Raw genomic sequence first — 57,671 nt, 5'->3', positions numbered from 1 at the left:
TATATCAATCTATTATAGATGTGATAAGTATGTTTGTAGCATTAAATATATTTTCAGTAGTTTTAATACTAGGTATGTATTTAGTGATAAGAGAAAAAATAGCTATTGGGACAATGCTTGCATGCGTTCAACTATGCAATAATGTAGCTAATCCTATTGCTGAGAGCGTTAGTATTATAAACAATATAAAATCATTAAAAAGTATATCTTGTAAAGTAACAGATATTATAAAAATTGAAAAAGATGAAAAAGTATATACTAAAAAGGAGTCGTTTGATAGTAATATTATAATAGATAAATTAACATTTCAATATTATAAAAATAAAAAAGTTCTTAATGATGTTAATTTAAAATTTGAAAAAGGTAAAAAATATGCAATTGTTGGAGCAAGTGGTTGTGGGAAAAGTACATTATTAAAAATAATATTAAAGTATTATGAAGATTATGAAGGGAATATAAATATTGACGGAAAAAATTTAAAAAATATATCTACTGATAATGTATATAAAATAGCTACCATGATACATCAGAATGTATTTATATTTGATGCAACACTAAGAGAGAATATTACTCTTTTTGGTGAATATAGTGAAAAAGAAATAGAAGATGCTATTAACATTTCGGGTCTAAAAGAAGTGATAGAGAAATTAGAATGTAAATTAGAAAGTAGATTAGGCGAAAATGGAAAAGTACTATCAGGTGGAGAGAAACAAAGATTAGCTATAGCAAGAGCTATTATAAAGAAAACTCCCATATTATTTTTGGATGAAGCTACAGCATCATTGGATAATAGAACTTCTTATAAAATAGAAAAAACAATATTAAATATGAAAGATATAACAGGAGTGGTAATAACACATAGGCTTTATGAAGATATATTAAAAGAGTATGATGAAATAATAGTAATTAAAGACGGTAATATAATAGAAAAAGGAAATTTCTATAACCTTATAAATGTAAAAGGATATTTTTACAATCTTTACAGGATAGCATAATTATAAGATTAGTTAAGGAAACTATATTTTGATAGAATATAATTAAAGAATATATTATGTTTTGGAGGTTTTTTTATGAATTTAACATGGTTAGGGCATGCGTGTTTTTTAATTGAAACAAATAATGGAATTAAAATTATTACAGATCCCTTTGATGAAACTGTAGGGTATCCTATTTATAAAGGAAAGGTTGATATTGTAACTGTAAGTCATGAGCATTTTGATCATAACTATACTAAGTTTTTTAGTGATTACTCAGAAATAGTGCGCACACCAAAGTCCTTTGATTTTAAAGGTGTATCAATACAAGGTTTTCCATCATTTCATGATGAAGTTAAAGGTGCAAAACGTGGAGAAAATACTATTTTTAAAATAGAGTGCGATGGAATAAAAATTTGTCATCTAGGTGATTTAGGACATTTATTAACAGCGGAAGATATAGATCTTATAGGAGATGTAGATGTGCTTTTAATTCCAGTTGGTGATAACTATACATTAGGTGGAAAAGAAGGTGCTAAATTATCAAAAATGATAAATAGTAAAATAACTATACCTATGCATTACAAAACTCCACAATTAACTTTTGAATTAGATGGAGTAGAAAATTTTTTAACACATATGAAAATTGGAGAAAAGGTTAATGATTGTTCAATAAATGTTGAGGAATATATAGAAGAAAATAAAAAGAAAGTGCTAGTGTTAACACTCTCCTAGATAGTAATTTAAGAGAAAAAATAGATTACTAGTCAAAAAAACCTGTAGTAGAGGCTTATATTAATCTAATTTAAGCTCTACTACTTTATTTTTATTTAAACTTTCTTTTACATTTATTATTCTTTGATTGCTTGAACCTCTATATTTTAAATCGTCATCTTTCTTTGACTGATCAAATTTTCCATCAACTAAAACATCAATATTATTAAGTAGTTCATTCCAATCAGGATTTTTTTCGAAATTTTTCACAATATACTCAAATGTATACCCTGTATAACACCAAACATTTTTATTAGTTTTTTTTATTTCCTTAGCAATCTTAGCAAAAGCATTTGCTTGTTCTAAGGGGTCACCGCCACTAAATGTTACACCACTTATAAGTGGGTTTCTATTTATGTCTTCAACTATAGTATCTAGCTTATAGTCTGTTCCACAACCAAAACCATGAGTATGTGGGTTGAAGCATTCCTTACAGTTATGTTTACAACCTTGAGCAAATAGAACACGTCTAATACCAGGACCATTGTTTAAACTTTCATGTATGATACCAGCTAAATTAACTTTTTCTCCCATGATAAACGACTCCTAACTTATGTAATATTTAGTATAATACTAAGTATACTATAATATTAATGATATAAAAATACCCTTATTTTATGTATAAAATTGTATAATTAGCTACATAATATTAGGTATAGTTTAAATTAACATTAAGTTTTTGATTAATATGAGTTTTATGTAATTGACAATAAAAAAGTACTGTACTATAATTTATTTAAAATTGAAAAATTTTTTTAAAAAGCTACGAATAGGAAAAGTATTTTATCATGTAACTTAAAGAGAGTGAGGGATGGTGTGAACCTTGCAGTGATGGGTAAATGAAAATCACCTAGGAGCTGAAAACTGAATTTTAGTAAGTTTATCCGTATTTCTGCGTTAAAGAATAGAGTATTAAATTGTACTTGAATTGTTTTACCATAGGTGGTATACCGAAGTTATCTTCGTCCTATTTAGGGCGGAGTTTTTTTATTTTTACATTTAATATAAATTAGTATGTAAGTATAACTTCTATGTTTTACTATATAAAATTAGGTATAGGAAAGGAGCTAACACTATGTATAAGAAAATCGATGCTTCTAAAAGTTTTATGGATTTAGAAAAAGATGTATTAAAACTTTGGGAAGAAAAAAATGTAATTCAAAAGAACTTTGATTCAAATGAAGATGGAGAGTATTTTACTTTTTATGATGGACCTCCAACAGCAAACGGGAAACCACATGTAGGTCACGTTTTAACAAGAGTTATGAAAGATATAATTCCAAGATATAAAGTTATGAAGGGATATAAAGTTTTAAGAAAAGCTGGATGGGATACTCATGGACTTCCAGTTGAACTTGAAATAGAGAAAAAACTTGGGATATCAGGAAAACCACAAATAGAAAAATACGGGGTAGAAGACTTCGTTAAACAGTGTAAGGAAAGTGTTTTTACATATGTTGAAATGTGGAGACAAATGTCTGAAAGATTAGCTTATTGGGTAGACATGGATACTCCTTATGTAACTTTCCATAACAATTATATAGAGTCTGTTTGGTGGGCATTAAAACAAATGTGGGATAAAGAGTTAATATACAAAGGTTTTAAAATAATGCCATATTGTCCTAGATGTGGAACTACACTATCTTCACATGAAGTTGCACAAGGATATAAAGATGTAAAAGACAGTTCTGTATATGTTAAATTTAAACTTAAAAATGAAGATAAGTATGTTTTAGTTTGGACAACAACACCTTGGACATTACCAAGTAACGTTGCTTTAGCTGTTAATAAAAAATACGATTATGTAGAAGTTGTTCAAGAAGAAGAACACATAATATTATCTAAATCATTATTAGGAAAATTACAAGGTGAATATGAAATAGTTAGAGAATTTAAAGGTGAAGAGCTTTTAGGTAAAGAATATGAGCAAATGTTCACATTTGAAACTCCAAATGAAAAAGCATTTTATATTGTTCATGGAGATTATGTAACATTAACAGATGGTACTGGTATAGTTCATATAGCACCTGCATATGGTGATGACGATAGTAAAATAGGTCAGTTATATGGATTACCTATGATTAATTTAGTTGATGCAGAAGGTAAATTTGTAGATAAAGTAACTCCTTGGGCTGGAATATTTGTAAAAAAAGCAGATGAGAAAATAATTAATGCATTAAAAGAAGAGGGAAAACTTTATAAGAGTGAAAAATTCTTACACTCATATCCACATTGTTGGAGATGCGATACTCCACTTCTTTATTATCCAAGAGATAGCTGGTTTGTAAAAATGACAGCTGTTAGAGATAAATTGGTAGAAAACAACAATAAAATAAACTGGATGCCAGACAATATTAGAACAGGAAGAATGGGAAATTTCTTAGAAGGTGTTATTGACTGGGGAATTTCAAGAAATAGATATTGGGGAACTCCACTTCCAATATGGGAATGTGAATGTGGACATAGAGAAATGATAGGAAGCATTGCAGAACTTAAGGAAAAGGGAATAAATGTTCCAGAGGATATAGAACTTCATAAGCCATATATAGATAATGTGCATTTAAATTGCCCTCATTGTTCTAAAGAAATGACAAGAGTAGAGGAAGTTATAGATTGTTGGTTTGACTCTGGTTCAATGCCATTTGCTCAACACCATTATCCGTTTGAAAATAAGGAATTATTTGAAGAGAATTTCCCAGCACAATTTATTTCAGAAGCTGTTGACCAAACAAGGGGATGGTTCTATACATTACTTGCAATATCAACAGTAGTATTTGAAAAGAATCCATTTGAAAACTGTATAGTACTTGGACACGTTTTAGATAGAGACGGATTAAAAATGTCTAAACATAAAGGAAATGTATTAAGTCCATTTACTGTATTAGAAAATCAAGGAGCAGATGCTTTAAGATGGTATTTCTACACTGCTAGTGCACCATGGTTACCATCAAGATTCTATGAAGAGGCAGTTATAGAAGCTCAAAGAAAATTCATAGGCACATTATGGAATGTATACTCTTTCTATATTCTATATGCTGAGTTAGATAAATTTGATCCAACTAAATACGAAGATTTTGTATCTGAAAATGTAATGGACAAATGGATGATGTCTAAGCTAAATTCACTAATTAAATCTACTGATGAACATTTAGAAAATTATAGAATAACACAAGGTGCTAAAGAGCTTGAAGAATTTGTTGATGAACTTTCAAATTGGTATGTAAGAAGAAATAGATCTAGATACTGGGTTGAAGAGTTAACAGAAGATAAAATAGGAGCATATATGACACTTTATAGAGTGTTAACTACTTTAGCTAAGATTGCTTCTCCATTTATACCATTTGTAACTGAGGAAATCTATCAAAACTTAGTAGTTGCATTTGATAAAAATGCACCAGAAAGTGTTCACTTATGTAAATGGCCAGAATACAAAGCTGAATTAGTAGATGCTAATTTAGAAGAAGATATGGATAGAGCATATACAATAGTTAAGCTTGGAAGAAGTGCAAGAAATGGAGCTAACATAAAGAATAGACAGCCACTTGGTAAAATGTTAGTTTCTGCAAAGTCTCTTCCAGAGTATTATGGAGATATAGTTAAAGATGAGCTTAATATAAAAGAAGTAGAGCTAGGTGCAGACCTTTCTAAATATGTTAACTTTGAAATAAAACCAAATCTTCCTGTACTAGGAAAGGCTTATGGTAAATTAATACCAGGAATAAGAAAAGCTATTGGCGAAATGAACCAAATGGAACTTGCACAAACTATAAATAATGGAAACACTGTAAATATAGAAGTTAATGGAACAGATATAGAATTAAATAGTGAAAAATTATTAATAACAATGCAAGGTCTTGAGGGATATGCATTTGCTGGTGAAGGTGAAATGGGAGTAGTTTTAGATACTACAATTACTCAAGAACTTAGAGAAGAAGGTCATGTAAGAGAGATATTAAGTAAAATTCAAAACATGAGAAAAGAAAATGGTTTTGAAGTTGCAGATAAAATTAATATCTATGTTACAGGAAATGAAATGTTAGAGAATATAATTAAGAAGTTTGAAGAACAAATAGCAAAAGATACTCTTGCAGTAGAGATTGTTTATGGTGGAAATGCAAACTATCAAGAAGTTAAAGTTAATGGAGAAAATTTAAAACTTACAGTTGAAAAACTATAGTATATTTTAGGAGAGTATTTAAAATAATATTTATTATTTTAGGAGATACTCTCCTTTAAATTTTAAGTTAGTATAAAATATATAGAATATAGGAGTTAAAAATAAAATATATTAATATTAAATTTATTCTATTTAGGAGGATTTTATGGTTTGGGATAAAAATATATTTTATATAATAGTTTTATTTAACTTACCTATAATAATTATGTTTTTTGTATTTTGGAGAAATAATATTAATAGTAAAATTATTAAAATAAACTTAGAGGAAAATGAAAATTTAGATGAAGGAAAAATTATTAAATTGAATAATAAAAAGGTTATAGCGAAAGAATCTTTAAAGTTGATATTGATACCATTATTATTAATATTTTTTGATTATTACATTTGTATAAAAATGTTGGAAATTCTGTGAATGTTCCAACAAAAACAAGGTTAATTGTTAGAAAATTTAATTTATATTTAAAAGAATACAAACATATTGTTGATTTATAACATATATTTTAATTTATAGGGAAAAACTATTGTAAATTGCACAAGTATAACTTACTATAGATAGTAAGTTTAATTTATAATAGGAGTGATTAATGTGGCGGCTTCAATAAAAGATGTAGCTAAAGAAGCGGGAGTATCAATAGCAACTGTTTCTAGAGTATTAAATGGTATAAATGTGGTTAATGAGGATACTAAGAAAAAAGTGCTAGATGCTATAGATAAATTAGGCTATAGACCTAACATCTTAGCTAGGAGCTTAAAGACTCATAAATCCAGTACTATAGGGATCATAATTCCAGATATAGCAAGTGATATTTTCCCAGAGGTTGTTAGGGGAGCAGAAGATGTTGCTAATATATATAACTACAATATAATGTTATGTAATACAGATTTGGATATAGAAAAAGAAAAAGACAGTTTTAGAATGTTAAAAGAGAAGATGGTGGACGGTATATTATATATGGGAAATGCTCTTGTGAAAGAAGTAGAAGACTTTATAAATGAACTAGAAATACCTGTAGTAACTGTCGGAACAGAGGATTCTCAAAAAAAATATCCAAGTGTAACTATAGATATATTTCAAGCTGCATATGATGCAACAAAATATCTTATAGAAAAAGGTAATAAAAAAATAGCTTATATTGGATTTTTCCCTGAAATGTATGGAGGAAATTACAAACAATTTTTTGAAGGATACAAAAAAGCTGTTGAAGAAAATCTAGAGTATGATGATAATTTAGTATATTTTTCATCCTTGAATGCGCAAGAAGGATTTAAAGGTACAAATGAAATATTAAGTAAACATTCTTTTGATGCTATTTTTTGTAGCAGTGATGAAGTTGCAGTCGGTGCTATAAATGCGCTAAGGGAAAAAAATATAAAGGTGCCAGATGAAGTAAGTGTTATGGGATTTAATGATACAGATTTAGCAGCTATGTATTATCCAACTTTAACAACAGTATCTCAACCACTATATGATATGGGTTCTTTAAGTATGAGAGCTTTAATTAAAATTTTAAATAAAGATGAAATTGATACTAAAGAATTTGTTTTACCATATGAAATAGTTGAAAGAAACTCATGTAAATAAAAAAAGAGGCAAAGCCTCTTTTTTTTTATTCAGATAAATCTCTTTCTAAATCTAAATCTTTATAATCATCAATTTTAGGATTATCAATTACTGCTTTATGTGTAGATTTTGCATTTTCTTTAGCAAAAGTTGCTCTAGTAGAAAGTGGAGGTAATACAGTAGCAGCACCACCAACGCAACCACCTTCGCACATCATGCCTTCTATGAAATTGCCTTGAAGTCTACCTATACTAGCCATAGTCATAGTTTTCTTTATATCAAAAGGTCCACTTACTTTTATTGGCTTAAATTGAACATCAATACTTTCAGTTTTTATATAATTTTCAATAGCAGAAGTTAATCCACCACCAGCTGCAAAGCCACGGCCGTAAATTGAAGCATCATCAGCTGGTAGAGTTTCACAGTTCTCAGGATCCATATTAAAAGCATCTAAGAGAGCAGAAATTTCTTCAAAAGTTAAAACATAATCTATTATGTCTTTAACATCATCTCTACGCATTTCTGCTTTTTTTGCTGTACAAGGTCCAATAAAAACTATTTTAGCTTCAGGGTCTATAGATTTTATATACTTTCCTGTAGCTATCATAGGTGAAACTGTTGATGATATATTTATAGATTCTTTAGGAAATTTTTTATTTATATACGTTAAGAAAGCTGGACAACAAGAATTAGTCATATACTTGCTACCATTGTTCATTCTATGAACAAATTCATTACTTTCGTTTATTGTTACGATATCTGCACCACAAGCAGCTTCATACATATCTTTAAACCCTACATTAATAAGTGCAGCTTTAATTTGTCCTAAAGTTACATTAGGTCCGAATTGACCAGCAATTGCAGGTGCGACTACAGCATAAAGATTTTCTTTGTTTGCAAGTCTTCTTGCTACAGGTTCAATCAAGCTTTTATCAGAGATTGCACCAAAAGGGCAAGCTTTCATACATGCACCACATTCAATACAAAGTTCTTCCTTAATTAAAGCTCGTCTATCCTCCGCTACTGAAAGAGCACCAGTAGGACATACAACTTTACAAGGTCTTAGAACTTCAGAAATAGCATGGTATGGACATTGTTTTTTGCATAATCCACATTCTTTACAAAGTTCTTGGTTTATAAAAGCTTTTCCATTAACTCGTACCATTGCTTTAGTTGGACAAACTTCCATGCATTTATGTGCAACGCAGCCTCTACAGGCTTCAGTAACTGTATATTTATTTATTGGACATTTATCACAAGCGGCTTCAACAACATATATAACTTGATCTCTGTTTTTTATATCTTCAAGATGATTCATATCATCTCCTTTAGGTAAGTAACCAGCTGCTAGTTTAGCACGTTGACCAACAATTACTCTTTCTTTATAAACACAACATCTATATTGTGGTTTATCTTCATCCACTATAGTTTCATGAATTTTACTTAATTCTTCTGTCGTTAGTCTATCTTCTTTAGCTAAAATTGCAACACTCTTTAAAACATTGTGTTTAACTTTTTTTAACTGTGTTTCAAATATAAACATATGAGCATCCCCTTTAATTCATATAATTTTAAGTTGTAAAGTGAGGTAAATAAAATACCTTTCAGTAAAAAAATAGTTATGTCAATTAAATTATGTAATAAATAATAAAATTTAATTGTTAAAATATCATTTAAAAATTAATAACGTTTTAAGTAATATATGTACTGTCCAATGGTTGTTTATAGAAAAAATTTAATATATATAGTAAATGTTTACGTTGCAATATTATTATACTACAAAATGTTAAAAAAATATCCAACTTAACTTGCAAAAATTAAAAAAATATGAATTATTTAGAACATTTTTCAGAAAGGTTTAGTATAAACTAAGTAATTGTAAAAAAAATACATAATGTAAAATATATTTATATTAAAAACAAACAATTTCCTAAAAAGAACTAAAAAATAACAAAATAAGATAAAAAATTAGTGTTTATAAAGTACTCTTAAGAAGTCTAGCCATATTTATATATGGAAAAAGTAATTTATTGTGTAAAATACTAGTATAAACTATAATAAGGGATAAGAGTTAAACAATAATAAGATATCTAAAAGCAATTTTCAAAATAAAAAGTTAGGCTTCAAAATTAAGTTTTTTGATAAAAAATAATTAATCACCATAAAAAACAATCACTATATATTTTCATTTAACCTGAAAAATATTACTTAATAAAAAAATAAAACTCTAAGTTAAATTTTGTAATGTAACTGAAAATATAAATAATAGGAAAATTTATGATAAGTTAATATAAAAATATGGAGGGGTAAAATTTGGATATAAATAAAAAAGTAGAGCAAATATTTACATATCTTCTTAGTGTGAAAAATATTAATGATAAAAAATAAGAAATGTAAATGAATATGAAGAAATATTTTTTGAGTCTAGTTTATCAGATTTATTAGGAGTTAAGTTAAATAGTGAAGTTGATGAAAATTGGGTTGAAATAGAAAAAATTAACAAAGAATTATATGATAAATTTTCTAAAATATATTTAAAATTACAGAAAAATGGTGAGAATTTAGAAATAGTTTATGGTCACGGATTACTTGTAGGAAATATTGATGATGTTAATGTGAATCACCCTATACTAACTACAAAAATGACATTAAATTTTGATGAAAAAAATAGTAAATTCACTTTAAAGCCATATAATAATATTGCTAATGCTGAACTTGATTTTTTAACTGACATAAATAATATATCACTTGAAAATGTAATTAAGAATTCAGTAGAATTAAAAAACTTAGGAATTGACGTAAAAAGTGATGACGATGTTATAAAGGGTATAAAGTATATATCAGATTCTCTTAAAATAGATTTTGATGGCAATTATGGTAAGTTTACTTCTCTTTTAGATATAAATTATAAAGAAGGATTATTCTTTTACAATGAACCAATCATTATTTTTAGAAAAGTTGATACAAGACTTTGGAATGTAGAATTAAATTCTATGATTCAACATATAAAAAATGGTGGTGTAATACCTAAGACTATAGAGGCTTTGGTAAAAAATGAAGAATTAAAGGAAGATGATTTAGCTGTTGAAAAATGGAGTGAATTAGGAGAAGATTTGCTATTCCCACTACCGTATAATGAGGAACAAAAAGATATTGTAAAAAGGATTTCAGAGAACTTTGGGGTTGTGGTTCAAGGTCCTCCGGGAACAGGAAAAAGTCATACTATAGTAAATTTAATTTGTCATTTATTAGCTCATGGAAAAAGGGTATTAGTAACAAGTCAAACGGATAGAGCTCTTAGGGTTTTAAACAATAAAATTCCTAATGAAATAAGGTCATTATGTATGAGTATTTTAGGTGATGATGCTAAAGCTATGGATGAACTTGATAATTCTGTAAGGAAAATAACAGAAAATTTATCTTTAGATACATTGGAATTAAAAAAACAATTTAAGTTTTTAAGATATAAATTGAAAGAGTGCAGGGCTAATCAAGAGGCAATATATGAAGAGCTAAAGAAAATAGAAGAAAATGAAAACTTAACCATTGAATATAATGGGGATAAATATACTTTAATGGATATGGCTCAGTATATTAGAGAACATGAGGATTTAAATTATATTGATGATAATCTTTGTATAAAAGATCATCCTCCAATAAATGAGGATGAGTTAAATAACGTTATACAGCTTTTGGAAACTTTTGATAATAATGATTTAGAGTTTTACGAAGGTATAAAAGGGAATATTTCAAAACTTCCTAACTTAGAAATTGTAATAAAACTTATGACTCAGTATATAAAAGAAGTAGTTAATATAGAACATCATAATAAAGTTTTAGCTAATTGGAGTGATAAAGATATAACTAGCTATAATAATAGTCATTTAATTAATTTATTAGATGAGGGTTATAAAACTTTATGTGAAATAGAAGACACTTATATTGCAAAACTTATGAAAGTTTATCATGGCAGTGATACTTCTAAAGAGTTTTGGGATAGTTTTTTAAAGCATTGCAAAGAACAAATTAGCGAAATATCAAATTTAAAAGTTGAATTAAACAAGAGTAGTATAGAATTACCATCAGACTTAGATTTTGATAAGTTCAAAAAAGATTTTAAATATGTAGATAAAGTTATCAATGAAAAGGGAAAAGTAACAACTTTTTTTAAGATGTTACATGGAAATGTTAAGTATATATTGGAAGATATAAAAGTAAATTACAATAATATAACATCAAAAGAACAAGTAGAAATAATAAATATGTATATAAAGCTTAATGAATTAGAACGTGACTTTAAAAATTATTTTAACAATGGTATTACAGAATTAGATGGAGAAACTTTGGATATCAATGAAAAAAATTATATAGTTAAAGTAGAAGATGTAATACAGAATATAGAAATAGTTACAAATTGGGATTCTAACTATAAAGATAAAATATTAAATTTATTAAAAGCAAAACATTTTAGTAAAGAAATAGATTTATATAATAAAGATACTTTTAGTTATATAAAAGAATCACTAATAAGTTTACGTTCAGTAAAAAATATAAACTCTATAAAAAATGAAATAAATAATATATTAAAAGAACTAAGAAAGTATAGTGTTTTTGAGGAACTATCAAATAATATAGAAAAAGGTAATGTAAGATTTATAAAGACATATAATGAAAGAGTTTCTTATTTAAGAACTAATGCATATAGATTGGACAAACTTATATTGCTTAGAGATAAAATGTTAAAGGTATGTCCTAAAGTTACTAAATATATGTTTGCGTTAAGAGGGGATACTTTAAAGAATGAGTTTGTGAAGTTTCATGATGCATTTAAGTACAAGGTTTTCTATGATTATGTAATCATGATGCATGTTAATGATATTATGAAGTTAGAAAAAAATCTGCACCAAGAAAAAATAATAGAAAATAACCTGGTAAAAGAAATTGTTAGTAAGCAAAGCTGGTATAATCAAATACAAAGAACTACTGAATCTCAAAAAAGAAGTCTTTTCGCATGGATGGAATCTATAAAAAGAATTGGTAAAGGAACTGGAGCGCAAGCTATAAAATATAGAAAAATGGCTCAAAAAGAAATGGAAAAGTGTAAAGATGTTATTCCAGTATGGATAATGCCAATTAATAGAGTTATAGAAAATTTACAGGTAAATGAAAATTTATTTGATGTAATAATTGTTGATGAAAGCAGTCAAAGTGATATAACAGCATTAACAACACTTATGAGGGCAGAAAGAGCGGTCATTGTTGGAGATGAAAAACAGATAAGTCCAGAGGCTATAGGAAAAGATGCAGAAACCGTAGAAAAACTTATAGAAACATATTTAAAAGGCATACCAGATTCACAGTGGTTTGATTTAAAAACAAGTTTGTATACAACTGCATTAAGAGTATTTCCAAACAGATTAGTTTTAAAAGAGCATTTTAGAAGTGTTGAGGATATAATAGGATTTAGTAATGGAATTTCATACTCTAATGAAATAATTCCATTAAGATGTAGTAAAAATGATAACCCATTAAAAGAACCATTAAAAACTACTAAGGTAGATGAAGCATTTAGGGATGATAAAAAGTCTATAAATTTAAAAGAGGCATATGCTATAGTTGATAAAATAGAAGAATGTATAAATGATAAGAATTATGAAAATATGACCATAGGGGTCATATCTTTATTAGGAGATACTCAAGCTGAGGTTATTGAAAATTTACTAGTTGAACGAATTGGAATGGAAGAAATGGTAAAAAGAAATATTGTTTGTGGAGATGCTTATTCATTCCAGGGTGATGAAAGAGATGTTATATTTTTATCATTAGTTATTGCAAACAATGTTAAATATAATACACTTGCAAAAGAATCTGATATTAGAAGATTTAATGTAGCTGCAAGTAGAGCTAGAAATCAAATGTGGCTATTCCATTCTGTAGATTTAGAAGATTTAAATTCGAAGTGTATAAGATATAAGCTTTTAGATTATTGTATGAATTATAAAAAGCATAATAATGCTAATTATAGCAATAATATAATATTGAGTGACTTTGAAGAAGATGTATTAAAAAAATTAGAAAAAAATAGTTTTAAGGTGATGCCAAAAGTTAAAGTTGGAAAATATAATATAGATTTTATGGTAGATGCAGAAAAACGCATAGCAGTAGAGTGTGTAGGTGGAAAAAGAAGTGATAAATATTCTTGGAAAGAAACTTTGCAAAGACAACATACATTAGAGCGTGTTGGATGGAGATTTTATAAATTAAGAAGTAGTGAGTTTTACTTAAATCCAGAAGTTGCACTTGATAAGCTAGAAGAGTTTGTGAAATAGGAAAAGTGGAGAATTAGTCTCCATTTTTCTTATACATAGCTTAAAAGGGATTTTTATATAAGGTAAATGTAAAAGTTATAGAAAGTTTGTATTGCATTAATTGTGCAATAGATATTAGAATAATATATAATATATAAATGTTAGATATTGTGGTTTAAGTATATTATCTTATATATAATAAATATAAAAGTCATATATAAAGGAGTTAGTTATATGAAAAATACATATGAAAAGTTAATTTTAATGTTTAATAATAGTGGTGAAAAAATAAAAGTTGGAGAAATGTTAAAAAAAGAAACTAAATATTATTTTAAGTATAATATTGAAGGCGTTAATAAAGCTAAAGAATTTGGATTTGAAGCATTATCTAATTTCCCAAGAATAAATGCTGAGTATTTTAAAGAAGAACTTTTTACAGAGTTTAAAGAAAGATTAGCTTCTGAACATCTTAATGATGAAGAAATATTCGCTTTACTTAAAAAAACTGGTGGGAAATTAGCAGAAGATAACTTAGAATTTGTATCTGAAGATAAGAATGAAGAAGAGGAAATAGAAGAGAAAATAGAAGAGTAAAATTAAACGAAATTTTCTAATATAATTACATATATTAATATTATGACATGTGCTATTTAAAAGTTTGCATTCTATACATTTGCATAACTTATATTAAGTGTAAAAAACTTGATTCAAATTAGCACATGTTTTTTAAGTCATATAAAAAGAAATAAGAGAATAAAAATTTATGATAATACTGAGTTTATTATTTATTTGATTATGTATAAGGTAAGAAAGGAGAAAATGAATGAAAAATGATTATAAAACAAGATATGATTCATGGATGAGTTGTGAAATTATAGACGAATTAAGCAAAAAAGAGCTTATAAATATAGATGAAGATGAAATAGAAGATAGATTTCATAAAGAATTGGAATTTGGAACTGGTGGACTTAGAGGTATAATGGGAAGCGGAACTAATAGATTAAATAAATATACTGTAGGTAAAGCAACAGAAGGTTTTTCTAATTACCTAATAAAAAAGTATAAAAGTAATATTTCTGTGGCTATTGCATATGACTCTAGAAACAACTCCAAAGAATTTGCTATATGTGCAGCTAATATATTGGCAAGCAATGGTATAAAAGCATATATATTTAAAGAGTTAACACCTACACCTATATTATCTTTTGCAGTAAGAGAATTAAAGTGTAATGGTGGAATAGTAATAACAGCATCTCATAATCCTAAAGAATATAATGGATATAAGGTATATGATGACAAAGGGGTTCAAGTTACAGATAATATTGCTAAGAACATACTTGAAGAAATTAGTGTTATTGAAGAATTTAAAAGTATAAAAGGATTATATAAAACTCAGTCAGAAAAAGAATGTCTTGTAGAAGAAATAGGTGAGGAATTTATATTAAATTACCTAAATAAGGTTAAAGGTATATTAATTAGAAAAGATATAATAAAGAAATATGGAACAAATTTAAACATCGTATATACTCCACTTCATGGCACAGGAAGAAAACCTATAATTTCAATTATGAAGGATTTAAATTATACATTTCAGGTGGTAAAAAAGCAGGAAAAACCAGATGGAAATTTTCCTACTGTACCTTATCCTAATCCAGAACAGCCTGAAGTATTTAAATTAGGAATTGAAATTGCAAAAGAAAGGAATGCAGATATAATATTAGCTACTGATCCTGATTGTGATAGAATTGGTGTTATGGCAAAAGACTTCACAGGTGACTATAAAATTTTAACAGGAAATGAAGTTGGAGTACTTTTAAGTTATTATATATTAAGCAGTCTAAAGGAAAAGGATAAGCTTTTAAAAAATTCTATTATAGTAAAAACTATAGTAAGTACGGATATGGTGAAAAAGTTTAAAAACGATTTTCAATTTGATGTTTTAGAAGTGCTTACAGGTTTTAAATATATTGGGGAGTTAATAGAGAAAAATAAAGATAAAAATTTTCTACTAGGATTTGAGGAAAGTTATGGATACTTAATGGGTGATTTTGTTAGAGATAAAGATGCAGTTATTGCTTTATCAATTATTTGCGAAATGACATTGTATTATAAACTTAAAGGATTAACATTACATCAGAAACTAAAAAACATATATGAAAAATATGGGTATAATAAAGAAAAGCTATTATCCTTTGAATTTAAAGGTATAAAAGGAAAAGAAAAAATAGAGTCTATAATAAGGGAATTTAAAGATAAGTTTTATTATATAGTTAAAGAAAATAATATGGAAGTTGAAATATTAGAAAATTACGAAAATGGCGAAAGGGAAATTATAAAATATAAAAAATGTGAAAAATTATTTTTACCTAAAGCTAAAGTACTAAAATTTATATTAAAGGATGGTTCTTGGATTGTAGTTAGGCCTTCCGGTACTGAGCCTAAAATTAAATTTTATTTATCTGCAACGGGAGCATCAGAAAAAGAATGTATAGATAAAATTAATAAGTTTGAGAAAATAATTAAAAAAATAATTAATTAAAAATTATAGCCCTCATTATAAATAATGAGGGCTAGAGGTATTTTATAAGATAAATTGCTCAATTACAGAGTAAAGAGCATAAACACTGGCAATTGTAAAAAAGTTATTGAGAGTCATAAGAACCTGTTTTTACTACATTGTGTTTAAAATGTGTAATATCTTCACCATTTGCATTAGTAAAGTCTACAGTTCTTTTATAATCTAAATCAAATTTTGGATTAAGTGCAGATTTAGAAGTACTATTAGGGTCATTTTCTACTAAATTAGATGGATGTTTTAAATCATTACTATTTAAAGGACTATCAATTTCATACATATACAAAATTAACACCTCCATATTTTAAATTAAAATCTTTCACAAATATAGAATTAGTAATTTCAATAGAAAATATTCATTAAAAAATATATTTTTTATTAATATTAAATTAAATAAAAAAATGATAAAAAATATAAAAACAAATTAATTAAATGTTTAAAGAAAATTAATAAAAGATTAATAAAATTAATTAAATTAAAAAACAGATAAAAGAATAAAGGCAACAAAAAAATTGCAATATATAAAATTTGACAATATAAATAAATATAGAATTAGAGAATTGATGAAATATAATAAATATAGTAAAATAGCGATAAGTATATAAAATTTAATAAATAATGAACGAGATGTGTATATTCAGAAAATTTTATAGTATAAATTTAATTGACTGAAACAAATTCATATGCTAACATTCAAATTGTCCGAAATTTTTTCCAAATAATTAATTTAAGGACAAAATTTTCAAAAACAGAATAAATTTAGGGGGAGAACTTATGGAGGCTAAAGTCGAGAAAAGAAAAAGTTTGTTTCAAAGGTTCTTGGATGGAGTAGAAAGAGTTGGAAATGCTCTGCCACATCCAGTGACAATATTTTTTATCCTATGTCTTATCGTTATGGTTGTATCACATATATGCTATAAGATGGGTGTTTCTGTTAACTTCACAAAAATTGATAAAGAAACTAAAGAAGTTACAGATTCAGTAGTTGCAGTTGTAAGCTTATTAACACCAGATGGTATAAGGTATATATTTGAAAATGCGGTAAAGAATTTTACAAGTTTTGCGCCACTAGGAACAGTTTTAGTTGCTATGTTAGGTGTTGGAGTTGCAGAGGGGACAGGACTTATATCAACATTAATAAGAAAATTAGTTTTATCAACTCCAAAGAGCTTAATAACAGCAGTAGTTGTTTTTGCTGGTATAATGTCAAACATTGCATCAGATGCAGGGTATATAGTGTTAATACCACTAGGAGCATTAATATTTGCTAGTTTTAAAAGACATCCAATGGCAGGTATTGCAGCTGCTTTTGCAGGGGTATCTGGAGGGTTTAGTGCAAACTTGGTTATTGGAACTATAGATCCATTACTAGCAGGATTAAGTACAGAAGCTGCTAGAATGGCTGATCCAGCTTATTATGTTAACCCAATGTCAAATGTTTATTTTATGTTTGTATCTACATTTTTAATAACTATTTTAGGTACACTGATAACTGAAAAATTAATAGAACCAAGACTTGGTGAATACAAAGGTTCTACAGAAGAATTAAAATTGGATAAAATAAGTAAAGAAGAAAAAAGAGGAATGAAATTTGCTGGATTATCATTACTAGTATTAGTAATAGGAACTATAATATTAGTAGCACCAAAAGGAGCTATTTTAAGGCATCCTGAAACAAATTCAGTTATTGAACATTCTCCATTTATGAATGGAATAGTTTTTGTAATAATGATGTATTTCTTAATTCCAGCAGTAGCTTATGGAATAGGAGCAGGAACAATAAAAGATGATAAGCAAGTAGTTTCAGCTATGAGTAAAGCAATGGCAGGCATGGGTGGATATTTAGTGTTAGCCTTTGTTGCATCACAATTTATAGCATACTTTAATTATACTCAACTAGGAACAATAATTGCAGTAAAAGGAGCAGCTGGATTAAAAGCTATGAAATTTACTGGAATACCATTAATAGTGGCATTTATAATAGTTACAGGATTTATAAACTTATTTATGGGTTCTGCATCAGCTAAATGGGCTATTATGGCACCGATATTTGTACCATTATTCATGCAAGTAGGATTATCACCAGAATTAACACAGGTTGCATATAGAATAGGAGATTCAACAACAAACATTATATCTCCACTTATGAGTTACTTTGCACTTATAGTAACAGTAGCACAAACTTATGATGAGGATTCAGGAATTGGTACTATAATATCAACAATGTTACCATATTCAATGATTTTCTTAATTGGATGGACTATGTTACTTATGGTGTGGTTTGCTTTAGGATTACCATTAGGACCAGGAGCACCATTACATTTTCCAATATAGAATTAATTAAGTTTTTATATAGTGAAAATAGGTGCTAAAGTGTTAAAAATTTTGGCACCTATTTTTTCTTTTAATAAATCAATTATTAAAAAGTGAAAAAATTTTAATAATTTATACAAAATACGTTTACTTTGTTGGCAATATAATTTAAAATAATAATAAATATTATTACTATAATAATTGTAATAAAAGTAATTAAATTACATAAAATAGGAGGGTGACATGGTAAATAAAGAAAGAATATTAAATGAGTTTTTAAAGTATGTTCAAATCGATAGTGAAACTAAAAATGAAAAAGAGTTTGCAAACTTCATATTAAATGAATTAAAGGATTTAGGCTTAGAAGTTGAAATGGATGATGCAGGATCTAAAGTTGGATCTAATGCAGGAAATGTTATAGCTAAATTAAGTGGAACAAAAAAGGTACAACCTATATTATTTAGTTGTCATATGGATACAGTGTCTCCTGGTAATGGAATTAAACCAATAATAAAGGATGATGTTATATACAGTGATGGAACAACAATATTAGGTGGAGACAATAAAGCTGGTATAGCTGCAATAGTCGAAGCTTTAAGAGTTATAAAAGAAAATAATATAGAACATGGACCATTAGAGATAGTATTTTCTATATTTGAAGAAGGTGGATTATTTGGTTCTAAGAATTTAGATTATTCTAAGTTAGATTCAAAAATTGCATTTGTACTTGATAGTGGTGGAGAGCCAGGACAAATAATAGTTAAAGGACCAGCACAAGATGCAATTACAGTAACTGTAAAAGGAATTCCAGCTCACGCAGGAGTATGTCCAGAAGAGGGTGTAAGTGCAATACAAGTTGCAGCACATGCTATAAGTAATATGAAGCTTTTAAGAATAGACGAAGAAACAACTGCTAACATAGGAAAAATAGTAGCCGATGGACCAAATAACATAGTATCTCCAATAGTTGAAATAAAGGCAGAAGCTAGAAGTTTAAATAAAGAAAAATTAGATGCTCAAACAAATCATATGCGTAAATGTTTTGAAGATGCAGGTAAAAAGTTTGGAGCTGAAATTGAATTTGAAGCTACTAGAATGTATCAACCATTTAATGTTTCAGAAAGTGAAAATGTAGTTGAAATAGCTAAAACTGCATGTAAAAATCTTAACTTACCAATGGTATTACAAGGAACAGGTGGTGGAAGTGATACTAATGTTCTAAATGCCAATGGTTTAAAAGCAGTTAATTTAGGAATTGGTGAGAGAAAAGCACATACTTTAGAAGAACATCTTCATATTAAAGATTTAGTTAGTGCATCTAAGTTAGTTCTTGAAATAATTAAAACTGTATAATTGAAAATTAAGCATGGCTAAATATATTTTAAAGTATGTTTAGTGCATGCTTTTTTATATATTAACAAAAAAATAAATTAATTAACAAAAATTATGCAGAAGACTATCACAAAAAAAATAAGATTTACATAAAATAGAATTAAGCAATAAATAAAGGTGATATTTTGTTATATGCATTAATCTTAGCAGGTGGAAAAGGAACAAGATTATATCCCTTATCAAGATCAGATAATCCAAAACAGTTTTTAAAAACTGTAAACAATAAAAGTTTTCTTAGAAATACTGTTGATAGGATTAAGCCAATAATCGATAGAGAAAATATCTTTGTTGTTACTAATAAAGAATATATAGATAAAATATATGAGGAGTTGCCTGAAATAAATAAGGAAAATATATTTATGGAGCCTGAGAATAAAGAGACTGCTACTTGTATAGGTTTGTCTGCTGCAAAGCTTCTAAAAAAAGATAAAGAAGCTGTTATGGTAGTGTTACCATCTGATCACTATATTGAAGGTGAAAAGCAGTTTGCAGAAACTATAAATCAAGCAATAGAAATAGCAGATAAAAAAAGAGGGCTTGTAACAATAGGGGTAAATCCTACTAGACCAGAAACTGGATATGGGTATATAGAAATGGGAAGACCAGTTGTAGCTGCGATACCAACGTTTAGAGTGGAACGATTTACAGAAAAACCAAATTCAGAAGTGGCTAAAGACTTTCTATTGAAAGGGACTTATTTATGGAACAGTGGAATGTTTGTATGGAGGGCTGATATATATTTAAGAGAGATGCAAAGATATCTCCCTAAAATGTATGAATGTATAAATAAAATATATCAAAGTATTGGAGAAGATGATGAAGAAAAGATTATAAGCGAACAGTATCAAAAGATTGATGGTATATCTGTAGATTTTGGAATTATGCAAAAAACTAGAAAGGCATATGTTATAAAATGTGGTTTTGTTTGGGATGATATAGGAAGTTTCAATGCATTAACTAGATTTTTAAAACAAAAAAAAGGTAACAATATATCAGGGCCATCATTTTTAGATGAAAGTGAAAACTGTTCAATATTTGGTAAAGATAAACTAATTATTGGCTTTGGACTAAAAGATTTGGTTATTGTAGATGCGGGGGATGTTATACTTGTGATGGATAAGTCGAAGGATCAAGAAATGAAATATTTATTAAATTCTATTAAGGAGCAGGAAGGGTTAAAAGAATTTTTATAATATAGTTTTGATATCTATAAAAAACACTATCAATTATTTAATTGTTAGTGTTTTTTATTATAAAAATTTAAAGTAAGAATTGAGAATAAAAAATAAAAATTTATAAAGTGTAAGTTAGTATAAAGCAAGTATGTTATTATGTTATGTATAGAATTAATTATGTTGATTAGGAGCGGAGATGAAAAGATTATTTTTTATTTTAGGTATTTTATGTATAGGATATTTTTTATGTATAAATATGATTTTGGGTTACATTACTTTTAGTAGTTTTTATTTAATTATAGGTATTGCTCTTATATTATATGGAAAATTTAGAGAAAAAATATTTTCCTATAATGCAAAAAATAAAATACAAAAGGTTATAAAAACTGTTGTAATTGTTTGCATTTTGATATTTATCGTAACAGAGTCGTATATAATTTTATATCCCAAAAAAAGCATAGAACATTGTGATTATATAATTGTATTAGGAGCAGGTATTAAAGGAGAAACATTAAGCACTACACTAAAGGATAGATTAAATTCTACACTTGATTATATAAATAAAACTAATTTTGAAGGTGTAATAGTAGTATCTGGTGGAAAAGGTCCTAATGAAAATATTAGTGAAGCAGAAGGTATGAAAAGGTATTTAGTAACTAAGGGAATGGATGACAATAGGATTATTATGGAGAATAAGTCTACAAATACTTATGAAAATTTTAAGTATTCTAAGGTTATAATAGAGAATATAACTGGTACAGAAATAGGAGAAAAGGATATTACAATTGTAACAACAGATTTTCATGGCGCAAGAAGCAAAATGCTAGCGAGTCGAAATGAATATAAAAATGTTAGATTATATACTAGTAGTACTAGATGGTATTTGGTTCCAGTAATGTATGCAAGAGAATTTTTTGCTTTTGGAAAATCTATAGTTTTTGACAAATAGAAATTAAAAAATATTTTACTTTTTTATGGTAAATTTCATGTTATAATGTAAATATATAATATTATAAAAATATTTAAATAAAAGGAGTATTGATGACTGCTAAGATAAAAAGTTTTAATGAATTATCAAAAGATTTGAAAGAAAATTTATATAATTTAATTCTTCAATGTGATAAGAGTTATACTAAAACTTTTGATGAAATGACAGATTTTTTGAAAGTGATGTATTTAAATTTGGTAATCAAATTTTAACTATAGTAGATGATAGGAATATAGTAGCAGTTATTGGTGTAATAACAAAGGAAATTAGAAATTGTGGGGTTGGATATATAACTGAAACTTATTTTAATTTTGGAATTATAGAAAACTGTGAGAAACAATTTGAAGTTTTGTTAAAGAAAGCAATTGATATTTGTAGAAAAGAAATGGCAATAGAAATTTCATTAGGTATTAAATCTGACATATTTGAAATAGAAAAATTTTTTGTTAGATATGGATTTATAAAGAAATATGATGCTATTGTTATGAAATATAATGTTATAAAAAAACTTAAATATATTAAAAATAGTAATATAATTTTAAAAAAGCTAGAACTAAAAAATTTAGATACTTTTGTTGAACTGTATAATAAATCATTTAAGGGAAGTATTAATGCAGGTACTATAACTAAAGATAATGCTATAGAGTTTTTGGAAATTTATAAAGAAAACGAAAAACTTTTAGGTATAATATATGAAAAAAATATTCCAATAGGAATATATATGTTAGCAGAAGTTGATAATGTTGGTTGGATAGATAACATAGGCATTTTAGAAGAATATAGAGGCCGCGGCATTGGAAGACAAGTATTATATAAATTTATAGATGATTTTATAGCTAAAGACATATTAACAATGAGGTTGCTAGTTATGAGTTCAAATAATGGTGCATGTGAGCTTTATAAAGATATAGGTTTTAAAGAAGATTATATTTTTTCCAAATGGTATGTAAAAAATATGAAGTTATAAGTTATAGAGTATTATAGGGAAAGAAACTTCAATTTAAATTTATTTAATAACCTTAAAATATTCTTATACAAGATATAGTGTTAAATTTCAGATGGGTTGGACCATGTCTCATTATCTGTATATTAAAATTTTGGGGTAAATAATTTAAAAAGTAAATTTGAAACCTTATAAGTAATAATATATTACTTTAAAAGTTTTAAATATTTAAAATTTGTATAGGCATAAAAACTTGGAATATATTTTGAATACTAATTCGTCAAGGCATATGAAAAATATAATAGATAATTTAATCTATTAATTTATTAATTATGCTTAAATTAAAAGTGTATGAACCTTTGTTCATACACTTTTAGTTTTTTAATTTAAACAATTGTTTCATAAACAGTTTTATAAATATTTAATGTGTTTTTAGCTGTATTTTCCCATGAAAAATTTTGAGCCCTTTCAAATCCTTTTTCAGCATAATAATTTTTTAAAGTTTCATTGCTAAGTAAATTGCCTATAGCATCGCCAAGTTTATCAGAATTATAAGGATCAATCAAAATTCCTCCATCACCAACTACTTCCGGAATTGAAGTTAAATTAGATGTAATAACAGGTGTTTTACAATTCATAGCTTCAAGTGGTGGAAGTCCAAACCCTTCATATAATGAAGGATAAACAAATATTTCGCAACCATTATAAAAAATAGGTAAATCTTCATCTGGTACAAAACCAGTAAATATTATTTTGTCATTCATATCTAAACTATCTCTTAGTTTTACTAAGTATTGAGATTCATCTTTATATGAACCTACAATAACTAAATTATAATCATCATCTAAATTATTGTATATCTTACTAAAGGAAGTTATCAATGATTTAACATTTTTTCGTTCACTGAAACCACCTAAATATAATAAGAATTTTTTAGAAATATTATATTTCTCCTTTAATATATTTTTGCAAATTATTTTATCTAGGGGCTTATATTTAGCATCAGCAGCTAGAGGTGTTACAAATATCTTATTTTCATCTATAGGAAAAAATTTCAATATATCTCTTTTGCTAAATTCTGATACTGTGATTATTCCTTGAGAAGTATCTATTATATTAGGCATTTCTTTTAAAAACTTTAAAAGGTAGCCTCTGCCTACAGTTTCAGGCATTATATATGGAATTAAATCATGTATAGTAACGATTTTTTTGCAATTGATGGAACTGCTAAGACCTATACCGTTTTGGGGAACATGGTATAGATCTATATTTTGATTTTTTAAATCATAAGGAAAAAAATAATCTTGAAAAAATCTATGGTGTTTTCGAGATGTTGATATGATTTTGGTATTAGGTTTTTGATAGCATTCATAATTATCCATTGACCAATAAATGTGATAATAATTATCATTATCTATATTGATTAAATTTTTTAAAACATTTTCAGTATAAGTACCTATACCAGTACCGTTATACCAATTGATACCACGTGCATCAATCCCAATTTTCATAAAAATATCCCCCTTAAAATAGTTCTTGTGAAATTAAAAGTAAACTAAAATAGAGTGCAAATATGTTAAAAGTTAATATAAGACTAAAAAATCAATAGAATTTAGGTTATATAAGTTAATTAATTTAAATATCATTAAAATATATAAACTAATAGCAAGCACATAAATCCTATTATATTTATGATTTTTAATTATGTTTAAAAAATTTAAAAGTATATATTACTATATTAGAATAATGGAAAATATATGTTACAAATTAAAAAAATAAAACACATATTAACATAAAAATTCATATATTACATATATAAGGAATTTAGGGAGGGATACTTTTGAATAACCCCAATATAGAAGAATTTATAAAATCACAATATAATCTTAATGTACTAAATGTAGAAAAAAATAAAAATGTTTACAGAATAGAGACGGATGAAGATATATATTGTCTAAAAATTATAAAATACGATTTTGAGCATTTTATGTTTATATTAGGTGCTATAAAGCATCTTCAGAATAATAAGTTTGAACATATACCGGAGATTATAAAAACTACTGAAGGTAGTGATTATATAAAGTTTGATAATAATTATGGATATTTAACTAAATGGATAAATGTAAGAGAGTGTAATTACAATAATGTTATTGATGTAAAAAATGCTGCTAGAAAGTTAGGGGAACTTCATAATAAAAGTGAAGGTTTTGTAATTAAGCCTAATATGAATCCTAGAGTAGGTTGGTTTAGGTGGATAGAAACATATAAGATACGAAGAAATGAGATATTAGATTTTAAAAGAAGAATAGATAGTAAAGTTGAAAAGAGCGAATTTGATAGACTTTATTTATCTATAATGGATGAAGAATTAAATCGATGTGAAAAAAGTATAAATGATTTATTTAATTCTAAATATATGGAGACTATGCAAAGTCATGTGAAATCACAGGGGTTTTGTCATCATGACTATGCCCATCATAATGTATTAGTTAACCAAAATGGAATAAACATTATAGATTTTGATTATTGCATTTTAGATTCATATCTTCATGATTTGAGCAGTTTGCTTATAAGAAGAATGAAATATAGTAGATGGGATATATCCAATGCACAGGAAGTGCTCTATGCTTATATGGAAACTCATAAGTTAAATCAAGATGATATTTTTATAATGGCATCTTTTATGGAATTTCCTCAAGATTATTGGCAACGGGGAATTCAATATTATTGGGAAAACCAATCATGGGGTGAAGAATTTTTTTTGAAAAAATTAAAACTTTATATAAATGATAGAAATGAGAAACAAGAATTTATAGATATTTTTAAAGGATATAAGTTATAAAAAGATAACTGGGATGGGAGGTATTTTAAGTAATGAGAAGATTTTTTTATGACAATTTTCAAGAATATTTAAAAGAAAAAGGTGTAAAGAAAATAGATTTTATTTTAAAAGATAATGAATCTTTAAGTAAAAGAGGATTAGATGAAAGGGTATTTAATCAAATTGAAACCATAAATCAATTTCATAAAAAAGCTTGTGGTTTTAATGGTTATTTAAAATATAGAATAAACAATGATACCTGTAAAGCTGTTGAAGAATATAAGGTTCAAATAAAAAGACTAAATAAACATATGGATAAAATAAAGAGAGACGGACCGGATGGAGCATTTGAAGAGTTTTTACAGAAAAATGGAGATGAAAACTTACAAAGAGCTCAAAAATGTATTGAACACATATATAATAACAATTATCTAGAGCTAATAGCTCGAAGTATGGAAAATGTAGAAATATGTTTGACTGATGTTGGCTTTGATAATTTACAACAAAATAAGAGTATTGAAATAGTTAACTTTTATGATATATCTTATAATATGGTAGAAATGGATGGATATTTTCTTTTAAGTAAATTAAAAAGAAAAGGTGCAAATTTGAAATGGCAAGAGCATATAAAACATTTTTGTAGGATAGAAGGGTTAGGAGAAGATAGTGAAAATTTTATATTGGCGATGATGTCTTATCCTCATGAGTTTATGAAAATTTATGACAAGTATAGAAAAAATAAAAGAAATTGGAATGATGAAGATTATATAAGAAAAATGAATAAATCTATAGATGAAGATGGAGAAACTCTGATACAAATTTAAAATTCAATTAAAGCTATACTTGAAAAATATAAAATCTAAATTACAGCTTTAAAAGTGGGGTGAGTTGTCTTATGATTAGGGCTGACAGCGAAGAATGCACTTTATATGATGAGGTGATTAAAAAATATAATTATAAAGTATATGATGTTATACCAATAAGAAAAGTGTTTATTTTATTTACTGATAAAGGAAATAAGGTTTTAAAACAAATAAATTATGATATAAAGCACTTAGATTTTATAAGTAAAGCTATGGAATATTTAAAGAAAAATAAGTTTTCAAATGTTATAGAATATGAGAAAAATATTTATGGTAATTATTACACAAAACATAATAATAAATATTATATTGTTATGAATTTAATTGAAGGAAGAGAATGCGAATTTAACAATCCAATAGAGTTAAAAATGGTAGCTGCGAGCTTAGCTAAAATGCATAATGCTTCAGAAGGATTTAGATATGATAATAATGGATATAGATATAATCCTGGAACTTTGATTGGAAATCTTACAATAAAAAAAGAAGAAATAAAGATATTCAAATCCTTGGTAAGTAAATATGAGAAAAAAAGTGAATTTGATAAAATATTTTTAGAAAATGTAGATTATAATTTGAAACGTATGGATGAGAGTATTAAACTTTTAAATGAATATCAATATTTAAAAGCATGTAGTTGGGAAGATAAAATTGTGTTATGCCATAATGATTTGGTCTATCATAATATGATAATAAAAGATAATGAAATCCATTTTATTGATTTCGATTATGCAGTAATAGATTTAAGAGTGCATGATTTATGTAATTTAATAAATAAAGTTTTAAAAAATTTCGCTTTTAACTTTAAAAAAGCAAAGTATTTAATAACGGAATATAATAAATTCTATAATCTAGAAGAAATAGACTTTCAAATGTTATATGGAATGTTAGTATTTCCACAAGATTTTTATAGTATAGTGAAAGATTATTATAAAAGAAAAAAAATGTGGGAGGAAGAAACTTTTACTTTAAGACTAAAAAGAAAAGTTAGCTACAAAGAAGAACGTGAAGAGTTTTTGAAAGATTTTAAAATACATTATAATTTATAATAAAAAAGGTATCTCATGAAATGATAAATATCAAACTGAGATACCTTTTTATTATAAAAATTTTTAACCATAAATTATTTTGTTATAAGCATATAAAGTGTTTTTACCCGCATTATTCCAGGAAAGAGAATTAGATTTTTTAAAACCTTTTAAAATTAAAGAATTTCTTATGGTTTCATCACAAAGCGCTTCTTCAATTTTACCAGATAATTCGTCAATGTCTTCAGGAGTAAAAAATAGGGCAGCATCTTCTATAATTTCAGGCATAGATGTTACATTAGAAGAAATTACTGGTATGCCACAAGCCATAGCTTCGATTGGAGGCAATCCAAAACCTTCATAGAAGGATGGATATACGAATAAACTAGAACAATTATAAAGATGAGGCATATGATTCATAGATATAAAACCTGGAAATATAACATCATTTTCAACGTTGTAATCACAAGCACATTTTTTATAGATAGAATAAGATTTACCTTTGTTACCTGCAATGACTAACTTATGTTTTTCTTTTATATTATTTGATAGTTTGCTGTATGCCTTTATAAGGCCAACTATATTTTTTCTGGGGCTAAATCCGCCAACATATAGTATATAGTTGGAAGGTAAATTGTAATATTTACTAATAATGCTTTTACAAATAGTTTTATTAAGTGGTTTGTAAATACTTTCGCTAGCAAGATGTGTAACAAAAATTTTATCTTTAGGATAATTAAAATCTCTAGCTATATCTTCTTTTGAAAAATTTGATACGGTTATTATTCCATCACTGTTATCTACTATCCATTTCATTTTGCTATTAAATATAGATAAATATCTATCACCTACAGTTTCAGGCATATGAAGAGGAATTGTATCATGTAATGTTATAACAAAAGGACAATTTTTTTGAATAGGTAATCCTATACCATTTTGAGGAACGTGATATATATCAAGGTTCGTATTTGAAATGGTATTAGGAATATTTACTTGATCCCAAAATTGAGAATCTTCTTTATCGGCTACAGTTTTTAAAATAAAGTTATCTTTAAATTTTATATCATTATTATAATTGCAGTTAATAAAAAGTAAGTACTTATTTAAATCATCTATGTTATTGAGTGAATTTATTAACTGATAGGTATAGGTGCCAATTCCTGTACCTCTATACCATTTTGCAGCTCTTGCATCTATTCCAATTTTCATAATAAAACTCCTTAATAAATCAGTATGTGAATTCTTCTAATTAAAGTATATTAACTATTTATATTAAAATATGTTAATAAATAGTATTATAATCATTAAATTTTATTTTAAATTTTAAAAAAGCTTAGTTGCTAATAAAAATTTAATATATAATGGTTAGCTAAAATTAAGCAATTCTATTTATCCGTTATTAAACATATAAATTATATGGGAGGTGTTAAAAATGATGAGAGAATTTGAAATAGAGCGCCAATTTGACTTGAAAATTGAAAGCATAAAACCAAGTAAAGGCGTATACTGCTTGAAAACAGATAGTGGAACCAGATGCTTGAAAAAAATAAATTATGGCACTCAAAAGCTTTTATTTGTATATGGTGCTAAAGAGCACTTATATAAAAATGGATTTCATAACATAGATAGGTATTATTTAAACAAAGATGAAAACCCCTATGCATTAGTAAATGAAGATATTTATACCTTATCCCAATGGATAGATGGAAGAGAGTGCGATTTTAAGAATGATGAAGATTTAATTATAGCTAGTAAAAGTTTAGCAAGGCTTCATAGTGCATCAAAGGGATATGAACCACCAGAAAACAGTAAATTAAAAACAGATTTAGGAAGATGGCCACATCTTATGGAAAAAAGAATAAAATCTTTTGATAGGATGAGGGAAATGGTAAGAAGAAAAAAGACTCATAAACGTGATTTTGACATGAATTATATAAAAAATGTGGATTATTATAAACAACTAGGAAAAGAAGCATTAGCAGTCCTTAACAGCTCTAATTATTTTGAAATATGTAAAAAGGCAGAAGAAGAAAAGAGTTTTTGCCATCATGATTATACTTATCATAACATTATTATAGATGATAAAAATAATGTTAATGTTATTGACTTTGACTATTGCAAGAGAGAAGTTAGAGCCTATGATATAGCGAATTTTTTAATGAAAGTATTAAAAAGAAGAGAGTGGGATTTAAACATTGCCAAGCTTATAATAGATTCATATAATTCTGAGAGTAAAATAAAAGAGGAAGAATATAAGGTTATATATGCTTTTTTATTGTTTCCTCAACGTTTTTGGCGTCTATCCAATAGATATTATTATAATGAGGTTAATTGGATTCAAAGCACTTTTAATAAGAAGATTGAAGAGCTTATAGAAGAACAAGACAAATTTAAAAAATTTATTGAGGAATTCAAAGAACTTTATAATTTATAGCTATTATTAACTTTATATTTTAAATAATAAAGAGTTGAAAAATTTAATTTTTCGACTCTTTATTTGTTTTAAATACTAAAATATATAAATGAAAAAGTAAATATTAGTTCAAATAATAATAAAAATATTAAATTTCCATAAAGGCTAAAATTAGTAACAATAATAACATATTGTAATAAAATGGTATTAAAGCTTGAAATATGGAGATGATATATTTGAAAATAGGAGATGTTGTTGTGAGAAAATCCTATGAAGGTGATGTAGCTTTTAAAATAATTGACATAAAAAATGAAAATGGAAAAAATGTTTATGTTCTTAAAGGACTAAATATAAGAATAGAAGCGGATGCTGCAGAAGAAGATTTAGAAGTGTTAAGTGGAAGCAGATTAGGAGAGATGGATAAAGTTTTTAATAAAAAGGTCAACAATTCTCTAAAAAGAATCATAAATAAAAGAAAAGGTAATTATAGAGGTGAAGCTGCACATATATTAGACAAATCTTATTATGATTATATGAAAAGGCATAACAGTGTTATAGATAAAAAAGAATTGTTTTTTGGGAGACCAGGAAAAATACTTCATATAGATGGAGATTTAAATTATTTAGATATATGTTTAAAAACTTATAAGGAACTATCTATTGATGCAGAAGGGAGAATTGTAAAAGAGTGTGAGCAGCCTAAAGTAATATTAGATTTAGTAAAAGAAGTTAACCCAGATATAGTTATAATAACAGGTCATGATGGAATGAATAAGGGGATAAATGATTATATGGACTTAAGTCAATATAGAAATTCTAAATATTTTGTAGAAGCAGTTTCTATACTAAGGTCATATAAATCAAATTATGATGATTTAGTTATATTTGCAGGAGCATGTCAATCATGCTATGAAGCTCTTTTAGATGCAGGAGCTAATTTTGCTAGCTCTCCTAATAGGGTACTTATTCATTGCTTAGATCCAGTTTTGATTTGTGAGAAAATAGCATATACAAGTATAGATTCTATAGTAAATATACAGGATGCATTAGAGAATAGCATAACTGGGATAAGAGGGGTAGGTGGATTACAAACTAGAGGGAAATATAGAGAAGGATATCCAAAATCTCAATATATAAGGTAGAAAATAATAGGAAGTAAAATTTTTATAATAGGCGTGTATAAAGGGAGTATATAACTTATATTTAAATATAAATTATATACTCCCTTTATACATTTTAATTTAGTTAAATCATTAGAATTTAATATTATAGGCTTTTTTATGTTAACAATTTGAAAACAAAAGTAGTTAATAAGTATATAAAACTAGAAGATTACACATACTAAACTCGTTATTGTTTAATTCATAAGTTGAAAAACAAAGGAATATGGATTTATAATGAGAAAAAACTATAAAATTCAATAAAAACTCAAATATTATAGCAGCTATAAAGCATTGACAATATGGCTTGAAAATAATAGAATTAAAATTTTGCATTGAATTTTAATAGGTTTTGCGATATAATGATAATGAAAGAAGGTGTTTCCCATGCATACCAAGAATGTTCTACTTTCAATAAAACAAGACATTGAAAGTCATGTAGGTGAAAAAGTTACATTAAAAGCTAACGGAGGCAGAAGAAAAATCCTAATTAATGACGGAGTATTAGAAAAGGCATATGAGAGCATCTTTACAGTTAGGTTAGAAGATTGTGCACAAAGAACTGTTTCATATAGTTATTCAGATGTATTAACTAAAACAGTCCAGTTAGTATTTGCTAGTTAGACATTGACATAAATAGAAAAGGATACATGAAAATGTATCCTTTTTTTTATATAAAAATATTTTTATAATGTTCTATTAAATAGTTTTTCTCAATAATATTATATTATAAGAGTTATTTTATAAAAAAAATGAAAGATGGGGGATCCATCTTTCAGCTATGGTATAAAAGGGTATTGAGAATTTATGAGAGGTTATATGGTCAATAACCAATTTTATAATATAACAAATATCGACAAATGTCAACAATAAATTTAAAAAAGATAACAAGAAAAATTTTGTAATTTAGTTGTTTAATTTGAAGATAAATGTAATTTATTTTTATTAAAAAATATAAGGATTTAGGAATAAATAATATAAATTATATATATAAATTACTAGTAGGTATTTAATAGATAGGAGGGATTCTTTTATGGATTTAAATCTAGTTAAAGATAATATAGACTACGAGCAATCAATTGGAGAAAATTCTCAAGACATTGTAATAAAAGAAGAATATGTTATACCAGATACACTTCCAGATGTTTCGGACATATTGATGTTAAATGCAAAGCCTTTAGTTGTAAATAAGGAAGTTATGAATGGTAAAGTGTTAGTAGAATTTGAGGTTGATTTTAACGTTCTTTATATGAATAAAGAGGAAGATAATACAGAGGCTCATGCTGTAAACTACACAACAAAAATAAGTGCAAATGTAGATGCAGATGGAGCAACTGCTGATATGAATTGTGACTCAAATGTAGATATTGAACATATTCAATGCATGATTGTAAACGAAAGAAAAATATGCATTCAAGGAGTAGCTAATATTGCTTGTAATGTGATAAAGAAAAATACTTTTGAGATTGTTAAGGATGTTGAAAGTGATGGAGATTTACAATTTTTAAAACAACCTATGATTCTTGATAAAGTTATTGGTAGTTTTGAAGGAGAAATGATAGGTAAAACAGAACTTAAAATTGATATGGATAGACCAGAAATAGGGAAAATAGTAAAGTACTTTATTACACTAGGAAAAAAAGAAGTAAGATTATATGATGGTGGTATACATTTAGAATGTGTAGCGAACCTTCAAGTATTGTATAAAGGGAAAAACAGCAAAGAGGTCATATGTATAAGTGAAAATATACCTATAACTAAAGAATTAGAAAGTGATAAGATAAAAAATGGTATGGAACATAATACAGATTTTACAGTACATTCTTTTGAATATGATATAAAAGAAGATGATATGGGAGAAAATAGAATTTTAGATATAGAATTCTTAGTTAAAACAATAACTCATGTTATGGCTAAAGAAGAAATAGAAATGATAGAAGATGCATATTGTCCAACAAAAATGGTTAAAATGGACAAAGAAGAATTTAATATTAATGTCATCCAAGGACAAAATCAAACAGAAACATTAGCAAAAGGTGATATAGAAATTGCAAATGATATGCCTAAACCTAGTAAAGTTATAATGACAACTGCAGATGTAAATATAACAGATAAAAAGTTAATGGATGATAAAATTTTAGTAGAGGGAGTATTAAAGGCAGATGTACTTTATTCTACTGGTGATGATAAAGAATATTTAGCTTGTGCAAGTGATGAAATACCATTTTCAACAACTATAGATATAGATGGTGCTAAAATAGATATGGATTGTATTTGCAAATTAAATTTAGAGATGCTAGAGTCATCTATTGAAGCCGGAAATGTATGTGTCAGAGCTATCATAAAAGGATATGGCATAGTATCTTATCCTGTTAAGCAAAAGTTTTTAGTAGAAATGGATATAATCGAAGGAGAAATCCCTCAGAAGAAAGCAAGTGTAACTATATATGTAGTTCAAAAGGATGATAACCTATGGAAAATATGCAAGAGATACTATACTACAAAGGAGAAAATATTAAATATAAATGGTATTGAAAATGAAAAGGATATAAAACCTATGGATAAATTAATAATACCAGGCAGAGCAGTTATTTAGATTAAAATAATTAGATTATGATAATAGGCTATCTTAAAAGATGGTCTATTTTTTAGATTAAATGGAAAGTGTATATAGTATCTAAATTAAGAATTAATCTTTAAACTTTTCAATAGCTTTGGTATACTAAATTATAAAATAATTTAATTTGGTGGTGAATAACTTTATGAAAGTTAAAGCTTACGGTAAAATAAACATAGCATTAGATGTAGTTGGAAAAAGAGAAGATGGTTATCATTTATTAAAAATGATAATGCAAACAGTTGATATATATGATGAATTAGAGTTTGAAAAATGTGATAAAAATATAACTATAAATTGTAATAAGAAATATTTGCCTGTTGATGAAAATAATTTAGTGTATAAGGCTATAAAACTATTTATGGAAAAGTATAACATTTCATCTGGAGTAAAAGTTAATATAGTAAAAAACATACCGGTTGCCGCTGGTATGGCAGGTGGTAGTGCAGATGCAGCTGCTACACTTAAAGCTATGAGAAATATGTTTAAAAAAGACGTTACTGATGGTGAATTAATGGAGTTAGGACTTAAAATAGGTGCCGATGTTCCTTATTGTATAGTAGGGGGAACTGCTTTATGTGAAGGTGTTGGTGAGGTTGTAACAAAATTGAAACCATTTAAAAATAAAATACTAGTTGTAGTAAAACCTAATTTTGGAGTATCTACAAAAGATGTATATAAAGCTTTAGAGATAAATAAAATACATAAACATCCAGAGACGGAAAAATTAATAACTGCAATGAAGCAAGAAAATATAAAATATGTATCTAAAAATATGAGAAATGTGCTTGAAAATGTAACTATAAAAAAACACTTACTTATAAAACAACTAAAAGAAGAAATGATGAGAAATGGGGCTTTAGGTTCTATGATGAGCGGTAGTGGACCTACAGTTTTTGGATTCTTTGAGGATATGTTAAAAGCTCAAGATTGTTATGATAAATTAAAAGAAAAATATAGAGATTGTTATATAACTAGGACAATATAATTAATAAGAATTTAATTGAATTAAAACTTAATATTGTAATCTTATAATGTTAAGAGAAATTTATTATAAGATATAAAAAATATTAGAAATTAAAAATGCTAATTTTAAAGGGAACTTTAAAATTAGCATTTTTTTTGAATATAGAAACAAAATATTGCAAACAATAAACTGACTCGAAAAATGAGAGGTGATAATTTTGCAGCTTATTGAAAAATTTGATTTATATTTATTGATTTTAGTGATGATTTCAGGAAGTATGGTGTTTTTTGCTGATGCTAAATATTTTAAGCTTAAAGGAAATTATAAAGCGTATAAACAAGCAAGATATATTAGTGGCGGGGTCATGTTGTTAACAATAACATTATTTTTTATAAGATTAATATACGTAATCTAATAATAAGATTAATATACTATTATGTTTTCAAGATTGGGAGTGATAGCTTGGAATATAAATTAGAAAATATGGAAGAAAAAATTCATTTATCTACTAAAGAAAATATGGATTTTGTTAAAGCTGTATTTAAAAATGCTACTGATGTAGTTTTTAGAGATTTTTATGCTGGGAATAAAAAAATGGGATTAGTTTATATTGATGGGATGGCAGATAAAGATTTACTAAATGATTTCTTATTAAAACCAGCTATGTCAAATAAAGATAAAATAGATGGATTTGAAACTATGAAAAATAGTATAATATCTGTTTCTGATATTAAAGATGTCACTAAAATGAGTGATGGAATATTGTCTGTTCTTTCAGGTGAAACATTAGTATTTGTTGAAGGGCTTTCTTGTGCTCATGTAATAGCTAATAGAGCGTGGCCTAATAGAGGTATTGGAGAACCTGCAGGTGAAACGGTTATTAGAGGATCTAGAGAAGGATTTACTGAAACTATAAGATTTAATACAGCTCTAGTTAGAAGGAGAATAAGAGATACTAGATTAAAAGTAGAGTCTAAACAAATTGGAGTAAGGTCTAAAACTGATATTGCAATAATGTATATTGAAGATATTGTTAATCCGGAAATATTAGAAGAATTAAAGAAAAGATTAGAAAATATAAATTTAGATGCTATTTTAGATAGTGGATATATAGAGCAGTACATAGAAGAAAATCCTTTTAGCCCATTTCCGCAAATTCAAAGTACGGAAAGACCAGATGTAGTAGCAGCTGGTTTATATGATGGAAGGATTAGCATATTAGTTGATAATTCACCTTTTGCATTAATTGTTCCAGCAGTAATGGCTACTTTTCTTCAGTCTCCAGATGATTACTATAATAGATGGTTAAATGGATCAATTGTTAGAATAATAAGATTTTTAGCTATAATGTTAGCAATAGTGTTACCAGCATTATATGTTGCTATAACTTCATTTCATACATCATTAATACCATCAAAGCTTGCCTATGCAATGGCTAGATCTAGAGAGGGCGTTCCATTTCCGGCATATATGGAAGCTTTATTTATGGAGTTTAGTTTAGCGCTTCTTATAGAAGCTATAACAAAGCTTCCTAAACCAGTTGGTTCTACAATAGGTATTGTTGGAGGTTTAATTTTAGGGCAATCAGCAGTAACAGCAGGACTTGCAAGTCCTATAATGGTAATAGTTTTAGGAATTACAGCAATAGCTACGTTTTTAATTCCAAACTATGTTATTACCTATGCTTTTTCTTATTTTAGGGTAATAATTATAATATTGGCAGCTTTTTTAGGTTTATATGGAGTAGTTATAGGAGTCATATTTTTACTTATTCACTTAATAAGGTTAAAGAGTTTTGGAATACCTTATCTATCTCCAGGAGTAAATCTTTCAGAGAAAGATATGAAAGATATGTACGTAAGACTGCCATTTAGCATTTTTAAATATAGACCTAGATTTATGCATACTCAAGATAAGATTAGACAAAAAGAGTAATTTAAAGTTATATTGCATAAATCTTAATGGAGGTTTTAAAAATGAAAGATAAATTTATGATAAAAGACTATGGATTATTTACCACTTTGGTAGCTTCTATGGTTGGTATAGGTCTATTCTATGGTCCATCTTTTGTAGCCAGAATAGTGGAACAAGATAGTTGGATTTCAAGTGTACTTATGACAATATTTCTTTTGATAGTTTTTTATATGATACATAGTTTAATTAAAATGAATGATTATCAAGGAATAGTAGTAATATTAAGAAATACATATGGACATTTTTGGGGTAACTTAATAGCACTAGCATATTCAATAGCTATGATAATTGTTTTATCCGTATCATTAAGGTCATTTGCTGATGTTGTTAAAATATTTTTACTGCCAAAAACAGAACTAGAAGTGGTAATAGTGTTAATAATATTTGTTGGAATATATTTAGTTAGAGGCGGTTTAGCTAATTTAGTATATTTTAATGAAATAATATTCTTTTTATTATTTATACCAGTAACAATAATATTATTACTTGCCATACCAACTGCAGATTTTCAAAGGATACTACCAGTATTTACTCATACAGCAACAGAGTATATGAAAGGTGTTTTTGAGTTATTCTTTTTAGTAAATGGATTTTGTATAGCTTTTGTGCTATTGCCACTTGTAGAAAATAAAAAAAATATAAATAAAATACTAAGAAGGAGTACTATATTTATAGGTGTTTTCTATACAATTACTATAATTTTAGTAACTGCTAATTTATCTGTTGCTCAAACAGCAGAAAGAATATTTCCTACCATAACTATGCTAAGATCGATTAATGTAAGAAGTGGTGTGTTAGAAAGATGGGATGGATTGGTTATGGCTTTATGGGTTTTATTTTATTATGCAACATTTGTTAGTACATATTATTTTTCCACACATATGGTTAAAGATATATTTAATATAGAAGACGTAAAGATTGCTGCTATAATATATATACCTTTAGTTTATGCTATGGCCTTATATCCAGAGAATATGGCTCAAATATATACTGCTGGGCTTGGAATGTTCAAAATCATATTTGGAGTAGCTTTAATAATAGTTATATTCCTATCTTACTTTATAAATCTGATAAAGAAGAAAAGGAGTGCATAAGTTATGAAGATGAAAAAAATTATATTAATAATGATTATGAGTTTAATGCTAGTTGGGTGCTCAGACAGTGTAGAAATTGATAATAAAGCATTTGTATCGACTATAGCTATAGATGTAGGGCAGGATATAGAAAATAGAAATAATATAAAAGAAATTAAAACTAAGGATCCATTTACTGAAGAAGGCTTAGCATTAATAGAAGTTACGTATGGTATGCCAGATATAAGAAATATGGAACCGGAAAAAGGTTCTGCTGAAGAAATATCTATAACATCTACAGGGTATTCTATGACAGATGCGTATTTTAATGCATTATCTAAAACTAGTAGGGAATTGCATTTTGGACATAGTAAATTATTATTATTAAGTGAAAGAATTTTTGACTATCCAGATGTACTAAGTGGAGTTTTAGATTATATAAGTAGAGATTCTATTTTAAATAGGTCTATGCTTATGGTTATAACAAAAGGTGATGCTAAAGACTATGTAGGATATAAGCCTGTAACAGAAGATAATATAGAAAATTATATATCAGGACTTATGCTTAATAGCAGTAAGAAAAGTATAATAGTTCCAGTTACTCTTCATAATTACTTTTCGACTATTGGAAGAGATGAAGTATTAATACCTTATATAGGAATAGAAGGGGAAGATTTAAAGATTTATGGTATGAAGGTAATAGAAAAATTAACACCAAAGGGGCTCTTAAATAACTCTCAAGTATCTAATATTCAACTTATAAAGGGTGATATAGGAGCTACTGAAAAAATAGCATTTATAGAAGATAAAATAGTTGATTATCAAATTGATGATACTGATTCAAAACTTAGAGTTTCTTATGATAAAGAAAAAAATAAGTTGCATTTAAATTATCATGTGATTACCGAAGGTGAAATAACAGGGGCTTATATGGGTGCTAGAATGCTTGACAGTGATAAAATAAATAATATACAGAATCAGCTAAGTGATTCTATGGAAAGAGAATTTTTGGAAACTTTTAAAGTATTGCAAAAAGACTACAATATAGACCCACTAGAAATACGAGATCATATAATAAAATTTAAGCCAACGCTTTGGCGTGAGATAAAAGACAATTGGATTCAATTATATAAAGATGCAGATATAACTTTTGATGTAGAAAGTAAAATAAGAAATGTAGGGGTTTCTAATTAAATTTAATAAAAGAGATTGCTGAAAGTCAGCAGTCTTTTTTATTTTGAAGAATTATAAATATAAATTTCAATCTTATATGTATAAAATTTGAAATCGTGTAAATAATTAAAATATAAGTTGAAAGTTATAGGGGGAGTTAAAATGAAAAGTGTACAAGTTAATATAAAAAAAATAATAGCATCAGCAATGGTAGCAACTATAACCTTAGGAAGTATATTAGGTTTTTCAATATATAAAAAAATTCAAATCCATCTATAGAGGAAGTATCTAAAAAGATTATAAGATTTCATGTTATTGCAAATAGTGATGATGAAAATGACCAAGTTGTAAAATTAAAAGTTAGAGATAATGTTTTAAAATATATATCTCCAAAGTTAAAGGATTCAAAATCTATAGGTGAATCTAGAGAAATACTAAAAAAAGAAGATAAAGAAATATTAAACATTGCCCAAAACACTTTAAAAGAAAATGGATATAATTATAAACTACAAAGTACATTGTCTAATGAGTATTTTCCTGTTAAAACATATGGAAACATTACATTGCCACAAGGAAAATATGAAGCTTATAGAATAATAATAGGAGACGGAGAAGGCCAAAATTGGTGGTGTGTCATGTTTCCACCGCTTTGTTTTGTAGATGTAGAACAGGGGAAGGTAGCATATCAAGAAACAGAGAAAGAAATGAAAGAAGTTTTAGATGATAAAGAGTATGATATGGTTAATAACTTAAAAAATAATCCTACTACAAGTGATAAAATAATAGATAATACACAACAAAATGATATAGTTATAAAATCAAAAGCAGTAGAAACAATAAAAGAGATAATAAAAAAATAAATTATATAATAAAGTAGTAATAAAATTATTTGGATATTAATATAATTACTACTTTATTTTTTTATTTTAAACATTAAATGTAATAATAAAATCGATTTCATTTTTAATTACCTATATAAATCGTAAAAATAAGTATCTACATTTCGGTAGTGGGAGAAAAAACGATTTAAAACCTATATTTATCAAAAAGTAAAAAGTTTTAAAGGTTAAATTGAGGTTGAAACTATTAGGTGAGTTCATTTAAAATAAGATTACATTTATGAATATCATATTAAAAATGTAGCAATTGATAAAACTATAAACATATAAAATGGCATTTGAAAAATTCTTATCTAAATAAATAGGATAAAAATTCATATTGCAATTCTATATACATACGAACAGATTTAAAGTAAAATTTTATTATGATAGTATAAAATAGTGATTGACTTTTTAAATGAAATCTAAGGAGAGATGAATAATGAAGAAAAAAGTAGCAGTTTTATTTGGTGGACAATCAACAGAGCATGAAGTTTCTAGAGTATCTGCAACTTCTGTATTAAAAAATATAGATCAAAATAAATATGATATATATCCTATTGGTATTAACAAAGATGGAAAGTGGTTTGAATACACTGGAAATGTAGATAATATAGAAAGTGGAAACTGGGAAAATGATGAATTTTATAAGATTCCATCAGGAGAGAAAATAATATTTAATAAAGAAGTTGATGTAGTATTCCCTGTTTTACATGGTCAATTTGGAGAAGATGGTACAATACAAGGTTTATGTAAGTTAATGAATGTTCCTTGTGTTGGTCCTGGAGTTATGAGTTCAGCTGTTTGTATGGATAAAATATATACAAAATATATTTTAGAACATGCAGGTATAAAACAAGCACCATATGTTGTTGTTGTAAATAGTGAATATAATAAAAATAAATTAGAATTAATAAATAAAATAGAAAATCATTTAACTTACCCTGTGTTTGTTAAACCAGCTAATAGTGGATCATCAGTTGGAATAACTAAAGCTCACAATAACGAAGAATTAGAAAAAGGAATAGAAGAAGCATTAAAACATGATAGAAAGGTTTTAGTTGAAAAAGGTATAAATGCAAGAGAAGTTGAAGTTGCTGTACTTGGAAATGATAATCCATCAGCATCTATACCAGGAGAAATAATACCTGCAAAGGAATTCTACGATTATGAAGCTAAATATCATAATGCAGCTTCAAAATTATTAATTCCAGCAGCATTTAATGATAAAGATATAGAATTAATAAGAGATTTAGCTGTAAAAATATTTAAAGCATTAGACTGTGCTGGTATGGCGAGAGTAGATTTCTTAGTAGATAAAGATACAAATGAAATTTATTTAAATGAAGTAAATACGATTCCAGGATTTACAAGCATAAGTATGTATCCAAAAATGTGGGATGCAACAGGAAAACCTTATAAAGAATTAATAAGCGATTTAATAGAATTAGCTGTAGAAAGAAATAATAGATAATTAAACTATAAGGCACTGTTAGAGGAATCTAGCAGTGTTATCGCTTTATATAGGAAAAAACTTTTTAAAAGTATAAGTATAAGCTGAAATGATTTTGTATTGCTATATTGAAAAAAGGATAAAATAAAATTAAGGTTAGAGGTATGAAAAATAAATAGTAGAAACTGTATTTGCATAAATAAGTTTTGTATTATAATATAAAATGTAATAATTATTTAAATTTAAATGCTGTTATTATTATGTTTATAAAAAAATACATATTGAACAAAATAATAGGGACATAAACTATAGAAAATTATTATACATAATATTTAACGTATAAATAAAAAAATAAGGAGAGTATACTATATATGACAAGAGCATTAGCAATGATTTCAGGTGGGCTTGATAGCATATTAGCCGCTAAATTAATGAAAGATCAAGGTATAGAAGTTATAGGGATATGTTTTAAATCATATTTTTTTAATGAAGACAGTGCAAGAAGAATGGTTGACCAAATTGGTGTTAGACTTGAAGTTGTAGATTTTAGCAAAGAACATTTTGAAATGGTTAAAAACCCTAAAAATGGTTACGGTAAAAATATGAATCCATGTATAGATTGTCATGCTATGATGATGAGATACTCTGGAGAACTTCTGGAAAAATTCCAGGCTGATTTCATAATAACTGGTGAAGTTTTAAATCAAAGGCCTATGTCTCAAAATAGAACAGCTTTAGATAAAGTTAAAAAGGAAAGTGGAATAGGCAATAAGATATTAAGACCATTATGTGCTAAAAATCTTCAACCAACTGAGATGGAACAACAAGGTTTAGTTGATAGAGAAAAACTTCTAGATATAAGTGGAAGAAGTAGAAAAGTTCAGATGGAACTTGCGGAAAAATGGGGTATTAAAGAATATCCATCTCCTGCAGGTGGATGTAAGTTAACAGAACCAAATTATTCAAAGAGATTAAAAGATGTATTACAAAATAAAAAAGATGTGGAAGAAAGAGAAATACAACTTTTAAGATTTGGTAGACACTTTAGAGTAAGCGAAAATGCAAAAATAATATCAACAAGAACAGCTGACGAAGCTGAGCACATTAAAAAATTATTAGGTAAAGATGACACTATATTCCTAGCCAGAGATTTTAAAGGTTCTATGGTTATTGGTGTAGGAGAATTATCACAAGAAGATATCGAGTTTGCAGCAAAAGTAACAGCTAGATACTCAAAAGGAAAAGATGAAAAAAAAGTTGTTGTTAAGTATGGTAAGTATGGTAGACCATCAAATAACATAATAGAAATAGAAACAATAACAGATAAAGAATTAGACAAATATATTATAAACTAGTGGAGGGCATATGGAGAAAGAATCTATAAGAAAAGAAGCTATAATAAGTATTATAAGTACACAAGGGGATGATGGTGCAGTAGAAGTTGTTACAGCTGGGTCTTTTTATAAAGAGGATGGCTATTATTATGCTACTTATGAAGAAACAGAAGCATCTGGTATGGAAGATACTAATACTACTTTGAAGATAAATGAAACAGGATTTTCTTTAATAAGAGAAGGTTCTATAAGTACAAAGATGAACTTTGAAAGAAATAAAGAAGATGATATACTATATAGTACACCACATGGTGGATTATCTTTAAAGATACGAACAAAATCTATTAAAATTGATATAGGTGATTTTGGGGGAGAAATAAAAGTAGAATATGATATGTCTGCTATGGGTCAACCACCATTAGAAACAAAATTAACTGCAAAAATAACTATAAAAGAGTAACATGAGATAAAAAGGTGACATGGAAAATGTCACCTTTTAAAATTATAAAATGTTAATAAAAATAAAATTTTTGCAATTAGGTATGAATGGTTAGGATTTATTGAATTTTATAGTGTCAGTATGTATAATGGACTATTAGAGTTTGAAAAAATATAAAAATACAATTAAGATGCTAAAAAGAGTAATGATTTTTTCCTTTTTAACACATATTAATATTAAATTATTGTAAAAATTTATTAATAATATAAAAAAACATGTTAATTATTTGAATAATATGGATAAAATAAACTATATACGTTATAATTTATTTCAATGACGTATATTTAAATAATTTAAAAAATGTTAACATATTGTTTAAGATATAAATTTTATTATAAAAATAGTTATAATAAATTTAAAAAATAACTAGGAAGAGAGGATTGTGTAGGTGGAAAAATTAATGGAAAAGAACTTAGAAGATATGAATTTATCAGAGCTTAAAGAAGTTGCAAAAGAACTTTCTATAAAAGGAATTTCTAAGTTTAAAAAGTTAGAGTTAATAGAAGCAATAAAAAAAGTTTCACCTGTTTCAATAGAAAAATCAGGAGTAGTATTGAGAGAAAAGATTGCTCCTAAAGACAATAGGAATGATGATACTAAAACTATTGAAAGTGATGACATAGATAATAGACAAAGTCAAAATAATGGGGTAACAGAACGAGAATCTTTTGAAGAAAAGAAAGAAAGATTAAAAGAGCTTATAAGTGAATCTGGATCTTCAAAAGGTGTCTTAGAGATTAGTGACAATGGAAATTTTGGTCTTTTAAGGTCAAATAACTATTTAAGTGGTCCAGATGATATTTATGTTTCTTTATCTCAGATAAGAAGATTTAATTTAAAAACTGGAGATGAAGTATCCGGAAAGGTAAGAATACCTAAAGAAGGAGAAAAATATAAGGCTTTATTATTTGTTGAAAGTATAAATGGAGAAAATCCAGAGATAGCCGCAAGAAGAACGTCTTTTGAAAAGCTTATTCCAATATACCCAAAGGAAAGAATACAATTAGAAACTGATTCAAGTGATTTATCTTCTAGATTAATGGATATAATATCCCCAATCGGAAAAGGCCAAAGAGGCGTTATAGTAGCACCTCCTAAAGCAGGAAAAACAACACTTTTAAAGAAAATAGCTCAAAGCATATCAAAAAATCACCCTGAAATTAATTTAATTGTTTTATTAATAGATGAAAGACCAGAAGAAGTAACAGATATGCAACGTTCTATTCAAGGAGATGTAATTTATTCTACTTTTGATGAAGAACCGGAACATCATGCAAAAGTTGCTTATATGGTTCTTGAAAGAGCTAAAAGAATGGTAGAACAAGGTCAAGATGTTGTAATTCTTTTAGATAGTTTAACAAGACTTGCAAGAGCATATAATTTAACAATAACAAGAACAGGAAGAACTTTATCTGGTGGATTAGATACTGGTGCACTTTTAATGCCTAAAAAGTTTTTTGGTGCAGCCAGAAATGTTGAACAAGGGGGAAGTTTAACTGTACTTGCAACAGCGTTAGTTGAAACTGGTAGTAGAATGGATGATATGATTTTTGAAGAATTTAAGGGTACAGGAAATATGGAAGTTCATTTAGATAGAAAACTTCAAGAAAGAAGAATATTCCCAGCTATAGATATATATAAATCAGGAACTAGAAGAGAAGATTTATTATTAAGTAAAAATGAGTTAGAAATTACATATAACATTAGACAAACAATGTATAGTGATGGAAATTCACAAGGTGTTACTGAGAAATTAATAAATCTTTTATCAAAAACAAAAAATAATAAAGAATTTTTTGACATAATTGGAAAAAGTTCTGATCTATTAAAATAAATAATCAAAAAAATAGAAGCTATGAATTAAGTTTTTAATTCATAGCTTCTATTTTTATAATTTATAAAAAAATAAAAGCAAGAGAATATCTTGCTTTTTATAACCTTACTACTTAAGGTTGAATTTTTTCATGAACTTGTCAACTCTTCCGCCAGCATCAACAATTTTTTGTTTTCCAGTGAAGAATGGGTGACATTTAGAGCAAAGCTCTACTTTTAATTCATCCTTAACAGATCCAGTTGTGAAAGTTTCACCGCAAGCACATTTAACTACTGCTTCGTGATTATATTTTGGATGTATTCCGTTTTTCATGTATTTCACCTCTTTCGAATTACATATCCGTATTGTCAACTACTAAATTATATCACGGCATAAAATATAAAGTCAACAACATTAACAGTATATCCAATATTTGATAACTATAGTCTTTAAAAATGTTGAAATTAAGGGTGTTAAAAATTTTTCTTTGTTTGATTTAAAAATAATAATGGATTAAAATAAAATATACGATTTAAAATGAAGTGAAAAAATATATCTTGGAGGTGTTTTATGAGTAAATTGTATTTTAGATACGGTGCAATGAACTGTGGAAAATCTACAAATTTATTGCAAGTAGCACATAATTATGAGGAAAGAGGAATGAAAGTTCTTATAATAAAGCCAAAAACAGATACTAAAGGAGCAGATAAGGTGGTATCTAGGTTAGGTGTTACAAGAAACGTTGATTTTTGGATAGACAAAAATATAAATATATATAATTTGATAGATGATTATATGAAAAATAATGGGGATGTGAATTGTGTATTGGCAGACGAAGTTCAATTTTTCACATCAAAACAAATAGATGAGCTTTTTGAAGTAGCTGTGAAATTAAATATTCCTACAATATGTTATGGTTTAAGAACAGATTTTCAAATGAAAGGATTTGAAGGAAGTGCAAGATTACTTATGTTGGCACATAGCTTAGAGGAACTTAAAACTATATGTAATTGTGGAAAGAAAGCTCTTTTAAATGGTAGAAAAATAAATGGAAAATTTGTATTTGAAGGAGAACAAATTGCTATAGATAAAGAGGACAATATAGAGTATGAAGCATTATGTCCAAAATGTTACTTTGATTATAAAGAAATATATGAGAGTGATAAAATTTAAATTTATATTTAAGTAGGTGTTTATTATGGAAGAGGGTTTAAAGATTAAAAAAAGAAAGACTTCTGTTGGAGGGCAAGCTGTAATAGAAGGTGTAATGATGAGAGGGAAAAAGCAAATAGCTACTGCAGTTAGAGTTGATGATAATACCATAAAGGTTGATGAAAAAGAATGTAATATAGCCAGCAAGAGATTTAAAATATTATCGCTACCTATAATAAGAGGTTTTATTGCACTTATAGAGTCACTTATTATAGGTATAAATAGTTTAAATTATTCAGCATCACTATTTGAAGAGTATGAAGAAGAATCTAAATTTGATAAATGGTTTGAAAGTATTTTTAAAGATAAGAGTAATGATGTACTAGTAGGGATATCATTGGTTTTAGGAGTAGTTTTTGCATCGGTATTGTTTTTTATAATACCAACGGTACTAGCGAGTTTTATAAAAAAGTATTTAACTGCTAATACTATAATTTTAAATATAGCTGAAGGGGTCATAAGAGTTCTAATATTTTTCTTATATGTAGTGTTAATAGGAAAGCTTGATGATATAGAAAGAACATATATGTATCATGGCGCGGAACATAAGACTATAGCATGTTATGAGGCAGGAGAAGAGTTGACGCCTGAAAACGCACAAAAATACACAAGATTTCATCCTAGATGCGGAACAAACTTTTTATTTTTAGTTATGATTATAAGTATAATGATATTTTCATTAACTGGTTGGGAATCAGTATGGCAAAGAATAATATCACGATTATTATTATTGCCAGTAGTTACAGGGGTTACTTATGAAGTAATAAGATTTTTAGGAAAAAGTGAAAGTAAATTAGCAAAAATGATAGCAAAACCAGGTTTAATGTTACAAAAACTAACAACAAAAGAACCGGACTTAAAAATGTTAGAGGTTGCTATTATTGCATTAAAATCTGCTGAAGGAATAGAAGTTTCTAAAGAAGAGGTAAAAGATGAAAATAGCACAGTTATTAACTAAAGGATATGATATATTAAAAAACAATAGCATAGAAAGTTATATGATAGATACTCAATTATTACTTTGTAATGTTTTAAAGGTTGATAAATTGTATATAATGCTTAATAGAGATAAAGACGTTGAAAACGAAAAAGTAGAAAAGTTTCTAGAATTTATAGACTTAAGAAGTGAAAAAATGCCTATAAAATATATTTTAGGTGAGACTGAGTTTATGGGTATTAATTTAAATGTAAAAAAAGGAGTATTAATACCAAGACCAGATACAGAAATTTTAGTTGAGGAATGTATAAAAATTATAGAAAATAACAATCTTAAGGATATATGTGATTTATGTTGTGGAAGTGGTGCTATAGGGTTATCCATAGCTTACCATACTAAAGATACTAGTATAAATTTATATGATATTAGTGATGATGCACTGGAAGTTACTAGTGATAACATAAAAAAACTTAACATGAATAAAAGATGCCATTTAGAATTCAGCAATTTACTAGAAAAGAGTATTTTAAATAAAATAGAGTTTGATATGATAGTATCTAATCCACCTTATATAAGAAGAGATGTAATTCCTAACCTTATGGATGATGTTAAAAACTATGAGCCACACTTAGCTTTAGATGGTGGGGAAGATGGTTTGATTTTCTATAGAGAAATAGCTAAACAAAGCAAAAATGTATTGAGAAATAATGGATATATTGCTTTGGAAATTGGTCACGATCAAAAGGAAGCTGTTATTGAAATACTAGAAATAGAAGGCTTTTCAAAGATTTATAGTTTAAAAGATTTATATGAAAATGATAGAGTTGTTATAGGTCAAAAATAGTTAAATAAATCTGATTAAATTGCAAAGAAAAAAAAATATTGGTATAATGAAATGATGAAATTTATTACTTAAATATGACATTAAAAAGAGTGATTCATAACAATGGTAATAAATCTAAAAGACTGAAATATAATGAAAATTTCCTTAAGAGTTAATAAGGTTTAAAAATAAAATTTATAATGTACGGAGTGATAAAGTTATGTTAGAGAGATTGGAATTCATAGAAAATAAATATGACGAACTTTCAAATAAAATAAGCGATCCTTCTGTTATGGCAAATCAGAAAGAATGGCAAAAACTATGCAAAGAGCATTCAGATATGGAAATTATGGTTACTAAATATAGAGAGTATAAAAATGCTTTATCTAGTTTAGAAGAAAACAAAGCAATGTTAATTGAAGAAAGTGATAAGGAAATGAAAGAGATGATTCAAGAAGATATTAAAAGTCTTAATGAAATAATTGAATCATCACAAGAAGAATTGAGAATACTACTATTACCTAAAGATCCAAATGACGATAAAAACGTATTTATCGAAATAAGAGGTGGAGCAGGTGGAGATGAAGCTGCACTATTTGCTGCAAACTTATTCAGAATGTACACAAGATATGCTGAAAGAAATAGATGGAAAGTAGAAGTTATGAGTGCAAATGAAACTGATATTGGGGGTTTCAAAGAAGTTGTATTCATGGTAAAAGGTGATAAGGCTTATAGTAAATTAAAATATGAAATAGGAGTTCATAGGGTACAAAGAGTTCCAGATACAGAATCAAGTGGTAGAATTCATACTTCAACAGCTACAATTGCAGTTTTACCAGAGGTTGATGATGTAGATATAGAAATAAATGCAAATGACTTAAAAATAGATGTGTTTAGAGCTTCAGGAAATGGTGGACAATGCGTTAATACCACAGATTCAGCAGTTAGAATGACACACTTACCAACAGGACTTGTAGTATCTTGTCAGGATGAAAAATCACAGCTTAAAAATAAAGAAAAAGCATTAAAAATATTAAGAGCTAGATTATACGAACAAGCGGAAGCAGAAAGATCAGCAGGAATAGCAGAAGATAGAAGAAATCAAGTAGGAACAGGGGATAGAAGTGAGAGAATAAGAACTTATAACTATCCACAAGGAAGAGTTACTGACCATAGAATAGGTTTAACATTATATAAATTAGAAAGTTTTCTTGATGGAGATATAGATGAAATGTTAAATGCTTTAATAACAGCAGATCAAGCTGAAAAAATGAAATCAATGGGAAATAATATTGGTTAATAATTAGATAAATCTATGCTCAAAAAGTATGTTATACCTAATAATATTTAGGATTTACTTAGTATAAAAATCATACAGGATTCTAATTATGCTAAAGTTACAATTGATTTAAATTAGAATTATTATAATGGGTTTAATCAGTTTTAAAATGTATTTCAATTTAAATATTGTGAATTTTAGACATTTATAACAGTGGAATACATGCTCGTAAGCATTTTAAATTTAGATTCGAGCTTGTATCCATGTATTATACAAAAGTGAAAATGCGTTAAAATTTGAATAATGAATAAAAGTTTTTATATTTAAATTTTTTATTGGAGCGTGAGAGTATGGATATATATAAAGTCCTAAAGAAGCAAAAAAAATCTTATAAGAGATTTGTGCTGTTTATGGGCTTTATTTTTATATTATTGCCAGCAGTACTTATCTATTCAAAAATGCTTAGTGTCTTTTTTATAGCATATTTGATAATACTTGAAATATTAATATTTCAACTAATACTTATAAGATATAATGAAGAACATTTACATTTTAAACAAGTTAATAAGAAGATAGTGATAGAAGTTGGTGTATTAAGAAGAAAATATACTATACCAACAGATAAAGTAGCTATAGTACATACTGTTAAGTCTGCTAAAAGTTTTGAAATTCTAATTATAACTAAATCAAGGTTTAGAAATAAAAGGCTAAAACATGTAGATTTTAGATTTTTAGATAAACAAAAAACAATAAGCAGATATTATAATAGAGTAAGATTGGAAAATGATGATCCTTATTTTTATTTTGTAATAAGAAAAGGTGGAGTGAAAAAGTATTTATTATTAGATTTTTTATATAGAACTTGTGTTGGTGCTGCATTTACAGATGAAGCTATAGAAAAGATAAAAGAATATAGAAGTTAAGAATAAAATTAGTTTCCTTAAAATACATTGATTATGTAGGGAGTCAAACTTAAAGTTAATCTTATCATTGAAAATTTTCTAATGATAAAGTTATAAAATCAAGTTTTATACCTTATAATTTTTAATGAGTGAGGGATTTTTATGGAAACTATAATTTATATAGGTATATTTTCAGCATTAATATCTGTATTAGGAACGCTAATAGGGGCTTTGATAGGTGTTTTGTTAAAAAAGCCATCTAAAAAACTAATGGGAAGTATTTTAGGTTTTGCCACTGGAATAATGATTGCAATAATATTTTTAGAACTAATTCCAGAAGCCATAAAATATAATGGTTTTTGGATTACTCTAATATATATTCTTTTGGGCATAATAGTAATTTTAATTACTGACTTATTAAGTCAAAAAGTAAATGAAAAAAGGGATTCTCATTTAAAAGTTGCTTTTTTATTAGCTTTAGCAATGATGTTACATAATTTTCCAGAAGGACTTATAATGGGATTTGGTTTTTTGAAAGAAAGTAATTTAGGAATGAAAATGGCTATTTTAATATCTATACATGATATACCCGAAGGATTAGCTATTGCTGCACCTTTAGTTGTATCAGGGGTTAAGCCAAGTAAAATATTAAGATATGCCTTTTGGGTTGCATTTCCAACAATGATAGGTGCATGGCTAGGAATAGTGTTAGGTACCATATCTCCGTTAATTTTAGGTGGGTGCATAGCTTTTGCTAGTGGTGTTATGATATATGTAGTCTTTGGTCAAATGATGTTGGAGACAAATGAGTTAACTGATGGATTTACAGCAGGAATAACTACAATTTTAGGTATAATTATAGGATTTATAATGTTAAATACTATTTAAAAAATTATGATAAACTAAAATTATTAAATAGATAAAAAATAGAGGTGTTTTTATGGAAACAAAAGTTGCAAGATTAACAGAAGAAAATTTAGATCATGCTATATTAAAAGAAGCTGGACAAGTAATAAAAGAAGGTGGATTAGTAGTTTTTCCAACGGAAACAGTTTATGGATTAGGTGCTAACGCTTTAGATGAAGAAGCTGTGAAAAAAATATTTTTAGCAAAAGGAAGACCACAAGATAATCCTTTAATAATTCATGTTGCAGATTTTGATATAGAAAAGTATGTAAAAGAAATACCATCTGCAGCAAAAGAAATTATAAATAGGTTTTGGCCAGGCCCAATAACATTAATTTTAGAAAAAAAAGATATAATACCTGGGGTTACAAGTGCAAATTTATCTACAGTAGGAGTAAGAATGCCTAGCAATAAAATTGCATTAGAACTTATAAAAGCCTCTAATGCTCCTATAGCAGCACCATCTGCAAACATATCAGGAAGACCAAGTCCAACAGATTTAGAAAGCTGCATTGAAGATTTAAATGGCAAGGTAGAATATATATTAGGTGGGAATGAAAGTGAAGTAGGTATAGAATCTACTATAGTTGATTGTACAGCTGAACCACTATGTATATTAAGACCAGGTGGAATAACACTAGAAATGTTAAAAGAAATAGATAAAGATGTTTATATAGACCCATCTGTATGTTCAAAACCAAAAGAAGATTTTAAGCCAAAGGCGCCAGGAATGAAGTATCGTCACTATGCACCAAAAGCTCCTGTGAAAATTTTTAAAGGAGAAATTAAAAAAACTATTGCAAAAATTAACGAAATGATGTTAAATTATATAGAAAATGAAAAAAAGGTAGGAATCATAGCAACAGATGAAACTATGGAAAAATATAGTGGTGGATTAGTAAAAACTTTAGGTAGTAGAGATAGTTTAAATGATGTTGCAAAACATTTATTTAGAGTTTTAAGAAGTTTTGATTCTGAAGATGTAGATGTTATATTTTGTGAAGCCTTTGATGAAACTGGAGTTGGTTTAGCTATAATGAATAGATTAAACAAAAGTGCAGGCTTTGACATTATAGAAATTAAATAAAAAAATAGTGTGAATAAATATTGAAAGGAGAAGGATAATAATGAAGATATTGTTTATATGTACTGGTAACACCTGTAGGAGCAATATGGCGGAAGCATTGTTTAATTATCATTGCAAACTTAAAGATGTATCTGCAATTTCGGCAGGCTTATTTATTAATCCTTCCTCTAAAACCTCTTTTAATACAGGGTTTATATTAAAAGATAAGTATGACATAGATATATTGAACAGAAAGCCAGTACAATTAAATATGGAAATTATGAAGCAATCAGATTTAGTCTTAACAATGACTAAATATATGAAAACTTATATATTAAATGAAGAGCCTAGTTTTAAGGACAAGGTATTCACATTTAATGAATATTTAGGTGAAAGTGACGATATCATCGATCCTTTTGGTGGTGATATTGATATGTATTTAAAGACTTTTAACCAGTTAGAAGAAAATGTTCTATTGCTTATTGATAATTTAAAAAAAGATACTAGTAATTAACTGATATCTTTTTTTTATATAATTTGGAGGTGTTCAATTTGAGAATTGCATTAGGCAGTGATCATGGTGGATTAAGCTTAAAAAAAGAAATCATACTACATTTAGAAAAAAAAGGATATGAAATAAAGGATTTCGGAACATACACTGAAGATTCTTGTGATTATCCAGACTTTGCATTACAGGTTGCAGAATCAGTAGCAAAAAAAGAATTTGATTTTGGAATTTTAGTATGTGGTACAGGTATAGGCATTAGTATAGCAGCTAATAAAGTGCCAGGAATTAGGGCAGCACTTTGTAGTGATACTTTCAGTGCACATGCAACAAGAGAACATAATAATGCTAACATATTAGCTTTAGGTGAGCGTGTAGTTGGCAAAGGTCTTGCATTAGATATAGTAGACACTTTTTTAAATGCAGAATTTCAAGGAGACCGTCATCAAAAGAGAATAGATAAAATTACTAAAATAGAAGAAAAATATTCAAAATAGGGGGATTAAAAATGAGTAAAGTAACAATAATATCACATCCATTAGTACAACATAAATTAGCAATAATAAGAGATAAAAATACAGGTGCTAAAGATTTTAGAGAATTAGTTGAAGAGGTAGCTATGCTTATGGCATATGAAGTTACTCGTGATATGCAAGTTGAAGATGTAGAAATAGAAACTCCAATATGCAAAACAACTTGTAAAATGCTTTCAGGTAAGAAAATGGCTATAGTACCAATATTAAGAGCAGGTCTTGGAATGGTTGATGGTATGTTAAAATTAATACCAGCAGCAAAAGTTGGTCATATAGGAATGTATAGAGATGAAGAAACATTACAACCAGTAGAATATTTCTGTAAGTTACCTCAAGATATTGAAGAAAGAGAAGTAATAGTTACAGATCCAATGCTTGCAACAGGTGGTTCAGCAATTGATGCAATATGTGCTCTAAAAAGTAGAGGTGCTAAAAATATTAGATTAATGTGTTTAGTATCTTCACCGGAGGGAGTAAAAGCAGTTCAAAATGCACACCCAGATGTAGATATATACCTTGCAGGTTTAGATGAGAAGTTAAATGAGGATGGCTACATAATTCCAGGATTAGGCGATGCTGGAGATAGATTATTCGGAACAAAATAAGTTATTAAAATGATAAGTAGAACCTATCTACTTATCATTTTTTATTTGAAAAACAAATAGATAAATATCAAGTATAATAAATTTACATAATTGTTACAAATGCTTAAATTCTATGCTATTCTCTATTAAGACTATTTACAAAATAAGTTAAATAAGGGGAGATTTTTATGAAGAGCAAAAGATTTTTATGTTTTGCATTATCAGCCTTTTTAACATTAGGGCTTGTAGGCTGTGGCAATAAAAATGTAGTTGACACAAAAGGGGATTCAGCAAAAACAGAACAAACACAAATAAAAGATGGAGGAACAATGATATTTTCATCACCTACTGATCCAACATCTTTAAATCCATTTTTTCAACAAAACAGAGTAACATTTACTATAAATAGAGCACTGTTTGATCCATTATTTGTAATAGATAAGGATGAAACAAGATATTATCTAGCAGATTCTATGGAAGTATCAGAAGATAAACTTACATATAAGATAAAATTAAAAGACAATTTAAAATGGCATGATGGAGAAAAAATAACAGCAGAAGATTTAATATATACTGTTAATGTTGCTAAAGATGAAAAACAAGGAATAGAAGATAGAGAAGTCTTTATAGTAGATGGTAAGGAAGTCGAAATGAAAAAGGTTGATGATTTAACAGTTGAATTTAAGTTACCTCAACCATATGCACCATTTGATGCAGGAATAGGTTCTCTGAAAATAATTCCAAAACATGTATTTGAAGGGGAAGCGGATTTGGCGAAATCAGAAAAAAATAATAATCCAATTGGTTCTGGTCCATTTAAGTTTAAAGAGTGGAAAAAAGGAGAAATGGTTACATTAGAAAGATTTGATGATTATTATAGTGGGAAACCACATTTAGATAGTGTGGTTTATAGAATAATACCAGACGCTAATACATCTAGAGTTGCCTTTGAAAATGGTGAAATTTCAGCATCTTATTTAACAGAAGAAAGATACGAAAAATTTTCCCAAGATTCTAAATTTAATACTTTTAAATTTGAAGAAGGTATGCTAAATTACTTAGTATTTAATGAGAAGAATGAAAATTTAAAGAAAAAAGAAGTAAGACAAGCTATATGCTATGCGTTAAATAAAGAAGAGTTATTAAAAACTATGTTTAAAAATTTAGATAATACTCAAAAGGCATACTCAATTTTAACGCCAGATACTAAATATTATAGTGACGACGTTGAAAAGTATGATAATAATATAGAAAAGGCTAAAGAACTTATGAAAAGCGCTGGAGTAGATAAAATAAAAATTAACTTTCAATATATAGAGGGTGATGACAACTTAGTTATGATGGTTAAACAACAGTTAGAAGCTATAGGAATAGAGGTTGACCCTCAAAAACTTGATAAAAATACATTCTTTGCTAAAATGTTTGGCGAAGTAGAAAGAGATTATGACATAATTTATAATGGATATGTTATGGGAAATGATCCAGACGGCTATTCAAGTGCATTTACTTCAGATGGAGAGATGAATGCACAACTATATGAAAATAAAGAATTAGATGAATTATGGAAACAAGGTGCAAAAGAAGTTGATGAAACTAAAAGAAAAGAAATATATGTAAAAATTCAAAAGACACTAGCAGAAGATGCAGTTGTTTATCCTATTGAATATTCAAAGTCTTTAATAGGGGTGGATGCTAAGTTTGGTGGAATGGAAGAAGCTAAATTAGTGCCTATATATATGTTTGAAGATTTATCAAAAATTTATATGAAACAAGAATAAAATAATAAACTAGGCTCATTTACCTTTTATATAATACATTAGGTTTTTGAGCCTTTTTTAGTGAGGAAGTGAAAGTTTTGAAGAAAAAAATTTTAAAAAGAATTACGCAAGCAATACCTATGTTGTTTTTCATATCTTTTATATCATTTATGCTTATGAATTTAGCACCTGGTGACCCAGCTCAAGGTTTTATAACGCCTAGAATGTCAAAAGAACAAGCTGAATTAATAAGAGCAAGCTTAGGACTAGATCAACCAGTTATGATAAGATACTTTTCTTGGCTTAAAACAACATTAAATGGAGATTTAGGATATTCATTAATAACAAAACAACCAGTAATTAGGGAAATTGCTTCAAGAATATTGCCAACGTTAGGACTTATGGGAGCATCACTTGTTTTATCGGTAGCAATATCTATTCCATTAGGATTATATACAGCATTACATAAAAATAAGTTATTAGATAATATAGTGAATTTTTTAAGTTACATTGCTATATCAATACCGAGTTTTTGGTTTTCTATGATATTAATAACTATATTTTCTTTAAAGCTTAGATGGTTACCAAGTGTTGGAATGAGGACTATTGGTATAGAATCTGTATGGGATATAATAAAACATGGAATACTTCCTACTATTGTTCTTAGTTTTTCAAGTACAGCAGTTTTAACTAAATATGTAAAATCTAGTACAATAGGTCAACTTAAAGAGGATTATATAACTACTGCTATGGCAAAAGGATTGCCACGTAATAAAGTTTTATTCAAACATGTTATGAAAAACTCTCTTTTACCAATAGTAACAATACTAGGTATGAGTTTACCGTCACTAGTATCTGGCGCTTTTATAACTGAAACAGTCTTTGGGTGGCCAGGAATGGGAAGACTTGGTGTGAATTCTATTCAAGCGTTAGATTATCCAATGATTATGGCTATGACTATGTTAACATCAATAATGGTTCTTATAGGTAATTTGCTGGCAGATATATGTTATCTTATTATAGATCCAAGAATGCGTAGAGGTGATAGGGATGTTTAGTAATGGATGCATGGAAAGATTAAAAAGAGAGTTCAAAAAAAATAAATTAGCCAAGTTTTCTTTGATATCATTACTTATTATAATAATATGTTCGATATTTGTATTTTTAAGTCCTTATGATGCTAATAGAATAGAATTGGTTCAAAAATTTGAAGGACCAACTTTGAAGCATATATTTGGAACTGATGAGTTAGGAAGGGATTATTTTACTAGGGCTATGTATGGTACGAGAGTATCATTAATAGTTGGAATAATGTCTATGATAGTATCAGTATTTATTGGAACTTTAGTTGGAGCTTTAAGTGGATTAATAGGGGGAAAAGTAGACTCTATAATTATGAGGTTTATAGATATGCTTATGAGCATACCATTATTCTTTTTACTTTTAATTGCTAATGCTTATTTAAGACCTAGTGTAATAAATATAATAATAATAATAGGTGTATTTGGATGGATGGGTATAGCAAGAATTGTTCGTTCAGAAGCATTATCTATAAAAGAACGAGATTATGTGTTATGTTCTAAGGCGTTAGGTGCTTCGAATAAAGATATATTAAAAAGGCATATTATACCTAATGTTCTTTCTACAGTAATAGTAGCATCAAGCATAAATGTAGCAGATGCAATATTAACAGAATCCGCTCTTAGTTTCTTAGGGCTTGGTGTCCAACAACCAATGTCATCATTAGGAAGTATGTTACAGCAGGCACAGTCAAGAATGGGAGATCAAATATACTTGGCAATATTTCCAGGTCTATTAATCTTAATTATAGTAATGAGTTTTAATGTATTAGGTGATATTTTTAGGATGGGATTAGAACCTGAAAGTAATAATTAATAAAAAAGTACTTTAAAATAATTATTAT

50 protein-coding genes and 1 other annotated feature (1 of these 51 only partly in view) are annotated in these 57,671 nt (G+C 27.1%); of the genes, 44 read left to right on the top strand and 6 right to left on the bottom strand.

Going from position 1 to position 57,671, the window contains the following annotated elements; all coding sequences use genetic code 11:
- Together CSGHG_RS20190 and CSGHG_RS07720 are read left to right on the top strand one after the other, a co-directional pair.
- A protein-coding gene (locus CSGHG_RS20190) for an ABC transporter ATP-binding protein (RefSeq protein ID WP_010293883.1) crosses the window boundary here: on the top strand, window positions 1-995 show its 3' portion. It extends 688 nt beyond the left edge of the window; only the last 995 of its 1,683 coding nucleotides appear in the window; its start codon lies beyond the left edge, outside the window; it ends in the stop codon at window positions 993-995.
- A gap of 75 nt (window positions 996-1,070) precedes the next feature.
- Window positions 1,071-1,709: an MBL fold metallo-hydrolase gene (locus CSGHG_RS07720; protein WP_010293881.1), complete on the top strand. Its 639-nt coding sequence runs from the start codon at window positions 1,071-1,073 to the stop codon at window positions 1,707-1,709.
- Window positions 1,710-1,769: 60 nt separating this feature from the next.
- Here the strand turns inward: CSGHG_RS07720 and nrdG are convergent, their stop codons facing one another.
- On the bottom strand, window positions 1,770-2,282 hold the full coding sequence (nrdG, locus tag CSGHG_RS07715; RefSeq protein WP_010293880.1) for an anaerobic ribonucleoside-triphosphate reductase activating protein: 513 nt from the start codon (window positions 2,280-2,282) through the stop codon (window positions 1,770-1,772).
- 222 nt (window positions 2,283-2,504) lie between these two features.
- Window positions 2,505-2,721: a binding site (T-box leader), on the top strand.
- A gap of 102 nt (window positions 2,722-2,823) precedes the next feature.
- Between nrdG and ileS the strand changes: the two genes are divergently transcribed.
- The 3 genes from ileS to CSGHG_RS07700 all read left to right on the top strand — a co-directional run bounded on the left by ileS (window position 2,824) and on the right by CSGHG_RS07700 (window position 7,507).
- Window positions 2,824-5,925, top strand: coding sequence for an isoleucine--tRNA ligase (ileS, locus tag CSGHG_RS07710; RefSeq protein ID WP_010293873.1), 3,102 nt, complete (start codon window positions 2,824-2,826; stop codon window positions 5,923-5,925).
- 145 nt (window positions 5,926-6,070) lie between these two features.
- On the top strand, window positions 6,071-6,337 hold the full coding sequence (locus CSGHG_RS07705) for a hypothetical protein (protein ID WP_010293872.1): 267 nt from the start codon (window positions 6,071-6,073) through the stop codon (window positions 6,335-6,337).
- Between the two features lie 174 nt (window positions 6,338-6,511).
- Window positions 6,512-7,507: a LacI family DNA-binding transcriptional regulator gene (locus CSGHG_RS07700; protein ID WP_010293870.1), complete on the top strand. Its 996-nt coding sequence runs from the start codon at window positions 6,512-6,514 to the stop codon at window positions 7,505-7,507.
- A 25-nt stretch (window positions 7,508-7,532) separates the two neighbouring features.
- On the opposite strand, the gene CSGHG_RS07695 is transcribed toward CSGHG_RS07700, so the two are convergent.
- Window positions 7,533-9,029, bottom strand: coding sequence for a 4Fe-4S dicluster domain-containing protein (locus tag CSGHG_RS07695; protein ID WP_010293869.1), 1,497 nt, complete (start codon window positions 9,027-9,029; stop codon window positions 7,533-7,535).
- A 1,099-nt stretch (window positions 9,030-10,128) separates the two neighbouring features.
- Here CSGHG_RS07695 and CSGHG_RS20185 point away from each other — a divergent pair.
- The 3 genes from CSGHG_RS20185 to CSGHG_RS07675 all read left to right on the top strand — a co-directional run bounded on the left by CSGHG_RS20185 (window position 10,129) and on the right by CSGHG_RS07675 (window position 16,333).
- On the top strand, window positions 10,129-13,815 hold the full coding sequence (locus CSGHG_RS20185) for an AAA domain-containing protein (RefSeq protein WP_155844745.1): 3,687 nt from the start codon (window positions 10,129-10,131) through the stop codon (window positions 13,813-13,815).
- A gap of 213 nt (window positions 13,816-14,028) precedes the next feature.
- Window positions 14,029-14,388 (top strand): hypothetical protein, encoded by a 360-nt coding sequence (locus tag CSGHG_RS07685; protein WP_010293864.1) that lies wholly within the window; start codon window positions 14,029-14,031, stop codon window positions 14,386-14,388.
- 229 nt (window positions 14,389-14,617) lie between these two features.
- Window positions 14,618-16,333, top strand: a complete 1,716-nt coding sequence (locus tag CSGHG_RS07675; protein WP_010293863.1) for a phospho-sugar mutase — start codon at window positions 14,618-14,620, stop codon at window positions 16,331-16,333.
- Between the two features lie 103 nt (window positions 16,334-16,436).
- Here CSGHG_RS07675 and CSGHG_RS07670 read toward each other — a convergent pair whose 3' ends face one another.
- Window positions 16,437-16,655 carry a hypothetical protein gene (locus CSGHG_RS07670; protein ID WP_010293861.1) on the bottom strand — a complete coding sequence of 73 codons (219 nt, stop codon included), beginning with the start codon at window positions 16,653-16,655 and terminating at the stop codon, window positions 16,437-16,439.
- Window positions 16,656-17,143: 488 nt separating this feature from the next.
- On the opposite strand from CSGHG_RS07670, the gene CSGHG_RS07665 reads away from it, so the two are divergent.
- From CSGHG_RS07665 to CSGHG_RS07640, 6 genes are all read left to right on the top strand, one after another.
- Window positions 17,144-18,703, top strand: a complete 1,560-nt coding sequence (locus CSGHG_RS07665) for an AbgT family transporter (RefSeq protein WP_010293859.1) — start codon at window positions 17,144-17,146, stop codon at window positions 18,701-18,703.
- Between the two features lie 222 nt (window positions 18,704-18,925).
- Entirely contained in the window at window positions 18,926-20,035 is a 1,110-nt protein-coding gene (locus tag CSGHG_RS07660; RefSeq protein ID WP_010293858.1) for a M20/M25/M40 family metallo-hydrolase, read from the top strand.
- Between the two features lie 164 nt (window positions 20,036-20,199).
- Window positions 20,200-21,267, top strand: coding sequence for a mannose-1-phosphate guanylyltransferase (locus tag CSGHG_RS07655; protein WP_010293857.1), 1,068 nt, complete (start codon window positions 20,200-20,202; stop codon window positions 21,265-21,267).
- 178 nt (window positions 21,268-21,445) lie between these two features.
- Complete coding sequence (locus CSGHG_RS07650) at window positions 21,446-22,198, top strand: YdcF family protein (protein ID WP_010293856.1); 753 nt, start codon at window positions 21,446-21,448, stop codon at window positions 22,196-22,198.
- A 92-nt stretch (window positions 22,199-22,290) separates the two neighbouring features.
- Window positions 22,291-22,449 carry a hypothetical protein gene (locus CSGHG_RS23125; protein WP_155844744.1) on the top strand — a complete coding sequence of 53 codons (159 nt, stop codon included), beginning with the start codon at window positions 22,291-22,293 and terminating at the stop codon, window positions 22,447-22,449.
- Between the two features lie 137 nt (window positions 22,450-22,586).
- Complete coding sequence (locus tag CSGHG_RS07640) at window positions 22,587-23,204, top strand: GNAT family N-acetyltransferase (protein ID WP_010293854.1); 618 nt, start codon at window positions 22,587-22,589, stop codon at window positions 23,202-23,204.
- Window positions 23,205-23,566: 362 nt separating this feature from the next.
- Here CSGHG_RS07640 and CSGHG_RS07635 read toward each other — a convergent pair whose 3' ends face one another.
- A complete protein-coding gene (locus CSGHG_RS07635; RefSeq protein WP_010293852.1) occupies window positions 23,567-24,691 on the bottom strand; it encodes a glycosyltransferase family 4 protein in 1,125 nt (374 codons plus the stop codon).
- Window positions 24,692-25,020: 329 nt separating this feature from the next.
- Here CSGHG_RS07635 and CSGHG_RS07630 point away from each other — a divergent pair, with 329 nt between their 5' ends.
- The 3 genes from CSGHG_RS07630 to CSGHG_RS07620 all read left to right on the top strand — a co-directional run bounded on the left by CSGHG_RS07630 (window position 25,021) and on the right by CSGHG_RS07620 (window position 27,910).
- Entirely contained in the window at window positions 25,021-26,022 is a 1,002-nt protein-coding gene (locus tag CSGHG_RS07630) for a CotS family spore coat protein (RefSeq protein ID WP_010293850.1), read from the top strand.
- Between the two features lie 32 nt (window positions 26,023-26,054).
- Window positions 26,055-26,825: a hypothetical protein gene (locus tag CSGHG_RS07625; protein WP_010293849.1), complete on the top strand. Its 771-nt coding sequence runs from the start codon at window positions 26,055-26,057 to the stop codon at window positions 26,823-26,825.
- Between the two features lie 71 nt (window positions 26,826-26,896).
- Window positions 26,897-27,910 carry a CotS family spore coat protein gene (locus CSGHG_RS07620; RefSeq protein ID WP_010293848.1) on the top strand — a complete coding sequence of 338 codons (1,014 nt, stop codon included), beginning with the start codon at window positions 26,897-26,899 and terminating at the stop codon, window positions 27,908-27,910.
- 63 nt (window positions 27,911-27,973) lie between these two features.
- On the opposite strand, the gene CSGHG_RS07615 is transcribed toward CSGHG_RS07620, so the two are convergent.
- Window positions 27,974-29,098: a glycosyltransferase family 4 protein gene (locus tag CSGHG_RS07615; protein WP_010293847.1), complete on the bottom strand. Its 1,125-nt coding sequence runs from the start codon at window positions 29,096-29,098 to the stop codon at window positions 27,974-27,976.
- A 223-nt stretch (window positions 29,099-29,321) separates the two neighbouring features.
- Between CSGHG_RS07615 and CSGHG_RS07610 the strand changes: the two genes are divergently transcribed.
- The 14 genes from CSGHG_RS07610 to rho all read left to right on the top strand — a co-directional run bounded on the left by CSGHG_RS07610 (window position 29,322) and on the right by rho (window position 45,264).
- Window positions 29,322-30,323, top strand: coding sequence for a CotS family spore coat protein (locus CSGHG_RS07610; protein WP_010293844.1), 1,002 nt, complete (start codon window positions 29,322-29,324; stop codon window positions 30,321-30,323).
- 215 nt (window positions 30,324-30,538) lie between these two features.
- Complete coding sequence (yabG, locus tag CSGHG_RS07605) at window positions 30,539-31,444, top strand: sporulation peptidase YabG (RefSeq protein ID WP_010293840.1); 906 nt, start codon at window positions 30,539-30,541, stop codon at window positions 31,442-31,444.
- Window positions 31,445-31,849: 405 nt separating this feature from the next.
- Window positions 31,850-32,086, top strand: a complete 237-nt coding sequence (locus CSGHG_RS07600; protein ID WP_010293838.1) for a Veg family protein — start codon at window positions 31,850-31,852, stop codon at window positions 32,084-32,086.
- A gap of 409 nt (window positions 32,087-32,495) precedes the next feature.
- A complete protein-coding gene (locus CSGHG_RS07595; RefSeq protein ID WP_010293837.1) occupies window positions 32,496-34,058 on the top strand; it encodes a DUF3794 and LysM peptidoglycan-binding domain-containing protein in 1,563 nt (520 codons plus the stop codon).
- A 166-nt stretch (window positions 34,059-34,224) separates the two neighbouring features.
- Window positions 34,225-35,067, top strand: coding sequence for a 4-(cytidine 5'-diphospho)-2-C-methyl-D-erythritol kinase (ispE, locus tag CSGHG_RS07590; protein WP_010293835.1), 843 nt, complete (start codon window positions 34,225-34,227; stop codon window positions 35,065-35,067).
- 196 nt (window positions 35,068-35,263) lie between these two features.
- Window positions 35,264-35,461, top strand: coding sequence for a CLC_0170 family protein (locus CSGHG_RS07585; protein WP_010293833.1), 198 nt, complete (start codon window positions 35,264-35,266; stop codon window positions 35,459-35,461).
- Window positions 35,462-35,529: 68 nt separating this feature from the next.
- On the top strand, window positions 35,530-36,981 hold the full coding sequence (locus CSGHG_RS07580) for a spore germination protein (protein WP_026022263.1): 1,452 nt from the start codon (window positions 35,530-35,532) through the stop codon (window positions 36,979-36,981).
- 41 nt (window positions 36,982-37,022) lie between these two features.
- Window positions 37,023-38,114, top strand: a complete 1,092-nt coding sequence (locus CSGHG_RS07575; protein WP_010293830.1) for a GerAB/ArcD/ProY family transporter — start codon at window positions 37,023-37,025, stop codon at window positions 38,112-38,114.
- Window positions 38,115-38,117: 3 nt separating this feature from the next.
- The gene (locus tag CSGHG_RS07570; protein ID WP_010293829.1) at window positions 38,118-39,287 is read left to right on the top strand and encodes a Ger(x)C family spore germination protein; all 1,170 of its coding nucleotides are present in this window, start codon (window positions 38,118-38,120) and stop codon (window positions 39,285-39,287) included.
- A 275-nt stretch (window positions 39,288-39,562) separates the two neighbouring features.
- A complete protein-coding gene (gene spoIIR, locus CSGHG_RS20180; RefSeq protein ID WP_412766362.1) occupies window positions 39,563-40,126 on the top strand; it encodes a stage II sporulation protein R in 564 nt (187 codons plus the stop codon).
- A 460-nt stretch (window positions 40,127-40,586) separates the two neighbouring features.
- A complete protein-coding gene (locus tag CSGHG_RS07555) occupies window positions 40,587-41,618 on the top strand; it encodes a D-alanine--D-alanine ligase family protein (RefSeq protein ID WP_010293826.1) in 1,032 nt (343 codons plus the stop codon).
- Between the two features lie 350 nt (window positions 41,619-41,968).
- Window positions 41,969-42,952 carry a DUF814 domain-containing protein gene (locus CSGHG_RS07550; RefSeq protein WP_010293825.1) on the top strand — a complete coding sequence of 328 codons (984 nt, stop codon included), beginning with the start codon at window positions 41,969-41,971 and terminating at the stop codon, window positions 42,950-42,952.
- Between the two features lie 10 nt (window positions 42,953-42,962).
- Complete coding sequence (locus CSGHG_RS07545; protein WP_010293824.1) at window positions 42,963-43,391, top strand: YwiB family protein; 429 nt, start codon at window positions 42,963-42,965, stop codon at window positions 43,389-43,391.
- A 439-nt stretch (window positions 43,392-43,830) separates the two neighbouring features.
- Complete coding sequence (rho, locus tag CSGHG_RS07540; RefSeq protein ID WP_010293822.1) at window positions 43,831-45,264, top strand: transcription termination factor Rho; 1,434 nt, start codon at window positions 43,831-43,833, stop codon at window positions 45,262-45,264.
- Window positions 45,265-45,372: 108 nt separating this feature from the next.
- On the opposite strand, the gene rpmE is transcribed toward rho, so the two are convergent.
- Window positions 45,373-45,576 carry a 50S ribosomal protein L31 gene (gene rpmE, locus CSGHG_RS07535; protein WP_010293820.1) on the bottom strand — a complete coding sequence of 68 codons (204 nt, stop codon included), beginning with the start codon at window positions 45,574-45,576 and terminating at the stop codon, window positions 45,373-45,375.
- A 237-nt stretch (window positions 45,577-45,813) separates the two neighbouring features.
- Here rpmE and CSGHG_RS07530 point away from each other — a divergent pair, with 237 nt between their 5' ends.
- The 13 genes from CSGHG_RS07530 to CSGHG_RS07470 all read left to right on the top strand — a co-directional run bounded on the left by CSGHG_RS07530 (window position 45,814) and on the right by CSGHG_RS07470 (window position 57,643).
- Window positions 45,814-46,416: a thymidine kinase gene (locus tag CSGHG_RS07530; RefSeq protein ID WP_010293818.1), complete on the top strand. Its 603-nt coding sequence runs from the start codon at window positions 45,814-45,816 to the stop codon at window positions 46,414-46,416.
- 25 nt (window positions 46,417-46,441) lie between these two features.
- A complete protein-coding gene (locus tag CSGHG_RS07525) occupies window positions 46,442-47,413 on the top strand; it encodes a DUF1385 domain-containing protein (RefSeq protein WP_010293817.1) in 972 nt (323 codons plus the stop codon).
- The gene (gene prmC, locus CSGHG_RS07520; protein ID WP_010293816.1) at window positions 47,388-48,236 is read left to right on the top strand and encodes a peptide chain release factor N(5)-glutamine methyltransferase; all 849 of its coding nucleotides are present in this window, start codon (window positions 47,388-47,390) and stop codon (window positions 48,234-48,236) included. The genes CSGHG_RS07525 and prmC overlap by 26 nt, the downstream gene beginning before the upstream one ends.
- Before the next feature lie 199 nt (window positions 48,237-48,435).
- A complete protein-coding gene (gene prfA, locus CSGHG_RS07515) occupies window positions 48,436-49,515 on the top strand; it encodes a peptide chain release factor 1 (RefSeq protein WP_010293815.1) in 1,080 nt (359 codons plus the stop codon).
- Between the two features lie 329 nt (window positions 49,516-49,844).
- Window positions 49,845-50,417: a hypothetical protein gene (locus CSGHG_RS07510; RefSeq protein ID WP_010293813.1), complete on the top strand. Its 573-nt coding sequence runs from the start codon at window positions 49,845-49,847 to the stop codon at window positions 50,415-50,417.
- Between the two features lie 141 nt (window positions 50,418-50,558).
- Entirely contained in the window at window positions 50,559-51,284 is a 726-nt protein-coding gene (locus CSGHG_RS07505; protein ID WP_010293812.1) for a ZIP family metal transporter, read from the top strand.
- Between the two features lie 52 nt (window positions 51,285-51,336).
- Window positions 51,337-52,389: an L-threonylcarbamoyladenylate synthase gene (locus CSGHG_RS07500; RefSeq protein WP_010293811.1), complete on the top strand. Its 1,053-nt coding sequence runs from the start codon at window positions 51,337-51,339 to the stop codon at window positions 52,387-52,389.
- 40 nt (window positions 52,390-52,429) lie between these two features.
- The gene (locus CSGHG_RS07495) at window positions 52,430-52,882 is read left to right on the top strand and encodes a low molecular weight protein arginine phosphatase (RefSeq protein ID WP_010293810.1); all 453 of its coding nucleotides are present in this window, start codon (window positions 52,430-52,432) and stop codon (window positions 52,880-52,882) included.
- A 38-nt stretch (window positions 52,883-52,920) separates the two neighbouring features.
- A complete protein-coding gene (gene rpiB, locus CSGHG_RS07490; protein ID WP_010293809.1) occupies window positions 52,921-53,370 on the top strand; it encodes a ribose 5-phosphate isomerase B in 450 nt (149 codons plus the stop codon).
- Between the two features lie 11 nt (window positions 53,371-53,381).
- The gene (gene upp / locus CSGHG_RS07485) at window positions 53,382-54,011 is read left to right on the top strand and encodes a uracil phosphoribosyltransferase (RefSeq protein ID WP_010293808.1); all 630 of its coding nucleotides are present in this window, start codon (window positions 53,382-53,384) and stop codon (window positions 54,009-54,011) included.
- A 167-nt stretch (window positions 54,012-54,178) separates the two neighbouring features.
- Window positions 54,179-55,768 (top strand): ABC transporter substrate-binding protein, encoded by a 1,590-nt coding sequence (locus CSGHG_RS07480; RefSeq protein WP_010293805.1) that lies wholly within the window; start codon window positions 54,179-54,181, stop codon window positions 55,766-55,768.
- 77 nt (window positions 55,769-55,845) lie between these two features.
- Window positions 55,846-56,805, top strand: coding sequence for an ABC transporter permease (locus CSGHG_RS07475; RefSeq protein ID WP_010293804.1), 960 nt, complete (start codon window positions 55,846-55,848; stop codon window positions 56,803-56,805).
- On the top strand, window positions 56,798-57,643 hold the full coding sequence (locus CSGHG_RS07470) for an ABC transporter permease (RefSeq protein ID WP_010293802.1): 846 nt from the start codon (window positions 56,798-56,800) through the stop codon (window positions 57,641-57,643). The genes CSGHG_RS07475 and CSGHG_RS07470 overlap by 8 nt, the downstream gene beginning before the upstream one ends.
- Window positions 57,644-57,671: the final 28 nt, after the last annotated feature.

Origin of the sequence: Clostridium senegalense JC122, from assembly GCF_000285575.1 — a bacterium.
Lineage (GTDB): Bacteria > Bacillota > Clostridia > Clostridiales > Clostridiaceae > Clostridium_J > Clostridium_J senegalense.
Note: the sequence above shows the minus strand (reverse complement) of the source record. Positions and strands in the feature narration are given on the sequence as shown.

Bases quoted from the DNA above. Each gene is read 5' to 3' on its own strand.
- CSGHG_RS07510 (WP_010293813.1), top strand. From the start codon at position 49,845: ATGGATATATATAAAGTCCTAAAGAAGCAAAAAAAATCTTATAAGAGA.
- CSGHG_RS07705 (WP_010293872.1), top strand. From the start codon at position 6,071: ATGGTTTGGGATAAAAATATATTTTATATAATAGTTTTATTTAACTTA.
- CSGHG_RS23125 (WP_155844744.1), top strand. From the start codon at position 22,291: ATGACTGCTAAGATAAAAAGTTTTAATGAATTATCAAAAGATTTGAAA.
- CSGHG_RS07495 (WP_010293810.1), top strand. From the start codon at position 52,430: ATGAAGATATTGTTTATATGTACTGGTAACACCTGTAGGAGCAATATG.
- CSGHG_RS07525 (WP_010293817.1), top strand. From the start codon at position 46,442: ATGGAAGAGGGTTTAAAGATTAAAAAAAGAAAGACTTCTGTTGGAGGG.
- CSGHG_RS07665 (WP_010293859.1), top strand. From the start codon at position 17,144: ATGGAGGCTAAAGTCGAGAAAAGAAAAAGTTTGTTTCAAAGGTTCTTG.
- CSGHG_RS07530 (WP_010293818.1), top strand. From the start codon at position 45,814: ATGAGTAAATTGTATTTTAGATACGGTGCAATGAACTGTGGAAAATCT.
- CSGHG_RS07480 (WP_010293805.1), top strand. From the start codon at position 54,179: ATGAAGAGCAAAAGATTTTTATGTTTTGCATTATCAGCCTTTTTAACA.
- CSGHG_RS07650 (WP_010293856.1), top strand. From the start codon at position 21,446: ATGAAAAGATTATTTTTTATTTTAGGTATTTTATGTATAGGATATTTT.
- CSGHG_RS07660 (WP_010293858.1), top strand. From the start codon at position 18,926: ATGGTAAATAAAGAAAGAATATTAAATGAGTTTTTAAAGTATGTTCAA.
- prfA (WP_010293815.1), top strand. From the start codon at position 48,436: ATGTTAGAGAGATTGGAATTCATAGAAAATAAATATGACGAACTTTCA.
- ileS (WP_010293873.1), top strand. From the start codon at position 2,824: ATGTATAAGAAAATCGATGCTTCTAAAAGTTTTATGGATTTAGAAAAA.
- CSGHG_RS07555 (WP_010293826.1), top strand. From the start codon at position 40,587: ATGAAGAAAAAAGTAGCAGTTTTATTTGGTGGACAATCAACAGAGCAT.
- CSGHG_RS20185 (WP_155844745.1), top strand. From the start codon at position 10,129: ATGACATTAAATTTTGATGAAAAAAATAGTAAATTCACTTTAAAGCCA.
- rho (WP_010293822.1), top strand. From the start codon at position 43,831: ATGGAAAAGAACTTAGAAGATATGAATTTATCAGAGCTTAAAGAAGTT.
- CSGHG_RS07580 (WP_026022263.1), top strand. From the start codon at position 35,530: ATGGAAGAAAAAATTCATTTATCTACTAAAGAAAATATGGATTTTGTT.
- CSGHG_RS07625 (WP_010293849.1), top strand. From the start codon at position 26,055: ATGAGAAGATTTTTTTATGACAATTTTCAAGAATATTTAAAAGAAAAA.
- ispE (WP_010293835.1), top strand. From the start codon at position 34,225: ATGAAAGTTAAAGCTTACGGTAAAATAAACATAGCATTAGATGTAGTT.
- CSGHG_RS07695 (WP_010293869.1), bottom strand. From the start codon at position 9,029: ATGTTTATATTTGAAACACAGTTAAAAAAAGTTAAACACAATGTTTTA.
- CSGHG_RS07600 (WP_010293838.1), top strand. From the start codon at position 31,850: ATGCATACCAAGAATGTTCTACTTTCAATAAAACAAGACATTGAAAGT.
- CSGHG_RS07550 (WP_010293825.1), top strand. From the start codon at position 41,969: ATGACAAGAGCATTAGCAATGATTTCAGGTGGGCTTGATAGCATATTA.
- rpmE (WP_010293820.1), bottom strand. From the start codon at position 45,576: ATGAAAAACGGAATACATCCAAAATATAATCACGAAGCAGTAGTTAAA.
- CSGHG_RS07545 (WP_010293824.1), top strand. From the start codon at position 42,963: ATGGAGAAAGAATCTATAAGAAAAGAAGCTATAATAAGTATTATAAGT.
- CSGHG_RS07675 (WP_010293863.1), top strand. From the start codon at position 14,618: ATGAAAAATGATTATAAAACAAGATATGATTCATGGATGAGTTGTGAA.
- CSGHG_RS07610 (WP_010293844.1), top strand. From the start codon at position 29,322: ATGATGAGAGAATTTGAAATAGAGCGCCAATTTGACTTGAAAATTGAA.
- CSGHG_RS07570 (WP_010293829.1), top strand. From the start codon at position 38,118: ATGAAGATGAAAAAAATTATATTAATAATGATTATGAGTTTAATGCTA.
- CSGHG_RS07620 (WP_010293848.1), top strand. From the start codon at position 26,897: ATGATTAGGGCTGACAGCGAAGAATGCACTTTATATGATGAGGTGATT.
- nrdG (WP_010293880.1), bottom strand. From the start codon at position 2,282: ATGGGAGAAAAAGTTAATTTAGCTGGTATCATACATGAAAGTTTAAAC.
- CSGHG_RS07505 (WP_010293812.1), top strand. From the start codon at position 50,559: ATGGAAACTATAATTTATATAGGTATATTTTCAGCATTAATATCTGTA.
- CSGHG_RS07635 (WP_010293852.1), bottom strand. From the start codon at position 24,691: ATGAAAATTGGGATTGATGCACGTGGTATCAATTGGTATAACGGTACT.
- CSGHG_RS07685 (WP_010293864.1), top strand. From the start codon at position 14,029: ATGAAAAATACATATGAAAAGTTAATTTTAATGTTTAATAATAGTGGT.
- CSGHG_RS07470 (WP_010293802.1), top strand. From the start codon at position 56,798: ATGTTTAGTAATGGATGCATGGAAAGATTAAAAAGAGAGTTCAAAAAA.
- CSGHG_RS07615 (WP_010293847.1), bottom strand. From the start codon at position 29,098: ATGAAAATTGGAATAGATGCAAGAGCTGCAAAATGGTATAGAGGTACA.
- prmC (WP_010293816.1), top strand. From the start codon at position 47,388: ATGAAAATAGCACAGTTATTAACTAAAGGATATGATATATTAAAAAAC.
- upp (WP_010293808.1), top strand. From the start codon at position 53,382: ATGAGTAAAGTAACAATAATATCACATCCATTAGTACAACATAAATTA.
- CSGHG_RS07595 (WP_010293837.1), top strand. From the start codon at position 32,496: ATGGATTTAAATCTAGTTAAAGATAATATAGACTACGAGCAATCAATT.
- CSGHG_RS07500 (WP_010293811.1), top strand. From the start codon at position 51,337: ATGGAAACAAAAGTTGCAAGATTAACAGAAGAAAATTTAGATCATGCT.
- CSGHG_RS07575 (WP_010293830.1), top strand. From the start codon at position 37,023: ATGAAAGATAAATTTATGATAAAAGACTATGGATTATTTACCACTTTG.
- CSGHG_RS07720 (WP_010293881.1), top strand. From the start codon at position 1,071: ATGAATTTAACATGGTTAGGGCATGCGTGTTTTTTAATTGAAACAAAT.